This window comes from Rhodanobacter sp. AS-Z3, from assembly GCF_029224025.1.
GTDB lineage: Bacteria > Pseudomonadota > Gammaproteobacteria > Xanthomonadales > Rhodanobacteraceae > Rhodanobacter.
Map to the genome: position 1 here is coordinate 3152425 of NZ_CP119392.1, position 55866 is coordinate 3208290.

A 55866-nucleotide genomic window follows, 5' to 3' on the forward strand; every position below is an offset into this window, starting at 1 on the left:
CGCGACCGGTACGGCTGGAGATTGCCAACGATTGCCCGAAGGCGATTACCGGCTTGCTGGTACAGAACTTCGAACTGGAAGAAGCCGATGTCTACCGTTGTGACGGCCCGGTCAACATCATCCGCGCCGCCCTGATCTATGACTGGCTGGACCGCCCGGAGCTGAAATTTCCGCGCTTCAATCCGCAGCTTCCAGTGTCACTCGAAACCAGCCGCAACAAGTTCGACATCATCAGCCAGCGCGACATCTTGCTGCATCATCCGTACCAGAGTTTCTCCGCCGTGATCGACCTGCTGCGCCAGGCCACGGCCGACCCGCAAGTACTGGCGATCAAGCAGACCCTGTACCGCGCCGGTGAAGACACTCCGCTGGTCGATCTGCTGGTGGAAGCAGCGCGGCATGGCAAAGATGTCACCGTAGTGATCGAACTGCGCGCGCGCTTCGACGAGGCGGCCAACATTCGGCTGGCAACACGCCTGCAGGAGGCCGGCGTACAGGTGGTCTACGGCGTGGTGGGCTACAAGACCCACGCCAAGATGATGCTGATCGTGCGCCGCGAGGGCGAGACCCTGCGCCGCTACGCGCACCTTTCCACCGGCAATTACCACCAGGCCAATAGCCGAATGTATACCGACATCGGCTTGATGACGGCGAATCCGGAGATCGGTGAAGACATGCACAAGGTTTTCCAGCAGTTGTCCGGGCTGGGGCCGATCATCAACCTGAAGCATCTGCTGCACTCGCCTTTCACGCTGTACACGAAAGTGCTCGAGAAGATCGAACGCGAGACCGCCCACGCGGCCGCCGGTCGTCCTGCGCGCATCGTGGCCAAGCTCAACGCGCTCAATGAAGCCCGGGTAATCGCTGCGCTTTATCGCGCCTCGCAGGCTGGCGTGGAGATCGACTTGATCGTGCGCGGCGCGTGCACTTTGCGGCCTGGTCTGCCAGGGGTATCCGAGCGCATTCGCGTGCGTTCGATCGTCGGGCGTTTCCTCGAGCACAGTCGTGTGTATTGGTTTGCCAATGATGGCGAGGCGGAAATCTATTGCGCCAGCGCCGACTGGATGGAACGCAACCTGACTCGTCGAATCGAGGTAGCGTTTCCCATCCTCGACCCCGAATTGGCCGCTCGCGTGTTCGAGGAAACGCTGGCCAACAGCCTGGCCGACAATACTCAGGCCTGGCTGCTCGGCAGCGATGGCCGCTACGTCCGCGCAACGCCGGGAGAGCACCCGCCCCGCAGCGCGCAACTGGAACTGCTTGAGCGTTACTGTCCATGAAGCGTCTAGCCATCTGCAGTCGACGTACCGATTCCGCGCATGCATGCGAGAATCGTCCTTTGACCGCCATTGGAGCCTTGGCGTGAGCCCAGCCGAACAGATACCGATACGCGACGGCGAACTGATCGCCGCGATCGACATGGGTTCAAACAGCTTCCACATGGTGGTGGCTCGCATTGAGCATGGCGAACCTCGCGTCATCGACCGCCTGCGCGACACCGTGCGCATGGCCGCTGGCCTGCGTACCGACGGCAGCCTCGATGCTGACCGGCGCGCACGCGCAATGGCTTGCCTGGCGCGCTTCGGCCAGCGCATTGCCGGCCTGCCCTCGATGCGCGTGCGCGCCGTGGCCACCAACACGGTGCGCCAACTGGCCTCGCCACAAACCTTTCTGACGTCGGCGGAAGCGGCGCTAGGGCATCCGATCGAAGTGGTCTCCGGCCGCGAGGAGGGTCGACTGATCTTCCTGGGCGCCGCGCATGACCTGCCGGTGTCACGCGAGCCGCGGCTGGTGATCGACGTGGGCGGTGGCAGTACCGAATTCATTATCGGGCGCAGCCTGGCCCCGCTGCACACCGAAAGCGTGCAGGCCGGCTGTATCGCCTCCACGCTGCGCTTCTTCCCGGCCGGCAAGATCAACCGCAAGCGCTGGCAGCGTGCCGGCAGTGACATCGGCGTACTGCTGCAGCAATTCGCCGAGGACTATCGCGAGTCCGGCTGGCAGGATGCCTACGGGTCTTCCGGTACGGCCAAGTCGATTGGCTCGGTGGTCCAGGCCATGGGCTTTTCCGACGACGGCATCACTGCCCAATCGCTCGTCGCGTTGCGCGAAGTGCTGATCGAACACGGTCAGATCAATACGCTCAAACTGCCCGGCCTGATCGAGGACCGCGCACCGGTACTGGCTGGTGGCGTGGTGATCATGGAGGCCGCGTTTGCCGCGCTTGGCATCGACCGCCTGCGAGTCTGCGAAAGCTCGATGCGTGAAGGATTGTTGTGGGACCTGCTCGGCCGCGCCGGCGGCAGCGACCCGCGCACCGGCAGCATCGACGCGCTGGCCAGTCGCTACGGTGTGGACCGCGCCCAGGCACGGCGGGTCGAGTCGACCGCGATGATGCTGTTCGATCAAGTTGCGCGTAGCTGGAAGTTGAACGGCGATGCGCGCGAGTGGCTGTCGTGGGCCGCTCGCGTGCACGAGATCGGCCTGGCCATCGCACACAGTCAGCACCATCATCATGGCGCCTACATCCTGCGTCACGCCGATCTGGCCGGCTTCTCGCGTCAGGAACAGCAGTTACTGGCCGCCGTGGTCGATATGCACCGACGCAAGCCGGACAAGTCGGTGATTACCGCACTACCACAGCGCTATCGCGCATTGGCTCGTTACACCACGGCCCTGTTGCGACTGGCCGTATTGTTTCGACGTGCGCGTCGCACGGAATCACTGCCGCAAATGCGGCTCGCCGCCAGCAGCAAATCCCTGCGCCTGACCCTGCCGCACAAATGGCTTGAGCAACACCCGCTCAGCGAAGCAGACTTGCAGCAGGAACAGGCGCCCATGGCCGAACTTGGCCTGCGGCTGGAACTCTCCGGCAACTGACGCAAACCCACTCCACGACATCGCCGCGTATGATGGCGCGAGATCCCGACCAATTTCATGCCCATGTTGAAATCCCTGCTTGCCACCTTGCTGCTGATCCTGCCGCTGGCACTCGCCGCGCAGACGACCAAGCCGACGCCTGCTGTCTCGGTACCAGCACCGCAGGTCATCCTGAAAACTTCACAAGGCGACATCACGCTGGAGCTGTATCCGGACAAGTCACCCAAAAGCGTGGCGAACTTTCTGCAATATGTCCGCGACGGCTTCTACGATGGCACCCTGATGCACCGCGCCATACCCGGTTATCTGGTGCAGGGCGGTCTGTACACCCGCGAACTGCAACCCAAGCGCACCCGTTCGGCCATTGCCAGCGAAGCCGACAACGGCCTGTCCAACCTGCGCGGCACCATCGCCGTTGCCCGCGGCGCCGACCCGAATTCCGGCACCGCCCAGTTCTTCTTCAACCTGGTGGACAATCGCCGCCTGGATTTTGCCGGCAACCAGAGCGGACTGACCTGGGGCTATACCGTGTTCGGCAAGGTCATCAAGGGCATGGACGTAGTCGACAAGATCGCCGCCTTGCCAACTCGCGCGCTTGGCCCATTTGCCGCAGACGTACCCAATCCACTGGTGCTGATTGAAAGTGCCCATGTACTGGGTGATCAGCCACCCGCTGCACCGGACAGCAACGCCGGCACAGCCAAACCTGCGGAAGAAGGCCCACACGCCGCAAAAGCTCCGGGCAAACGGGCTGCCAAGCCCGGCAAAGGCTGAGTAGCAGATGGCCACCTTGTTCATCGCCGACCTGCACCTGGACGCCGGCCGGCCCCAAATCATCGAGCTGTTCGAGAAGTATCTGGCCAGTGACGAGGTTCGCCAGGCCGACGCCTTGTACATTCTTGGCGATCTGGTCGAGGCATGGATCGGCGATGACGACGACGCTGAACTTCCCGCACGCATCGCGGCCGCGACGCGTGCCGTGCGTGACGCGGGCGTGCCGGTGTACTTCATGGTTGGCAACCGCGATTTCCTGCTCGGCGAAGCATTTGCCACCCAGGCTGGGATGACCTTGCTCGACGACGGCGTCGTGCATGACATCCAGGGCTGCCCCACCTTGCTCATGCATGGCGATGTGCTGTGTACCGACGACGTCGCCTATCAGGCCGTTCGCCGACAGGTGCGCACACCCGAATGGGCGGCACAAATCCTTTCCATGTCACTGCAAGCCCGCCGAGCGTTCGCCGCCAAGGCGCGCGAAGACAGCAAGGCGCATACCGGCAACACCATGGAAAGCATCATGGACGTCAATGCCGGCGCGGTGATTGAGGCCATGCACAAGGCCGACGTGAGGCGACTCATCCACGGGCATACGCATCGGCCGGCGGTGCATTCGCTGGAGCTGGATGGGGAAGCGGCTGAGCGGATCGTGCTGGGTGACTGGTATGAGCACGGATCGGTGTTGCGTGTGGATGACGGCGGCCACGTGGAACTTCGCGGACTGGCGACGGGCTGAACTTTCCGCCGCCCTGCGTCACCTGTGCCAGTTGCGCAGTGCACTCAGCAAGTCACTCAGTACTGCCCGGAGCGCCGAGGCGCCGCGCAACCCGCTCTCCCAGAAGCGAGAACGCTCAGCCCCCGCATCTACTTGCCGAAGACGTACAGCCCTCTCCCCTGTGTGCAGGGAAGGGTAGGCGCGGACTCGCTATTGAACTCGCGACACCATGTCGATGAGGGAGTCTTTCAGTCAGATACGCGAGACATCCCCGAGGGCCCCCGACCGACGAACTCGACAGACTGCGACCACATCTTCAACGCGGACATGCGCAAGGAACCGAGCGCTTTCGTGCCGCGATCGAAGCCCAATTGTCTCGCCGTGCCGCCCCCGCCAAAATCGGCAGGCCCGAAAAATCTGCGCCCCTTTTTTTGTTAAGTCCAACCTGCCCACCGTTTCCGTACACGCGCTGGAGCTGAATGGGAAAGCAGCAGAGCGGATCGTGCTGAGGAATTGGTAGGAACATGGATCGGTGTTGCGGGTGGATCGGCAAGGTGTCGAGCTGCGCGGTCTGACGGTGAGGTAAGCGTCAGCGACGTGGGCAGGATGCCGTAGTCGAACATCGGCGCAGCCGATGGCTCGGAGAGTCAGGCACTGGATGTGACGAATAGCGGTTGGTTCGTCCACTACCTCTCTTCGACAGATACGCAAAACGCCCCTTGCGGATACCGCGCATATTGCGAGTGCGGGGATTGTTCGGCCCTTCCTGGGCCTCACCCTTGCGCGCTGCGCGCTTCAGGGCCAGCCTGCGGCTGTCCAATTTTGCTCCAGACAAAATTGTCGAACGGGTGGCTCGTCCACCATCTCTCTCCGCCAGATACGCAAAACGCCCCTTGCGGATACCGCGCATATTGCGAGTGCGGGGATTGTTCGGCCCTTCCTGGGCCTCACCCTTGCGCGCTGCGCGCTTCAGGGCCAGCCTGCGGCTGTCCAATTTTGCTCCAGACAAAATTGTCGAACGGGTGGCTCGTCCACCACCTCTCTCCGCCAGATACGCAAAACGCCCCTTGCGGATACCGCGCATATTGCGAGTGCGGGGATTGTTCGGCCCTTCCTGGGCCTCACCCTTGCGCGCTGCGCGCTTCAGGGCCAGCCTGCGGCTGTCCAATTTTGCTCCAGACAAAATTGTCGAACGGGTGGCTCGTCCACCACCTCTCTCCGCCAGATACGCAAAACGCCCCTTGCGGGGCGCTTTGCGTATCTGGCGGAGAGAGAGGGATTCGAACCCTCGATCAGGTGTTTAGCCCGATACTCCCTTAGCAGGGGAGCCCCTTCGGCCACTCGGGCATCTCTCCGGGGTTTTTCCGCATTGCTGCGAAGCCGGCAAGGATACTAACCGGCGCGGTCAAGGTAAAGACCTAATTCACTCCATCACTGCTCAGGGGACTCATGGGAGTCGGCAGCCGACTCGTTTTCGCCCTTGATGCGCTGATAGATTTCTTCGCGATGAACAGACACGTTCTTCGGTGCATTGATACCGATGCGTACCTGATTACCCTTTACACCAAGAACAGTGACGGTCACCTCGTCGCCGATCATAAGGGTCTCACCGACCCGGCGGGTCAGAATCAACATGATTTACTACTCCATAAAAGCTGTTGGTCAAAGGCTCGTGAACCGACGTTGCCTCACCCCTGAGCGCACGTCTTTTCACAATTCGACGAATGATCCATCGAAGGCCCTACCGCCTCTCCGGCTCACAGCCAAAACACTCCTTCGGCGTCCTGACTGGCGACAGGGCCATGTTCGACCCTATCGACACGTGTTTGATACTAACTGAGCACGAATCTCCCGCGCAATCAGTCAAGAATATGACGGATGGCACGGCGTGGCGGCTGGGGAGCCTATCGCGTAGAAATCCAGTCCGCCAAGTTCGTCAGAATTGCCGGCAAGCCAGGGGCATCGGCACCACCTCCCTGGGCCATGTCCGGTCTACCACCGCCCTTGCCGTCGATCTGCGCGGCGACATATGCCACGACGTCGCCGGCCTTGATTTTCGCCAGGGCCTTGCCATGAACGCCGGCAATCAGCGAAACGCGACCGTCAGATGCGCCAGCCAGCAGGACCACGCAGTCGCCAAGCTGCTGCTTGAGTTGGTCCACGCTGTCTCGCAGCGACTTGGCGTCAAGGCCCTCCAGGCGCGCGGCAACCACCTTGATACCGTCGATGTCCTTCGCCGAACTAGCTAGATCAGCGGTAGCCGAACCAGCCGCCTTGCTGCGCAATGACTCCAGTTCACGCTCCAGTTTCTTCTGACGATCGAACAGTTGGCGCAGCTTTTCCACGGCATCGTCGCCACTGCTGGAAAGTAGCTGCGAGAACTCGCCCAGGCGACGCTCCTCATCGGCCACGTGCTCCAGCGCGCCAGCACCAGTCACCGCCTCGATGCGACGAACGCCCGAGGCCACGCCAGCTTCACTGACAATTTTGAACAGACCGATGTCACCGGTACGAGCCACGTGGGTACCACCACACAGCTCGGTGGAGAAATCGCCCAGCTTCAGCACACGTACTTCATCGCCATATTTCTCACCGAACAAGGCCATCGCGCCAAACTCGATTGCCGCGTCGTAACCCATGTTGTGTGTCTCGGCGGCCGCGTTGCGACGCACCTCGGCATTCACCATCAACTCGACACTGGACAATTCTTCGTGACTCATCGGCTTGTGATGCGAAAAGTCGAAACGCAATCTTTCCGGTGCCACCAGGGAGCCCTTCTGCGTGACGTGGGTGCCCAGCACCTGGCGCAAGGCCGCGTGCAGCAAATGGGTGGCCGAATGATTGAGCACGATCGCCTGGCGACGCGACGCGTCTACCTGTGCGTCGACGGATTCACCGGTACGCAGCGGCTCGCCGCCCTGCCAGCGACCGGCATGTCCAAAGAACACGCCGCCCATCTTCAACGTATCGCCCACTTCGAAACGGCCCGCCGCGCTGGACAAGCTGCCAGCATCACCCACCTGACCACCCGATTCGGCATAGAACGGCGTGCGATCGAGAATCACCAGGCCCTCTTCGCCATCGCTCAATTGATTGACCTGTTTGCCGCCACGCACAATGCCAAGCACCTTGCTGGCGGCGCCGTTCAAGGCTTCGTAGCCGAGGAATACGGTGGGCTGGAGCTGACTGGCCAGCTCGGCCGGCATCTGCCCCTTGGCCTCGAACTTGCCAGCAGCACGAGCGCGCTCGCGCTGCTCATTCATCGCCTGCTCGAAGCCGGCCATGTCGACTTCCATGCCGCGCTCGCGCGCGATGTCCGCCGTCAGGTCAACCGGAAAACCGTAAGTATCGTAAAGACGGAACGCGTCCACGCCGGGGATAGTCTTGCCTGCCTTTCCGGCAACCTCGTCGAACAGCCGCATGCCGTGCTCCAGCGTCTCGCCGAAACGCTGTTCTTCGATCCGCAATGCGTCTTCGACGAAAGCCTGCTTCGCCACCAACTCAGGATAAGCCTCGCCCATTTCCTCAACCAGCGGCTGCACCATCTTCCAGAAGAAATCACCGCGCACACCGAGCATCCAGCCATGGCGCAGTGCCCGACGGATGATCCGGCGCAGCACGTAGCCGCGACCCTCGTTGGACGGCAGCACACCGTCGACGATCAGGAAGGAACAAGCGCGGATGTGATCAGCGATCACGCGCAGCGATTTGTTGGAAAGATCGGGCGTGCCGGTGAGTTCACCAGCTACGCGGATCAGGTGCACGAACAGATCGATCTCGTAATTCGAATGCACGTGCTGCAGCACCGCGGCCAGACGCTCCAGACCCATGCCGGTATCCACACACGGCGCTGGCAGCGGGCTCAGCGTGCCGTCGGGCGCGCGATCGAATTGCATGAACACCAGGTTCCAGATCTCGATGTAGCGATCACCGTCCTCGTCCGGCGAACCGGGCGGACCACCGGCAATATCCGCGCCGTGGTCGTAGAAGATCTCGGTGCACGGGCCGCACGGGCCGGTGTCGGCCATCTGCCAGAAATTATCGGAGGCGAACGGTGCGCCCTTGTTGTCGCCGATGCGCACGATGCGCTCAGCCGGAATGCCGACCTGCTTGTTCCAGATATCGAACGCTTCGTCATCGGTGTGATAAACAGTGACCCACAACTTGTCGGCGGGTAGCTTGAACACACCGGTCAGTAATTCCCACGCATAGCTGATCGCATCGCGCTTGAAGTAGTCGCCGAACGACCAGTTGCCCAGCATCTCGAAGAAGGTGTGGTGACGCGCGGTATAGCCCACGGCGTCCAGGTCATTGTGTTTACCGCCGGCGCGCAGGCAGCGCTGCACGTCCGCCGCGCGCACATAGCCGGGCTTTTCACTGCCGAGGAACACATTCTTGAATTGCACCATGCCGGAGTTGGTGAACAGCAAGGTCGGGTCGCTGGAGGGAACCAGCGAGCTGGACGGCACGATGGTGTGGTCCTTGGAGCGGAAGTAATCGAGGAAGGCAGAGCGGATTTCAGAGGTTTTCATGCGGATCGCGATGGCTGGCGGTAACGGGCCACGCCGCAGGCAAGCCAACCTTTCCATCCGTCCATGGCCGTGGGGCGATGGATCTCAGGAAATATCGTCGGCCTCGTCCACTTCGGCGCGGGTAACACTCCGTACTGTGGCGGCGGCAAAGCCGCGACGCAAGAGGAACTGTGCCCGGCGCGCCCGTTCAGCGGGGTCTGCGCTGCCCGCGCCACCATAGCGACGGCGCAGTTGAGCCGCCGCCGAGGCGTCCCAGTCGACCTCCGCGTCATCCAGCAACTCGCGAATGCGCGCATCGGCCAGGCCGTGACTTTTCAGCTCCACGCGCAGACGCATCGGGCCGTACCCCTGGGAAATCCGGCTGCGCAGCAGCACTTCGCCGAAGCGGTCGTCGTCTTGGTAGTGCTGCTCCTCAAGTCGTTCGATGGCAGCACTGGTCTCTTCGCCCTCGTAACCGCCCTGACGCAGTTTGGTTTTAAGTTCCTTGCGCGAATGCTCACGCCGTGCCAGCAGGCCCAGGGCCTTGTCGTACGCTGTGCGCTTGGGCTTGGCCGGCCGCTCTCCCGGTGATCGATTATCGCCAGTAGTCCCTGACCCGGGGCGACGCCTCACGACCATGCAAACGCACATGGCCCGGGCAAGCCGGGCCATGTATTTCGCGGTGAAACGTCAATCGGCACGAATCACGCTTCCTCAAGCGTCTCTTCGGCGGCCGCTGCCGCAGGCTTGCCGACCGGAACCAGCAGGCGCGCACGCAGCTCGGTATCCACCTCGTTGGCAATGGCGGGATTGTCGCGCAGGAACTGGCGCACGTTCTCCTTGCCCTGACCGATACGGTCACCCTTGTAGCTATACCAGGCGCCTGACTTGTCGATCAGGTTTTCACGCACGCCCAGCTCGATGATCTCGCCTTCGCGCGAGGTACCTTCGCCGTACAAAATTTCGAATTCGGTCTGGCGGAATGGCGGCGCCACCTTGTTCTTGACCACCTTCACACGGGTTTCCGAGCCGATGATCTCATCGCCTTTCTTGACCGCACCAATGCGGCGAATGTCCAGACGCACCGAGGCATAGAACTTCAACGCGTTGCCGCCGGTGGTGGTCTCCGGGCTGCCGAACATCACGCCGATCTTCATGCGGATCTGGTTGATGAAGATCACCAGGGTGCCGGACTTCTTGATGTTGGCGGTGAGCTTGCGCAGCGCCTGGCTCATCAGGCGTGCGTGCAGGCCGACGTGGGAGTCGCCCATTTCGCCTTCGATTTCCGCCTTCGGGGTCAACGCCGCGACCGAGTCGACCACGACCATGTCCACCGCACCGGAGCGCACCAGCATGTCGGCGATTTCCAGTGCCTGCTCGCCGGTATCCGGCTGCGAGACCAGCAGGTCATCGACCTTGACGCCCAGTTTCTCGGCGTAGGTCGGGTCGAGCGCGTGCTCGGCATCGATAAACGCGGCAGTGCCACCTGCACGCTGGCAGCTGGCAATCGCCTGCAGCGTCATGGTGGTTTTGCCGGACGACTCCGGGCCATAGATCTCAACCACGCGTCCGCGCGGCAAACCGCCGACACCGAGCGCGATATCCAGCCCCAGCGAACCGGTGGAGATGGTCTCGATCGCCTCATTGACGCGATCACCCATGCGCATGATGGCACCCTTGCCAAACTGCTTTTCAATCTGGCCGAGCGCAGAAGTGAGCGCTTTGCGCTTATTGTCATCCATCGTCTTGTAATCCGGTTGGGCTGTGAATGGGGAGCATGATGCCCGGGGGGAATCTCACGGGCTGCGATCTGCGCCACCGGCGCGGGTCGGCATGTGTGGATGCAGTATCCCACACCGGTCAAGTTAGTCTGGCAGCAGACTCCATCTCAATCCGTCAGCGCTTTGCCCAAGCCGGTGAGCGCCGCCGCCACGGTCTGCCGGCGCACTGCCTCACGATCGCCCGGAAAATGGAACAGCTTCGCGTGCGCGTAGCCGCCGCGGCGCTTCCAGCTGATCCAGACGGTACCGACCGGCTTGTCTGGCGTGCCACCGGATGGCCCGGCAATGCCGGTCACCGCCACCGCCACACCCGCGCCGAAGCGCGCCAACGCGCCGGAAACCATCTCCAGCGCGGTCTCCTCACTGACCGCGCCGGCGTGTTCCAGCGTTCGCGGATTGACCCCAAGCAAAGCCTCCTTTGCCTCATAGCTGTAGGTCACCACGCCAGCGTCATACCAGGCCGAACTGCCGGGCAGATCCGTCAGCACCTTGGCGATCCAGCCACCGCTGCATGATTCGGCCGTCACCAGCATCAGACGGCACCGCTGTACCTCGGTAGCGACCTCGCCAGCCAGCGCCAGCAATTCGGCATCGGTAGGAACAGATGACAACTCCATGCGAGACTCCCGGACTTGATTGCACTTTGCGCGATGCGCAGAGGCACCGTTCTACCTGTTCCGCGCGACCACGCCAAGACTTGCATTGCATGAGCCAAGACGATCTCACCAAGCACACGCCGTTCATGCGGCAGTATCTTTCCGCGAAAGCGGAGCACCCGGACGTGCTGCTGTTCTTCCGCATGGGCGATTTCTACGAACTGTTCTATGACGACGCGCGCAAGGCGGCGCGATTGCTCGACATCACGCTGACCCAGCGTGGGCAGTCGGCCGGCGCACCGATTCCGATGGCTGGCGTGCCGTATCACGCGGCTGAAAACTATCTGGCGCGGCTGGTGCGGCTGGGCGAATCGGTGGCGATTTGCGAGCAAATCGGCGATCCGGCGCTGGCCAAGGGCATCGTCGAGCGCAAAGTGGTGCGTATCATCACGCCTGGCACGGTGACCGATGCTGCGCTTCTGGAAGACCGGCGCGACAACCTGCTGTTGGCGATCGCCGCTGGCGCTCAGGGCGCTTACGGATTGGCCTGGGTCGATCTTTCCAGCGGGCGTTTCCTGCTCAGCGAAGTGCCGAACGCCGAAGCACTTGCCGCGGAACTGGCACGGCTGCAGCCTGCTGAAACCCTGGTCGGCGAGGATGTGGCCTGGCCGAAACTGGTCAGCACCCTGCCCGGCCTGCGCAAACGTCCCCCGTGGCACTTCGATGCTGATGCGGCCAAGCGCGAGCTCAATCGCTTCTTTGGCACCCGTGACCTCGGCGGTTTCGGCCTGGACGGCATGTCGCTGGCAGTCGCTGCCGCTGGCTGCCTGCTCGGTTACGTCGAGGAAACCCAGAAGAGCGCGCTACCGCATCTGACGGGCATGGCAGTGGAAAGCGCCAGCGAAACGATCGCGCTGGATGCCGCCACGCGCCGCAATCTGGAACTGGATACCCATCCCAGCGGGCGCCTTGAACACAGCCTGCTGGGCGTACTCGACGAAACCGTCACGCCGATGGGCGCACGCGCATTGCGCCGCTGGCTGACCCGGCCGCTGCGCTCACGCGATCTGTTGCGTCAGCGTCATCAGGCGATCGGCATGCTGATCGACAGTCGCCGACACGAGAGCCTGCGCGAGCAGTTGCGCGGCATCGGCGACCTGGAACGCATCCTCGCTCGCGTGGCCCTGCGTTCAGCGCGGCCACGCGACCTTTCCACCCTGCGCGACGGTCTTGCCGCCGCGCCGGTGCTGCGCGATCAGATCGCCACGCTGGACAGCCCACTGCTGCACGCGCTGGTTCAGCGCATCGGCGACCATGCAGACACGGCAGCGCTGCTGGCCTTCGCCGTCGTCGAACAGCCCCCTGTACTCCAGCGCGACGGCGGCGTGATTGCCGATGGCTATGACGCAGAGCTGGATGAACTGCGCCGCCTGTCCACCCATGCCGACCAGTACCTGGTCGAACTGGAGGAGCGGGAGAAAGCCGCCAGCGGCATCAGCACGCTGAAGGTCGGCTACAACCGCGTGCACGGTTACTACATCGAGATCAGCAAGGGCCAGGCCGACAAGGCACCGACGCATTACACGCGGCGACAGACCACCAAGAACGCCGAGCGTTATATCACCGAAGAATTGAAGTCATTCGAAGACAAGGTGCTGTCGGCGAAGGAGCGTTCGCTGATGCGCGAACGCGCACTCTACGAAGCGCTGCTCGACACGCTCACCGAGAAGCTGGAGACGCTGAAAACCGCCGCCAGTGCGATGGCCGAACTCGACGTGCTGAGCAACCTCGCCGAGCGAGCCGAGGCACTGGACTGGAGCGCCCCTGAGCTGACCGACGAACCCGGTATTGCGATCGAGCGTGGCCGCCATCCGGTCGTCGAAAAAGTCCGCGACGAACCGTTCGAGCCGAACGACCTGAAACTCGGCGACGCCCGCCGCATGCTGGTGATCACTGGCCCGAACATGGGCGGCAAATCGACTTACATGCGCCAGAACGCATTGATCGTGCTGCTCGCGCACATCGGCAGTTACGTGCCCGCCAGTCGCGCGGTGATCGGCCCGATCGACCGAATTTTCACCCGCATCGGTGCGGGCGATGACCTGTCGCGCGGGCAATCCACCTTCATGGTGGAGATGAGCGAGACCGCCAACATTCTGCACAACGCCACCGCCGACAGTCTGGTGCTGATGGACGAAGTGGGACGTGGCACCAGCACCTATGACGGCCTGTCGCTGGCGCGCGCGGCTGCCGTGCATCTGGCGCGGCAATGCCGCGCGTACACCTTGTTTGCCACGCATTATTTTGAACTGACCGAACTGGCCAGTGAATTCCCGACCATCGCCAACGTGCACCTGGACGCGGTCGAGTACGGCGAGCAACTGGTGTTCATGCACGCAGTGAAGGACGGCCCCGCCAACCGCAGCTTTGGTTTGCAGGTGGCCGCACTGGCGGGCCTGCCGAAATCGGTGATCGCCGATGCGCGACGCACGCTGGCAGAACTGGAGCGCGGCATGCATCAATATGCCAGCGCACCGGCACGTGCGGCTGAAGCGTCGCCACAGCTGGGGCTGTTCGCCCCAACCCAACCCTCGGCAACCGAGCGCGCGCTGGATGAGCTCGACCCGGACGCGTTGACACCGCGCGAAGCGCTGGAAGCGCTCTACCGCCTCAAGTCACTGAACTGAGCGCACATCAGAAGGCCGGCTTCAAGCCGGCCTTCTGATGTCATCCAACCCATTCAGCGATGACCGCGGCGGCAACTCCTCTTTGCCGCCTCCACCACCCGCGACGGATGGATTCGTCAGGCCGCTGCGCTCAACCTGATCGCATCCAGCGCCTGATTCAGATCGGCCCACAGATCGTCAACATGCTCGATGCCGACGGACAGACGCAACAGCCCCGGCGTGATGCCGTGCTCGGCTTGGGTGGCTGCATCAACGACGCGATGGGTCAAGCCGGCCGGATGCTGGATCAAGGTATCCACCGAACCCAGGCTCACCGCAGGCGTGGCCAGCTTCACCGCCGCCATCACCGCACTCGCTGCGGCGTGCCCGCCGCGCACCTCGAACGCCATCAGGCTGCCTGGCCCGTTCATTTGCGTGTCCACCAGATGCGCATTCGCCACGGTGCCAAGCCCGGGATAGCAGACCTTCGCCACCACCGGATGCGCGGCCAGCAACTTCGACAATTTGCGTGCATTGTCCTGCGCCTTCAGCACGCGCAGCGACAAGGTCTGCAGACCGCGATGCAGCAGATAAGCGCCCAGTGGATGCAGCAAACCACCGGTAGCTGCACGCACCTGGCGCAGCGCCGATGCCCAATCCGCATTGCAAGCGACCACGCCGGCAATCACGTCGCCATGGCCACCGAGGAATTTGGTCGCGCTGTGCAGCACCAGCGTGGCACCCAGCGAGGCCGGCTGCTGCAGCACCGGCGTGGCAAAGGTGGAATCCACCAGCACCGGCACCGCCCCGGCGGCCTTCACCACCGCCGCAATGTCGATCAAATCCAGCGTCGGATTGGCCGGCGTCTCGATAATCACCAACGCGGTATCGGCATTGATCGCATCGGCCACTTCTGCCGGCTTGACCCAGCGCGTGGTGATACCGAGCAGGCCGGAGTTCAGCAGGTGATCGTTGGTGCCATACAGCGGTCGCACCGCCAGCACGTGCTTGCCGCGCTGGCCGGCGGCGAGCAGGCAGGCCGACATCGCCGCCATGCCCGAAGCAAACGCCACCGCATCGGTGGTGTCTTCCATCTGCGCCAGCGCATTCTCGAAACGCGCCACCGTGGGGTTGTGCAGCCGCGCGTAGATCGGGTTGGCCGCGCTGGCGGCACCACCGACCAAGGCATCAAAGCTGGCAGTTCCCTCGGCCAGATCGCGCACCGGATACGTGGTGGACAGATCCAGTGGCGGCGCATGCACGCCCAGCTCGCTGAAATCCTCGCGACCGGCGTGTACACCCAGCGTTTCAAGACGTGACATGAGACCCACCCCATTCGAAATAGTGGCTGGATATTAGAATCATCCGCTATGCTGGAAATTCGTTACCGAATTATATTTCGCCAAAGCCAAAATCATGCGCCTGGATCGAATTGACTTCGCGATACTGCGCGAGCTGCGGAAGAACGCTCGACTGCCCAACAAGACGCTCGCCGAACGCGTTGGCGTAGCCCCTTCGACGGCACTGGAGCGGGTGCGCCGGTTGCGCGAAAGCGGCGCGATCAGCGGCTACCACGCGGAGATCGCGCCAGCGGCGGTAGGCATCGGTTTGCAGGCGATGATCAGCGTGCGCCTGGCACGCCACTCACGCAAGGATCTGGACGCCTTCCACGCCTATTTGCTGACCTTGCGCGAGGTGCTGGCGTTCTATCACGTGGCCGGCGCCAACGATTATCTGCTGCACGTGGCCGTGGCCAACAGCGACCACCTGCGCGACTTCGCACTCGACGCGTTCACCACGCGGCCGGAAGTGGCACACATCGAGACCAGCCTGATCTTTACCTTCCGCCGCAATCCAGACGTGCCGATTTACCGCGAGGCGGATCAGGACTGAGCCGCGCTTCCAGACTCAAGCCAGGCCATGCGCGGTCTTCAACACCATCGGCGACAGCGTTTGAGCTGACAGTGCCGGCGTCACATCTGCGTCGGGCATGGCGATGTCGGGAATATCCGCCAATTCATCGACCAGAAGCTCCGGTGCCAAGGCCAACCCGGCGGCCTGCTGCAGCGCACTGGCATCGCTGCGGGAAGGCAATCGTCCCGCGCGCACCAGATGGCCAATGCGCACGTAGACGTCATCGCGATCAAACGGCTTGCGCATGAAGTCGTCGGCACCAAAACGCTGCAGATAGAATTGCTCGGTAGCCTGCGGATTGCCGCTGATCATCACGATCGGGATATCCCGCGTCAGCGGGTCATGGCGCAACGCGCGCAACACCGCGAAACCATTCATGCCCGGCATCACGACATCGAGGAAGATCAACGCCGGCTGCTCATGGCGCGCCTTTTCGATCGCCGTCTCGCCGTCGACAGCCTTGAGCACGGCATAACCATCCTGCCGCAGCATCTTGCCCAGTACCGCACAGATCGTGGGCGAGTCGTCCACCACCAGCACGCGCGATCCCACTGGCGCCTGAGGTTCCACCCGCGAAGTACCTTCCGCATGACTGCCGAGCAGACGCTTGAAAAAACCAATGCCACTCTTCAACGCGTGTCCGTCCATGCGAGTTCCCCATGCAGTGTGACTTGACGAAGTTCCGCCAAGTCAGTGGATTTGCAGGAATACTCACCCATCCATGCACGCCATTCTGCGATGCACTGCTCATTGATCGTGTTTGAGTCGCCGCAAATCACGCCGTGCCTGCTTGTCCGGACGTTTTGGCGGAGCCCCGGCACCGATCAATCGATGCAACTCACGCGCCGCCTCGCGCGTCGCGCGGCTGGATTCGGTTTCGTCGTACAAGGTCTGCGCCACGCTGGCCGGACCGCGCCGCTCGGACAACGCCAGCACCTCCACTTCCATGCGTTCCTCGCCACGACTGATCTTCAGGTGATCACCCACACGAAGTGTTCTGGCCGGCTTGCAACCAGCGTCGTTGACGCTGATGTGACCACCGTCAATCGCCTGCTTGGCGAGACTGCGGGTCTTGAAAAAGCGGGCAGCCCACAGCCACACGTCGACGCGCGTGGTGGCGACACTTTCTGATGAAACGGGCTTGCTCACGGCGACCCGGGTCGCAGCATCGTCAAACCTCAGCCCCGGTTGCCGGACTGCTCGATCATGTCGTGAGGATCGGGCATCGCGATATCGGGAATCGCGGCATGCTCAGCCGCGGTGTGCTCCGGTTCGCTGGTTACCGGTTCCATCGTCGTGCGTTCCCGCACAACCAGGCGTCCACTGGCCGTCAGGTGTTCGATGCGCGCGAAGACCTCGCTGCGCCCAAACGGCTTCTTCATGAAGTCGTCGGCGCCAAAGCGCTGCACGTAAAACTGCTCGGTCGCCTGCAGGTTGCCGCTGATCATCACGATCGGAATATCCCGTGTCAGCGGGTCATGGCGCAACGCACGCAACACCGAGAAGCCACTCATGCCGGGCATCACGATGTCGAGGAAAATCAGATCCGGAATTTCGCGCTTGGCAATGACCAGCGCCTCATCGCCGTCGGCCGCTTTCAAAACCGAATGGTGGTTCTGCGTCAGCATCTTGCCGATCACCGCGCGGATGGTGGCCGAATCGTCCACCACCAGAATGCAGGCTTCCTTGGGCTTGCCGGAACGCGGCAGCGCACGGCGTTCGCCGTGTTCGCCACCAAACAGTCGTTTGATCAGCTGAAAACCTGCCATGACCCCAATGCTCCCTTTCCCCACCTTGAGCGCTAGTGTCGGCGCAGCACGCGCCAGACGCAAGAAAAGCGTTACGAGCCGAGCAGCCAGTCGCCCAGAGGAATGGTCAGCAGGGACAACACGATGCCGGCGCCCAGCACGGTATTGGCCAGACTCGGCTCCAGGCCGTATTCGTCGGCCAGGATGGTCGCCGACACCATCGGCGCCATCGCCGCCTGCAGCACGCCCACGGTCAGCACCAGCCCATCGACACCGGCCGCGCTGCCCAGCGCCCAGCACAGCAACGGCGCCAGCAACAGCTTCCAGCCCAAACCCCAACTCACCGCACCCAGTTGCCGCTGGCCCGGATGGAACTTGAATTGCAGACCGACCGAGAACAGCGCCAGTGGCGTCAGGGTGGCACCGATCGGGGCAAACACACCATCCAGCAACGCCGGCCAGCCACCGCACAAACCCGCCACGATGCCGACCAGCAAGCCAATCGTTGGCGGGAACGTGAAGATGCGCCTGGCCACCAACCCCAGCGCCGGCTTGCGCCCGGAATACAGCGAGGCCACCACGATGCCGCCAATCGCCAGCACCGGAAAACAACCCAACTGGTCGGCAACCACCGCCAGCGCCAACCCCTGCTTGCCGTGCAAGGCCTGCAACAGCGGATACCCCATGAACGAGGTGTTGCCCAGGCCACAAACAAGGATCAGCGCACCGGTGCGCTGACGTGACCAGCCCAGCCGCGGCCCCAGCAGGCCGAACAACAACCACGCGCCACCGAAGGTGAGCCACATCACGGCGACCAGAAACCACAGCTGTGGATCGAAGCTGACCTTGGGAATCAGTTCCAGCACCAGCGCCGTCAGCGCCACATTCAGCACCCACCAGTTGATCCCTTGCACGATGCCCGCTGGCGGCTTGGCATAGCGCGCCACCAGGGTGCCCAGGAGCAGGCAGACGAACAGCAACAACATTGCACTCATCGAAAGCGGTGCCGCAGTGGAAAGTTACTCATTAGACGCGAAGCGCCGACCGTGGGAAAGCCGCTGCAACAAGCCATCGGCCATAATCCGCGACCGGCGACCGCGCATGGCACCATTACGCTGATGAACGACCCCACCCACCTCGCGCACGGACTGGTCGGCGACAACACGCCGCCGGACTGGCCTGCGCTCGGCGCAGACGAAGTCGGCGATCTGCTGCGTGATTACCCGTCGGTGACTGGCCCGACCCGAATCCGCTGGCACAGTCCGCGACCGCTGTCGGCGGCCTGTCTGGTCGAAACGGACGCAGGCGTGCTGTTCGTCAAGCGCCATCACCATCGCGTGCGCACGGCAGCAACGCTGGGTGAGGAGCATCGCTTCATCGCGCATCTGCGTGATCGCGGCATGCCGATTCCCGGCCTGTTGCGCAACGTTGAGCGCAGCACGGTCAGCACGCGCGGCGAATGGGTGTATGAAGCTCACCAGTGCGCCGCCGGCATCGACCTGTACCGCGAGTTGATCTCGTGGGAACCGTTGTCCGCCTGCTCACACGCTTTCAACGCCGGAAGCATGCTGGCCGGCCTGCATCACGCCGCGACTGACTATCACGCGGCTCAGCGCAACACGCATATTCTGGTGGCGCGCAGCGACTTGATTCAGGCGGCTGATCCGGTCGCGACCTTGACCGCGCAACTGCCGCAACGACCCGGACTGGAGCACTATCTTCGCGATCGCCACTGGCAGCATGACCTGCATGAACTGCTCGCCCCGTGGCATCCCGTCGTACAACCGGCGCTGGCGCGACAACTGCCGCTGTGGACACATGGCGACTGGCATGTCTCCAACCTTTACTGGAGCGATGACAGCGCCAGCGCAACCGTCAGCAACGTGCTCGACTTCGGTTTGTGCGCGCGCAACTTCGCGCTGTTTGATCTGGCCACGGCGATCGAGCGTAATGCGATCGCGTGGCTGGAACTGGACCATCACACCGACATAGCGCATCCCGACATCGCCCATGCGCTAATCGATGGCTATCACCAACAGCGGCCGCTGACTCAAGCCGACCGCGATGTACTGGCCAACCTGCTGCCGCTGGTACACGTGGATTTTGCGTTGTCCGAAATCGAGTATTACCACGCCATCACGCAATCACCGGCCAACGCGGATCTGGCCTACGACGCGTTCCTGTGCGGCCACGCCGCGTGGTTCCACACCCGCCACGGACAGGCACTGTTGCGCGGCATCCGCAACGCCGACTAAACACATCGGGACAATCCGTGGTTCAATAGGCGTTCTTGAAGCGGGGGTGCCCGGCGTAGCCGGGCTGAGAGAGTCCCTTGGAACCTGATCCGGTTTGTACCGGCGTAGGGAGCTTGCAGATCCAGCGTGTCCTTGCGACCGCCGGGTCGCCGTCGCTTCGTCCGTACCCAAGTTGACGACGACGAGAACGATGCCCTTTTCCCGCACTCCCCTGATCCTCGCCCTGCTCGCGGCTGTTGCGCCGGCGCACGCCACCGACACCACCACGGACACGGCCAGCGAACCGCAAGCCACGCATCTGGCGCCGGTCCACGTGAATGCGAACGGCAACCTTGGTTATCACGCGAACAACTCGCAACTGGACACGTTCGGCAGCTTCGGCAATGCGCCGCTGCAGGACACGCCGGCAGCGATCACCGTGATCACCCGCGACCAGATCGACGACCGCCAGCCGCACACGCTGAGCGAACTGGCCCGCAGCGACGCCGCGCTGGGCGACAGCTATGCGCCGGTCGGTTACTACCAGGACATTGCCATCCGTGGCTTTGCACTCGACCTCGCCACCGGCTATCGGCTCAACGAGATGAGTCTGGTCGGCGAACAGCCGGTTGCGCTGGAAGACAAGCAGCGGGTGGAAATCCTCAAGGGTCTGGGCGGTCTTGAAGCCGGCGTGGTCGCGCCAGGCGGCTTGGTCAACTACGTCAGCAAGCGCCCGGCCGATGTACGCAGTGCCACGGTTGGCACCGACTCACACGGTTCGCGCTATCTCGCACTCGATGTCGGTGGCTGGCTCAGCCCGACGTTCGGGGTGCGCGTGAATGCCGCGCATGAGGACATGAACTCCTACGTGCAGCATGCCGATGGCCGACGCACGTTCCTCTCGCTGGCGGCGGACTGGAAGATCAGCCCGAACGCCACGCTGCAACTGGACAGTGATTACCAGACCAGCGGACAGCGCTCGGTCTCCGGCTACCAGTTGCTGGGCGGCACGACGATTCCGGCAAACCCCAGCCGAACCCGCCTGCTCGGTTTCGAGCCATGGCAGCGGCCGGTGGGTATCGACGCCAGCAACAGCACCTTGCGCTTCAACTATCGCCTCGGCGACGCCTGGAGCGCGCAGCTTTCCGCCAGCCACAGCCATGCCGTGATCGACGACAACGTCGCGTTTGCTTACGGCTGTTTCTATTCCGCGGACTGCGCCAGCGGCGCCACGCCCGGCTACTTCTTTGCGCCGAATGGTGACTACGACATCTACGACTATCGCAGCCCCGACGACACCCGCGTCAACGACGAGGCGCGTGCCGTGTTGAAGGGTTCGTTCGACACCGGCGCGATCAGCCACGAAGTCAGTCTGGGCAGCAGCGCCTTCCGTCGCACCATCGACCGTCGCGCCTACGTCTACGACTACGTTGGCACCGGCAATATCAATCAGGTGAACCCACCGTACTTCGCGCCGTCGCCGAACCAGCCCGGCAATTCGGTGCGCCGACTGACCAGTTGGCAACATTCCGTATTCGCGCTGGACCGGGTGCATCTGGGTGAACAATGGCAGGTGCTTGCCGGTGCGCGTTTCGTGCGTCTGCACGAACGTGCCTATGACTCCAGTGGCGCGCCCGAGCGCGATACGCAGCTCAGCAAAATGCTGCCGCAGGCCGCCGTGCTGTGGCAGCCCACCGCACGCCTGACCGGTTACCTCAGCTACAGCGAGAGCCTGTCACTGGGCAACGAGGCGCCGTACTGGACATCCAATGGCGGCACCACGCTGGCGCCGCTGCTGGCACGCCAGAGCGAAGCCGGCCTCAAGCTCGCGTGGAGTGATGCATTGAGCCTGACTGCCGCGCTGTACCGCATCAGCCAGCCCTACCAATTCGCGCAGCCTGGCCAGACCGCAGAAGGCTTTACCTTCGTGCAGCACGGCAACGAAGTGCACAGCGGACTGGAACTCAACGCTGCCGGACAACTCAGCGATCGCCTGCGCCTCACCGCCAGCGTCAATCTGATCCGTGCCCGCGCCGAAAACACTGGTTCACCTACTTACGAAGGCCATCAAGTCGTCAACGTGCCGCGCGTACGCAGCGCGCTGTATCTCGACTATCGCCTGCCGTTCGCCGAGCAGCTCAGCGTGCTCGGGGGCTGGCGCTACGCCAGCAGCAACATGGCTACGCCTGATGGCGTGACCCGCGTGCCGGCGTATAGCGTGTTCGACGCCGGCGTGCGTTACGCCAGTCAGTGGAACGGCCATGAAATGACCTGGCGGCTCAGCATCGACAACATGTTCAACCGCTTCTACTGGCGCGACACCGGCAGCTCCGGCGGCGACAGCTACCTGTTCCCGGGTGCGCCGCGGCTGGCGCGCCTGTCACTGACGTTCGCGTTCTGACATGACCTGGGTCGAACTCATCGCCGCCATCGTCAGCGCCCTGGGCGTCTGGCTGACCACCCGACGCCAGCCGTGGTGCTGGCCGGTCGGGCTGGTGTCCGTGCTGGTCTACGCGTGGGTGTTTGTCGACGCGAAGCTGTATTCCGACGCGCTGCTGCAACTGGCCTTCGCCGGCTTCATCGGTTACGGCTGGTACCGCTGGCTGCAACACCTCGGCGCAGACGGGCGGGTGCAGGTGGCACCGCTACCCCGGCGGCAGGCGCTCATCCATCTGCTCATCGGCGGCGTCGGCGCGGTCGCGCTCGGTGCGTTCATGCATCATCTGACGGATGCGGCGCTGCCGTGGCTGGACTCGGCGCTCACCGCCTTCAGCCTGGTGGCGCAATGGTGGCAGGCGCGGCGGCATGTGGCGGCATGGTGGCTGTGGATTGCGGTGGACGTGATCTACGTGGGCGAATACGTTTACAAACACCTGCTGATCACCTCGGTGCTGTATGCGGGATTCGTGGTGTTGGCGGTGATCGGCCTGCGCGCCTGGCAAGGTGCCGGTCGCAAGCTTGCCCGTACGCCGGCAGTGCCTTCGACACCGGCTTGAGCGCGATCACCATCAAGCAAGGGAAGCTCCATTGCGGCAACGTCATGTTCAGCGCACCCTAACCCTCGCTCCGGCACTCTTTGGGCCATGCGAGGCCACGCAGGATGGACGCCATCATGAAAGTCCGACCGAACCGAATCCGGTTGTCATGCATCGCGGTGCTGCTGCTGACTGCAGCGGGCTGCGCCGGTGCACAGAACATCTACAAGTGCACCAGTGCTGCAGGGGTCAGCTACACCGACCGCCCCTGCCCGAAAGGCCAGGGCGAATTACTGCATCAGGCTGACGACACCGAAGTCATTGACCGCTACCTGCGACTGGGTCAGGACAACCTGGCCAAAAGCTACGCCGACTCGCACCATCTTGAAGCGCTTTACCAGCAACGCATCGAAGTGCGGCAACAGACGCAGGACGAAAAAGCGCAACGCCAGGCTGATGAAGCCTACGCCACTCAAATACGCGACGAACAGGCACAGCAACAAGCACAACGCGACGAAGCCGCCGAACGCAATCGCCTGCAAGGCGAGAACGAGGCACTGCGCGAGCAGAATGCGGCTTATCAGGATCAACTGACGCAGGAAGCCTCCCGCCCTGCACCCGCCTATTTCGCACCCTATCCGAACCGTCGCCCCCGCCGCGATCATCACCACGACGGTGACGGTGGACACGATCACGAACCGCCTTCAACCGAACCTATCTTCCATCCGTGCAAACAGCTCGCCGGTGGACGCACGCAGTGCTGATCGGTTCGCAAACAACGACGCCCGTTCACTGACGGGTCGTCGGTACCGCTAGGGCAAAACGGGAATCGCCAGGCTGCGTTCGATATCGCCGGTGGCACCGGTGCGCAGGCTGGGCGGAATGTGCCCGACGTCACCGACGGAAATGACTTTGAAGCGGCCATCGGCCTCGACCAGAATTTTGGTGATGCTGGCATTCTCAACCGACATTTCCAGCCACGCCGCGCTGTCGACACCCAGCGCCCGAACCACCATGTTGCGGATCACGTTGCCGTGGCAAACCATCAAGTCCGTCTGCGGGTGACCGTGGGCCGGCTTGAAATACTGCGCGAACAGGCGGTCGAACTGCTGCTTGCAGGCAGCCAGATCAGCCGGCTTCTCGTCAACGGTCACTTCCTTGCGACGCGTCGGCGGCATGCATTCCTCAAGATCGCCAACCACTTCGAAATGGCGGCCCGGGAAGTCTCCGGCAATCACCGCCGCGGTATCGCGCGCCCGCTGCACCGGGCTCACATACATCGCATCGAAGTGGTTCGGCAGCGCAGCCAGCCGCGCACCGACCAGATGCGCCTGGGCTACGCCGATCGGGGCCAGATGCGGGCCGAGCTTCTTGTCAGCCGCGGGATCGGCCCGGTAGTCACCGTGGCGCACCAGGATGATGGTGCGGGTCGCCGGCGCTTCGGCGGCGCACGCTGGCGCAGTAAGCAGCAGGCAGCAAAGAAGCAACAGAAGACGAGGCAACATGACGACTCCCGGGGTGAATGGCCGGTCGATTATGCCTCGACGACCGCACCACGAAAGCCCCGTCCGTGAGGCACTCATCACCCGCACCGCCACGCCGCTGCCTCGAACCGATCAAGACACGCCGAACTCAACGCGCCGACCGTAGCCCTCTCGCCGCTGGTCGCACGCCACGACGGTACGGTTGCCTGCCAACGCTTCGCTACCGCTACCGCTGCCGCGTTGCGTATCGTCCGCAACAGGTCACTGCAGTGCCGGCAATGAATTGTCGATCTGGCGGGCACATTCGAGGCCGATCAGCGAAGCAGCAAACGACCTTGTGTCCGGGCGCGATGTTGTCCTGAAGCGGCAACCGTCAGCGCTTCGGCAAGGCTTCCAAATGCGTAGGTTTCGCTGTTGATGGCACCCATGCGGCCAACGAGCTTTTCGAGGTCACGACGAGCCCGCACGCTTTCTTCCGCGGCGCACGGAACCGGCCACTGCAGCCCATCCCGCCCGTCCCCCTTGCGAACTGAAGTTGTTGCGCGATCGACTGGTCGGCCGTGCTTGACACCAGACAACTTGCGGAGGAACTTCCCTGATAGCAACAGAAGCAAGGATTTAACTCACCAGGAGGTGCTTCATGAAGTCTGTTCAGCTAACCGTTGTACTCAGCACGTTGGCGCTTTGCTCCGGCACGGCAGCCGCCGCTTCCGCCTCGCTCAACCAATTCAACTCGAAAGTCATGCCGGTATTGGTGCGGGTGAACTCGCAAGGCAAGGTCACCGAAGCTTCGCCGGCGGTGGAGCTCACGCCAAAAATCAGGCGACTGATGCGCGCAAATCTCGACGAGATGATCCGCACACCAGCAACCGACAAGCACGGCCGCCCGATCGCCAGCCAGTTCGTGATCAACCTTGCGCTGAATACAGCGCCAAGCACCAACGGTAATTACGACGCGAAGTTTGCCTACGTGTCGACCTCGCCGGTGCCCGCCGGGTCATGGTATTGGGTACATCTGGACGGTGTCCGCGTGGCGCTCGCCAACCAGAACTACCGCCGTCAGGACACGCACTACACCCGCGAGATTCCGACGGCGTATCACACCACCACGACGGTCAATCGGTCGCCAGCACCCAGTGTCAATGCCAGCTCGTCTTCATCCACGCCCGCTCCCCGACGCGATCGCTAAGCCAACGAAAAGCCCGCCGAATGGCGGGTTTTTCTTGTCAGCGATCGACACAACGATCTCGCACCAATGCAGCTGACTGATCAGCGCAACCCCACCGTGCCGTTCGCCGCCTTGACCAGCATGGCCGAGTCGTAGCCCACGCCATCCTTGAACACCAGCACCACGTTCTCGATGTCCTTGATGTTGTTCGCCGGGTTGCCTTTGACCAGCACCATGTCTGCAGCCTTTCCCACTTCGATCGAACCGATGTCCTTGTCGACGCCCATGAAGCGTGCACCGTTCAAACTGGCGATCTGGATGGCCTGCACTGGCGTAAAGCCGGCATCTACCAGCAATTCCACTTCGCGCTGATCGCCATAGCCGGCAATCACTCCGCCATAGCCGGTGGGATCAAGGCCCGCCATCAACGTGCCGCCTGCCTTGACGAAGGCGCGTTCGAAATCCATTTCCAACTGAAACACCTTGGTCCACGGCGAGTCCTTCATCGCGGCAACCCGTTCGCGCGTCTTCAGGTATTCCACGCGAGCTTGCGGCAGCATCGCATCCAGCACCCGCGCATCCTGGGGCGCACGGCCGGGCACCATGGTCTCGAATACCGGCAGCGTGGACGTCACCGCCACATGCCTTGCCACCAGATGCTTGATCAGCCCCTGAATCTCGGTACTGTCCACACTCAATGTGGCCATGTGGGCAACGGCGGCCTTGGTATCGGGGCATACATCCAGTTGCTTGCCGGCGGTGAATTCCGTATCCACAAACAAACCATGTTCGAGGTCGTCGATGCCCAGATCCGCCGCCTCGGTGAAACCGATCGAACACAGGTGACCGGTAACCTTGACGCCCTTCGCATGCGCCGCCGCAATCGCCGCCGACAACTCGGCGCGCGTGATATTCATGTAGGCCTTGAACGAAGTGGCTCCCTCAGCGATCCAGTAGTTCACCGTGTTGCGTGCATCATCCACACCGGTCAGCTCGTGCATCTGCGGCGTAAAGCTGCCCTTACCTTCCAGATACGGACCGGTGGTGTGCATCTTCGGCCCGACCAGCAGCCCGGCATCGATGGCCGTCTTCAGGTCCATGTCGGTATACGGCTCGGTGCTGCCGGTGGTACGAATGGTGGTGACCCCGGCCGCCAGATACAGCTTGGGGAAGCTGGACGCCTGCTCCGGGTACATCGGGTCCGTCGCTGCGGGATTCACCCTCGGCGCCGGATAGAACATGTGATCGTGCATGCCGACCAGGCCGGGGATCAACGTCTGCCCGCTGCCGTCGATCACTGTCGCGTTTTTGGGCAGCTTCACGTGACGCCCGACCGCCTCGATGCGTCCATCACGCAGCAGCACCGTCTGGTCTTCCTTCGCCGCGGTGCCGTTGCCATCGATCACCCGCACATTAGTGATTGCCAGCAGCGGTTGCGCGTGGGCCACATACGCCTGCACCGCTGGCGATAGTGTCGGCATCGCGGCATGGGATGCCGGGGTGAACATCGCACCCGCCAGCGTGAACGAAGCAGCAAACAACGTGCGCGAACAGCCCTTCGGCAAACGATGCATGGTCGACTCCCCTGATGAAAACGTGGCGAGCCCCCGCTCGTCCATCTGGATGAGTATGCGCCGCTGCCTGCACGGTCGGAAGCACGCCAGCGCGGAAAGCTGCCGGTCAGGACAGCCGACTTCGCGTCGAACGAAAACCAGTGCAGCCGCAACCTGCTGCCCGGCCAGCCCCGTTCTGCCAAACTGCCGAACCTGTCCACCCTCAGCGAGCACCGAACCATGCGCCTGCCCCGCAAAATGCTGCTTGTTTCGTTGCTTGTCTGCACGCCGGTACTCGCGCAGGCCGCACCCGCCGAACTCAGCCCGACGCAAGCGACCTCCATCGATCGCTATGTCAACGCAGAGATGGCGCGCGAGCGCATTCCCGGTGCCGAAGTCGGCGTCTACATCGACGGTCATGCGGTGCTGGTGAAAGGCTACGGGCTGGCCAACGTCGAATGGCATGCGCCGGTCACGTCAACCACGCTGATGCAGTCCGGCTCGGTCGGCAAGCAGTTCGCCGCCACCGCGGTGATGATGCTGGTGGAACAAGGCAAGGTTAACCTCGACGACAGCATCACCCAATACTTCACCGATGCGCCGGCGAGCTGGCAGCCGATCAAGCTGAAGAACCTGCTGTCGCATACCTCCGGCCTGTCCGAATACGAGACCGAGGAGCGCATGAAACCCGGCGGTCTGTTCGACATGCGCAAGGACTTCACCGAAGACGAACTGGTGAAGAAGATCGAAACCCTGCCGATCGAATTCAAGCCGGGCGACGACTGGGCCTATCGCAACACCAACTACGCCCTGCTCGGCGTGCTGATCCACAAGGTCACCGGCCAGAACTACCGCGACTACATGCACGATCACATCTTCGCCCCGCTCGGCATGGTCTCCACCCGGGGCATCTCCGACCGCGATGTCATCCCCGGCCGCGCGGCCGGTTACGAAATCGCCGACGGTCAGTTGAACAACCAGACCTGGATATCACCCAGCCTCAACTCCACTGCCGACGGCACGCTCTATTTCAACGTCGTCGATCTGGAGAAGTGGGACCGTGCGCTTTACGGCACCACTCTGCTCAGCCAGAAATCACTGGACACCATGTGGACACCGTTCGTGCTCAACGACGGCAAACCCAACGCCAGCCACTACGGCTTCGGCTGGGTCGATGACAGCATGAACGGGCATCGCATGATCCAGCATTCCGGCTCATGGCAAGGCTTCACCTGCACCATCAACCGCTATGTCGATGACAAGCTCACCGTGGTGGTACTCACCAACCTCGACGCCGGCCACTCCAGCCCCGTCGCCATGGCGCAGGTTATCGCCGGTCTGATCGAACCGGCACTGATGCCGAAGCCGATCCCGCTCATCAAGGACACCCGACCCGCCATCGCCAAACACGCACGCGACGTGCTGCATGGCATGCTGGCCGGCAAGAACATCGCCAGCGAATTCAGCGCCGATGCCGGCTACACCTTCACCCCCACCGACGCCACCGACATGCGCAGCCAGTTGCCAGCGAAGTGGGACACCGCGCCACTGCAGCTGATCAAACGCGCTGAACACGACGGCGCGGTGCGCTCGGTGTATCGCGTGGGGCCGGAAGGCGATACGCGGATCATGCTGGTGGAACTGGATGCGAAGGGGAAGTTGGTGAATCTGGCGGTGAGGGCCGATCCGGATAATCGGTAGTGCGGGATCAGAGGCGCGCGGCGCACTGTCTTTCCAGTGGCCAGCAAGCTTGCTCCCGACACACCATCACTCTCCGGCAGTCAGCCGTGCCCTGCCTGTCGGAAACTCAACCCAGTAATCTTGTGTTCTGCAACAAGCTGCTCCAGTACCGATTTGCCCGCAGAGTTCACATAGATCTTCCCAAGGTTCAACCGATCCTTGAATACCGTCGCGAGACTGGGCACCAAGCCCATGTCAAACACCTCGCGGGCAATCGTTCCCTCGGGACGCCGCTCGGACAAGTTCGCGTCTATGCAGGCAAGCACATTGGTCACGTTGTAGAAGTACTCGGGCTGCCCTTCCACGCTTAGTTCCAGCAACTGACCAAACGGCGCGAGGACAGATCCCAACGCGTCGCGGGCTCGCACACTCATAACCAACGCACCCGGCATGAACGGGCTCAAGTCAGCACGCGGCTTTGGCTTCTTGCGCCCCCTGCCCACCAGCAGCTCCAGCTTCGGACGTGAGCGCCACTTCAACGCCGAACCGTCCCCGCCAAACTTGTCCCACCAACGCAGGTTGTCCTGCTCCGCGGCCGGGATAACGACGCCAGCCACCTCGTTGATCCGATCATTGACGATTTCCCAAACGCTCATGAGCTCATTTCCGGAAGGTAGGGAAAAATACCATTGATGAGCTCCTGCTTGATCGTTCTTAACGCGATACGACCACCACGACGATCCTTCGCGTCGAGTGCTGCAACCGCGCTCAAACGGAACCACACTTCCAAATGATATTGCTCGGTGTGCACAACAGAATGCTTCGTCGTATTCGGCAAACTGGGTACATGAGAGCGCTTCCAACGTGGAAGATAGACGCCATTGTCTACATCATTGATCGCGATGTTCCACCCAAAGATCAGCTTTCGGGCACGATCAGCACCGGCGTCTTTCCGGGCAACAATATGATGGGCCGCGACCTCGGCTGGTCGAGTTTGCCCGGCAGCCAACATATTTCTGGATAGCACAACAGAATGGCGAGCATTCCTACGGGCGTCGACCATGAGCCGCTTTGCAGAAGCCCGAAGTGTCTGGCCGTTATTGTATCGAATCTTGTCTTTCTCCACCTCAATGATCAACTCGTTGACCACAGCGTGACCATTTCCCGCTCGGCAGATCATGCCCGCAGCTATCCGCAAGTCGAGCAAACTCGGATCGACTTGGTCGAAAGGCTTACCCTTTGGTTTCAGCGACATCCTCTATCCCCTTTGCATTCTTCTACTTCGCGCCAGCTAGAACATGCAACGATGTCCGATAGAACATCGCTGGCACAAGCGCTTGCAAGCTTTATTTAAGCTGGAAAGATACGCCCTCGTGCACTACTCCGTCGCATACATCCACGGAAGATTTTGACGCGGCCTAAATGGGGTCATCGCTGACAGGCTGACAGAGGTTTCCTACGCAAGCCGTCTGCACTAATCTGGTAGGAGGGAGAAAACATGGCCTTTTGGTGGGTAAACCACAAGCAGACGCGTGCCCACGAAGTTCGTGGCGGCTACCTGTGGTCGCCCTACCGAAACACCAACGGCGCGTTCAACCAGACCTACGAAAACATGAAGCTCGTGCAGCCGGGCGACGTCGTGTTCTCGTATGCGAACGGCCACATTGGCGCCGTCGGCCGCGTCACCGTCGCCGCTTCGCCCAGCCCCAAGCCGATCGAATTTGGCAATGTCGGCGATTACTGGTCTCACGAAGGCTGGTTGGTCGAGGTCGACTTCAAGGAAGCGCATCGTCCGCTAAGGATGCTCTGATCAATTAAGTTCAAAATGGCCGTCCAGACGGCCGTGCTAAAAATATGGATTGACTACGACGAAAAGGCAGATTGTGAGGCATATCGCCGCCATCGCCGTGCTGGGTTACCCCCAATCGCCTCGATTTCCCGCCTCACAGGCGCACCTCCCCTGCGGACGCTAGCAACGTTCGTCGCACCATCCACAGATTCGATAGCGCGAACAGCGTGAGTATCTGAGCGGTGTTCTTGAGCAAGCCCTTGAAGCGCACCTTCTGATAGCCGAACTGCCGCTTCACCACCCGGAACGGATGCTCCACCTTGGCTCGAACCGCGGCCTTCATGTGCTCGGTGTGCTTGACCGCATCCTTCAACTCGCCCTCGGGCATCGCCTTCACGCTGCCGCGTTTGGCCGCGATATGCCACGTGCGGCCGCGCTTGGGTGCCCGTTTCTCGGCGCCTTGGTAGCCGGCATCGGCATGCACCGTCTTCTCTTGGCCGTGCAGCAACTTGTCCACTTCCGTCACGTCGCCCACGTTGGCAGGTGTCGTGGTTACCGTGTGCACCAGCCCCGATTCCACGTCCACCCCGATGTGCGCTTTCATGCCGAAGTACCACTGCTGGCCCTTCTTCGTCTGGCGCATGTCCGGGTCACGCTGTTTGTCCGCATTCTTGGTCGAGGACGGCGCCTGAATGATCGTGGCATCCACGATCGTGCCCTGGCGTAGCAACAGGCCCTGGCCGCTCAGGTGCGCATTGACCGCTTCGAAGATCTTCACCGCCAGGCCGTGCTGCTCCAGGAAGCGACGGAACTTCAGGATCGTCGACTCGTCCGGAATCGCGTCCTCGTTCAGCTCCAGCCCGGCAAACCGGCGCATGGACTCGATCTCGTACAACGCATCTTCCATCGCTGGATCGCTCAGTGCGTACCACTGCTGCATGAAGTGGATCCGCAGCATCGTCGATGCCGCCATCGGCGGGCGACCGCGACGACCGGAGGTCGGATAGCTCGGTTCGATCAGCGCCAGCAGGTCGGCCCACGGCACGACTTTGTCCATCTCACCCAGAAACCGCTCACGACGTGTCGGCTTCTTCTTGACTTCAAAACTCAACGAGGCGAACGAACGCTGCTTCATCGGCGATGGGCTTCCTGGGGACTGCTGGCTATGATGCCGCAGACGGGGAATAAATCAGAGCATCCCTAAGCCCCAAAGAGCAGATCCAATCGATTGGCCCAATGCTGCCGCAGCGCAACTCGCCCATCCAAAAAAACGGCAACGGCAATCAGGGCTGTTATCTAGCCGGCATCTCCGATGCGCTCGGCCACGTGCTAATGGCATTGCTCGATATCCAGCAAGTGCGCGATGTCGACCAACCGCCCATTTACTTGATCGACCACGAACCCAACGCGCATGTGCTTGACGACATACACCGCATCGAGATCGACCCAGCGATCCCTGAAACCCAACGCCTTCAACTCACCCGCGCACGAGTGGGCCAAGGCTATTTCCGCAAACAGGTCATCCTGCTCGACCCCATATGCCGCGTCACCGGCGTCACCGACACACGTCTACTCATCGCCAGCCACATCAAACCCTGGCGTGAAGCCAGTAACTCCGAACGTCTCAGCGGCTACAACGGATTGCTTCTCTCGCCACACGTCGACGCGTTGTTCGACGAACAGTTCATTACCTTTGAGGACGACGGCCGTATGCACGTTCATCCTTCGCTGTCGCGCGACGTGCTTGATCGGTGGTCGATTGATCCGGATAAGCAGGTGGGTCGATTTCGGTCAGAACAGACATCGTTTCTCGCACATCACCGAGAACTCTTTGTCCGAAAGGCAACGTCCGTCTAGCAACGGAAGATTGTATTTAGACTTCTCCGTCGCGCCTATTGAGACACACGGGCCTCAGCCTTCAAGACGGTCAAACCCTGCAAACACCTAAAAGTATTGCGGTGCTAGCGCGCGGGCCCAGAAATTGGGGCTACTACCGACATGGAAAAGAAGTACGTAATGTCCAATTTCTCCCCCAAGGAACCCGCCATGATTGCGACGCCCAACATTTCGCCTACCGCGTTTTTTAGCAAAGGTAATTGGTCGTCCGAGTAACTCAAACTGGCCTTCAACTTCTACTGCCAGACGCCCTTCGGCAAGTTGCACAACAAAAATCCACAGATCATCCAATTGGCGGGTCTAATCGGACGCACACCCAGCGCGCTAGCGATGAAGCTCGTCAACTTCGCCAGCCTCGACCCATCGATCACCAACACAGGGCGTAAGGGACTAAGCGGCGCATCCGCGCTTGATCGGGAAATTTGGGACGAGTTCCACGCCGATTGGGAACGCCTCACAGTCGAATGCGAAGAGCTGCGCCGATTTCTGCTTCAGGAACACGGGCAGACGACCAGCGTCCCCGACGAAATCGGTAATGAGGTCACACTAACCGACTTCACTGGCGAAACGCGCCTAGCCATCGTCCAGCAACGCGTCAAACAGAACTTCTTCCGCCGCGCCGTGCTCGCAAGCTATCGCCACCGCTGCTGCATTTCCGGTGTGAGCGACTCGCGCCTACTGGTCGCTAGCCATATCGTGGCATGGAGCGCCGACAAAGCTAATCGCCTAAATCCAAGCAACGGGCTGTGCTTATCTGCAATCCACGACAAGGCTTTTGATAGCCACCTGTTCACGCTGAGCAACGACTGGCGCGTCATTCTTTCCGGACGTATCAAAGCCAGCAAAGACACCTTCCTTCGCGAGGTATTCTGGCCAATTGACGGCAAGCAAATCGAGATGCCCGATCGCTTCGCTCCCGACCTGACATTCATAGCGAAACATCGGTGCACCATGCTTGAGTTACATGCTTCCGATTGAGGTCAATTCATGAGCAACGAATACACCTCCACAGACGTATTCTGGGACGGCTGGGGCGTCATACAAAGAGCTGACGGCGAAATGTTCGACTACGAGGAGGTCAAAGACCATTCAATCGAACACGTCTGGACCATCGTTGATACTGGCACTTACGAAGATGAAAACTGGTACGCCATGCCGGGGTTTCATGTCGTCAACAAACTCGGTTACATCATGACCAAACGTGCGTGGACTGCGGATACCCCAGACGCCATCTACTTTCTGCATGAAGACGAGGATGACGGAGAGCGCAACGTTTTCATCTATCAGTACCGTGACGCCTCAAACTACAAGGCTGGCGGCATGTTGCTTCTGTATGGGGCGAGCCGTGAGGTTGAGGAAGACATGATCCGCGAATGTTGTGACGCGGACGGGTGCTTCGTCGCCGAACAAGTCGGAGTGCCGTCATTGTGCGATCAGCTCTACGCTTTTAGTGGCGGGCCAACTGAGGACGATCACGCCTTTCATGAATTTCAGAGCATTCGCGCGGCCACGGCAGAAGAAGCGACTTCACTCCCGTTGTGGGGTGGTTTGCGAGATTTGACATGCCGGTTCCTTCGTACCGGCGGCCATTGGGATTGCTCGTTATCTCCCAACTGTTTCTAGCTCCGCGTAGCAGGCTCGCCCTTCCGCTTGCCTCCATACCGCCTACACCCGCGCCAACGGATACAGCCATCGAGCATGCGTTCGCGTCAGCAACTCCGGCGCCCCGGAATGCTCATTCCACAACGCGCCGCATTGCTTGCAGCGCATCAGGAAACTGGGAGCTTCGGGATTCGCGGCTAGCCGCTCGAAGCGGTCGTAGGGCGCGTGGTAGCCAGATTGGCAATCGGTACAGAGCATGCGGGCCGGAAGTTGAAGGGACGTCGGTCGTGAATCCGCCAACGGCAACGAAGGATTCGGGTGGTGCAGTCTACGCCGCGAGCACGGCCAACTCGATTCTCTCCTCGCAAGTGTGAGGGGTAAAGAAAAGGCCCGCCGAATGGCGGGCCTTTCGTCCCGGCAAGGTGCGAGGCAACTTACCCCATCAACACCCGATTCATCCGCTGCACAAACGCCGCAGGATCGGGCAATTGCGCACCGGCAGAAATCTCCGCCTGCTCCAGCAGCAACGTGGCCAGATCGCGCGCCTTGCCTTCGTCCGTTTCGGTTTCCACGCGCTTGACCAAGGCATGCTGCGGATTGATCTCCAGCGTCGGCTTGGAGTCCGGCATGTCCTGCCCCGCTTCGCGCAGCAGACGAGCCAGATGCGGCGCCATCTCGTAGTCACTCAGGGCAAGGCATGACGGTGAATCAGTCAGGCGCGCCGACACTTTCACTTCGCCGACGCGATCGCCCAGCAGCTCTTTGATCTTCTTCAGCAGCGGCTCGGCTTCCTTGGTCGCCTCTTCCTGCTTCTTCTTGTCAGCCTCGTCCAACGGCACCTCGCCCTTGGCCACGCTCTTGAGCTTCTTGCCTTCGTATTCGCTCAGGCTGCCGATCATCCACTCGTCGATGCGGTCGGACATCAGCAGCACTTCGATGTCCTTGGCCTTGAACGCTTCCAGCTGCGGGCTGCCAAAGGCGGCGGCGTAGCTGTCGGCGGTGATGTACCAGATCGCGTCCTGGCCGACGGCCATGCGGCCGATGTAGTCGTCCAGCGAAACGTTCTGCGCGGTGCCTTCGCCCTTGGTGCTGGCAAAGCGCAGCAGCTTGGCGATGCGCTCGCGGTTGTTGGCGTCTTCGCTGATGCCTTCCTTGAGCGTGTTACCGAAGGCCTTGTAGAAGGTCTGGAATTTCTCGGGTTCGTCGCGGGCCAGCTTCTCGATCAGGTCGAGTACGCGCTTGACGCAGGCGGCCTTGATGCGATCGAGCTGGCGGTTGTGCTGCAAAATTTCGCGGCTGACATTGAGCGGCAGGTCGTCGGCATCGACCACGCCGCGCACGAAGCGCAGGTAGTTCGGCAGCAGTTCTTCGGCGGCGTCCATGATGAAGACGCGCTTGATGTAGAGCTTCAGCCCCTTGCGCTCGTCACGGCCGCCCATCATCAGGTCAAACGGCGGCTGCGACGGCAGGTACAGCAAGGTGGTGAAGCTCTGGCTGCCTTCGACGCGGTTGTGCGTCCACGCCAGCGCGTCGTTGAAGTCGTGGCCGAGCGACTTGTAGAAGCCCTGGTAGTCCTCGTCGCTGATCTCGCTCTTGGGCTTGGCCCACAGCGCGGAGGCGGCGTTGGTACTTTCCCACTCGTCAGTCGGCTTGCCGTCTTTCTCGACCGGCATGCGGATCGGGAAGGCGACGTGGTCGGAATATTTGCGGATCAGCGACTTCAACTGCCAGCCCTTGAGGAATTCGTCCTCGTCGGCTTTCAGGTGCAGGATCACCGAGGTGCCACGCTGGGGCGTGTCGACTTGCTCCAGCGAGTACTCGCCCTTGCCGTCGCTTTCCCACTTCACGCCTTCGCTCTCCGGCGCGTCGGCGCGGCGGGTGATCACGGTGACCTTGTCGGCCACCACGAAGGCGGAGTAGAAGCCCACGCCGAACTGGCCGATCAGTCGCGCATCGGCCTGCTGCTCGCCGGACATCGCTTCGAGGAAGCGCTTGGTGCCGGAGCTGGCGATGGTGCCGATGTTGGCCACCACCTCGTCGCGGGTCATGCCGATGCCGTTGTCGTGCACGGTGACGGTGCGGGCGGTTTCATCCCAGCTCACGTCGATGTGCAGCTCGCTGTCGCCAGCCGACAACGCCGGGTTGGCGATCGACTCGAAGCGCAGTTTGTCGCAGGCATCGGAGGCATTGGAGATCAGCTCGCGCAGGAAGATTTCCTTGTGCGAATACAGCGAGTGGGTGACCAGGTGCAGGACCTGGGCAACTTCGGCTTCGAATTTGCGGGTTTCGGCGGGTGCGTTCATGGGCGAATGTTCCAGACAAAATGACGGTGAAGGTGATTCGTGCCTTGGCTCGCCGCGAGGGCGCGCAAGGCGTTCTTTTTATCCTGCCCCTCTAGATAGGGCCGGAGTGACTGCACTCCAACCCTCCCTTGCTCAGGAAAGATCGGACGAAGTCGCAGATCAGCCGCCGCTTTGCAGCGCGGCAATGCGCTCGTCCAGCGGTGGGTGGCTCATGAACAACTTCTTGAAGCCTTCGGCCAGCGGACCGGAGATGCCGAAAGCGGCAATCGTGTTCGGCAAGGTATTTTCGCCGTGGTTGACCTTGAGCCGCTGCAACGCGGAAATCATCGCGCCGCGACCAGCGAATTTCGCGCCCGCTTGATCGGCGCGAAATTCGCGCCAGCGCGAGAACGCCGCCACGATCATCGAGGCGAACAGGCCGAACACCACCTGCAACACCATCACCACGACGAAGTAGCCGATGCCGCCGCCACTGCGATTGTCACTGCGGCCACCGCTCATCCAGCTATCGACCGCCTGACCGACGAGGCGCGCGGCCAGAATCACCAGCGTATTCAACACGCCCTGAATCAGCGTCAGCGTGACCATGTCGCCGTTGGCCACATGGCCGATCTCGTGACCGAGCACGGCGGTGACCTGCTCGCGATCCATCTGTTGCAGCAGACCGGAGCTGACCGCGACCAGCGAGCTGTTCTTGGTCATGCCGGTGGCGAAGGCATTCATTTCGGGTGCGTCGTAGATCGCGACTTCAGGCATGCCGATGCCGGCGTTCTGCGCGTGGCGACGCACGGTGTCGACCAGCCAGCGCTCGGTTTCGTTCTGCGGCTGGGTGATCACCCGCGCACCGGTCGACCACTTGGCGATCATCTTGGACATCGCCAGCGAGATGAACGCACCGCCCATGCCAAACACCGCGGCGAAGGCCAGCAGGCCACCCATGCCGCCATAGCCACGCGCAGCCGCCATCTGATCGATGCCGAAGATGCGGCAGACGATGCTCAACAACAGCAGAACGGCAAGGTTGGTGCCGAGGAATAACGCGATACGACGCATGGCTGTCTCTCGTAATGGCAGTCATGAAAGGGACTGGGGCTGGTTCGGAATTCGGGGCGGGAGCACAGGCTTTCAAGTGCCGGGCGCGGGCATTTACCATGCACCGATGAATTACCGCGGCCGCTTCGCTCCCACGCCCACCGGGCACCTGCACTTCGGCTCGCTGGTTGCCGCGGTCGGCAGTTGGTTGTGCGCGCACGATGCCCGCGGGCAATGGCTGGTGCGAATCGAAGACACCGACCCGCCACGCGAGGTGGCCGGTTCGGCGGCCAGCATCCTGGCGGCGCTGCCGGCGTTCGGGCTGGTCGCCGACGAGCCGGCGCTGTTCCAGTCCACCCGACTGGGCGCGTATGCCGCGATCCTCGAACAATTACGCGGCAGCGACTGGCTGTTTCCCTGCTGGTGCAGCCGCAGCGACCTGGCGCGTGGCGATGGCCTTCACCGTGACAGCCACTGTGTAGCCCCGCCACAACCCAATCACCCACCGGCCTGGCGCTTGCGCGTACCCGACCAGGTCATTGAGTTCGAGGACGCGCTGCAAGGAATGCAACGCCAGAATCTGCGCGACGAAGTGGGCGACTTCGTGTTGTGCCGCGCCGACGGTCTGTACAGCTATCAACTGGCCTGCGTGGTGGATGACGCCGCCCAGGGCATCACCGACGTGGTGCGCGGGTTGGACCTGATCGACTCCACCGCACGGCAAATCTGGTTGCAACGCTGCCTTGGCCTGCCCACGCCGCGCTACCTGCATCTGCCACTGGCCCTGGGCGACGATGGCCACAAGCTGTCGAAATCCAATCAGGCATTTCCGATCGACCCGACGGACCCGACACCAGCGTTGCGCCGCGCGCTGACCTTCCTGCAACTGCCGCTACCAGACGCCGCATGCGGCGTGAGCGAGCTACTGCAGCACGCACTGGCGCATTTCGATCCGGCAAATTTGCCGCATTGCAGCGGTCACTCTGTCGCCTGAACGGCTATAACTAGGGGACGCGTCGATGCACCGGCCCGGCAGCTGAAACAGGTGCCCGGCCCGTTTCGACGCGACCGACTTTTGCCCCACCCGAACAGGAGATTCAAGGACATGACTCAGCGTACGGCACTGGTTACAGGCGGCACCGGCGGCATCGGCAGCGCAATCGTTCGCCACCTCGCCAGGCAGGGCCATCGCGTGGCCAGCAATTTCCGAGACGCGGACAAGGCCGAAGCCTGGCGCAAGGCCATGGCCGCCGAAGGCATCGAGGTCTGTCTGGTCTCCGGCGATGTCTCCGATCCGGAAGCGTGCGCGGCGATGGTGAGCGAAATCGAGGCCAAGTGCGGACCGATCGATATTCTGGTCAACAACGCTGGCATCACGCGCGACACCACTTTCCACAAGATGAGCTACCTGCAGTGGATCGACGTGGTGAACACCAACTTGAATGCCTGCTTCAACGTCACCCGACCGGTCATCGAAGGCATGCGCACGCGCAAGTGGGGACGCATTGTTCAGATCAGCTCGATCAACGGCCAGAAGGGCCAGTACGGTCAGGCCAACTATGCCGCGGCCAAGGCCGGCATGCACGGCTTCACCATCTCGCTGGCACAGGAAAACGCGAAGTTCGGCATCACCGTGAACACCGTCTCACCGGGCTACGTCGCCACCGACATGGTGATGGCCGTACCGGAGGAAGTACGCGCGAAGATCGAAGCGCAAATCCCGATTGGCCGTCTGGGCAAGCCGGAAGAAATCGCCCATGCCGTGGCCTTCCTCACCGGTGAGGAAACCGCCTGGATGACCGGTGCCAACCTCGCGATCAACGGCGGGCAGTACATGGGCTGGTGACGTCCACCTCAATCTCGTGGGGCGTGCACTACCCGCCGGCTTTTGCGTCGAATCGACCGAGAGCGGCGGGCATTGCCCGCTCTACGTCACGTCATTTGTCCTGTCCAGCAGCTTCTCCAGCACCTTGCCGACTGCCGCAAAGGCGAACGCGCCGGTGATATGGGTTGCCGCACCCAGGCCGCCGCCACAGGTCAGGTTCATCGAATCGCCGCCCGGTGGGCGCGTGCCGCAGACGGTACCGTCCGGTTGCGGGTATTGCACGTTCTGCAGCGAATAGACGGCTGAAACACCGAAGTAGCGACTGGGGTTGCGCGGGAAGTTGAAATCCGTGCGGAGTTTTTTGCGGATCAGGCTGAACATCGCGTCATGCTCGGTACGCGACAGGTCGCGCACGCAAATCTGGGTGGAATCGGTGCGACCACCGGCCGATCCCACGCTGACAATCGGCAACTTGCGCCGACGGCACCAGGCGATGGTCTCCAACTTCACCCGGAACGCATCGCAGGCATCCAGCACCACGTCGTAGCCGCGATCAAGCAGCTCGTCCAGCGTGGAGGTGGTGAGAAAACGCTCGATCGCCTCCAGTCGGATCGTCGGATTGATCGCATGGGCACGCGCCGCCATCACGCCCACCTTGGTCTTGCCGTACTCGCCATCCAGCGCGTGCAGTTGGCGATTGGTGTTGGATACGCAGATTTCGTCCGCGTCGATCAAGGTCAGCCGCCCCACGCCGCTGCGCGCCAACGCCTCGACCGCCCACGAACCCACACCGCCGATGCCGATCACGCACACATGCGCCTGCGCCAGCCGGGCCACACTGCCGTTGCCGTACAGGCGCTCAACGCCGGCAAAACGTTCGGCCGGAAAAGTGGACTCGCTCACAGTGCGGCGCGGCGGGTAATGGTGAATGGTTCGTTGTGCTTCACGGAGCGGCCTGCTGAAGAGTAATGGGCCATTTTATCGTGCCTGCGTGGCCGCGTGTCTTTGCCGCGGGTTATCCTGTGGTCTTCCCCATCCATGCACGGAGTTCCCTGATGCGCGTAGCCCTGATGATCCTGCTTGGACTGGTGATTGGCGTTATCGGTACCGCCAACGTGATGAATGCGCTGAGCGCACGCAACCCGATGCCGAAAGCGGTGATGGCAACCATGGACTATCACGCCAGCGTACTGAAGAACGCGTTGAAGACACAGCAATGTGACCCGGTGAAGATCCAGCAGCATCTCGCCCGACTGCAGTCCACCGCCACCGACATCGTGCCGGTGTTCCAGGTGGGCGAAAAGGACTTCACTGATCACGCGAACCAGTTGAGCGACCGACTGCAGCAGGCCGTGCAGTCCGCGCCAGCAACTTGTGCGGCATTGGCGGCAGCGATGAAGCCGATTGGCGAATCCTGCAAGAGCTGCCACCAGCAATATCGCTGAGACGTCACACGCCCGCGCCACGAACGCAGCCATACCGGCCGGGCGGGCACGGCCCGCCGACTTTTACATCGGATACGGCAGCGGGAGCGGCGGGCAGTGCCAGCCCTGCGAACGATCGCCGTGACCGGGAAAACCCGTTTCGTGACGAGCCGGGAAGCGGGCACAACAGCATCAAAAACGGATCTTGCCCCGCAACATTTGCCCGTACATCACCCAATCACCCGCCAGACTGTATAGCGGATGCTGGAACGTGGCCGGCCGGTTCTTCTCGAACGCGAAGTGGCCGACCCAGGCGAAGCCATAGCCGATCAGCGGCATCAACCACAGCCAGCGCAACTGTCCGCTCAACGCGGCAAGCACGATCACCGCGAGCACCAGCGTGCTGCCGATGAAATGCAGGCGGCGACACGTGCGATTGCTGTGTTCTTGCAGATAGAACGGATAGAACTCGGTAAAGCTGGCGTAGCTGGACATGACGGCACCCCAAGCGTGAATGAGCCGATTCTGCCGCATCTACCGTAGGGCGGGCACTGCCCGCCCTACGGAGGCGAGTACGACTCAATGCAGGAGCGCACCTTGTGCGCCCAACTCTTCCGTCACCTGACGAAGAGCATCGCGCACAGGTCGCGCTGCTACTGCGGTAGCGGGATGAATTCGTGGTCGTCGCCCGGCACGCTGGGAAAACGACCCTCGGCCCAATCCAGCTTGGCCTGCTCGATCCGCTCGCGGCTGCTGGCCACGAAGTTCCACCACAGGTGGCGCTCGCCATCCAGCGGTGCGCCGCCGAACAGGATCACCCGGCTCGCTTCGCGTGCGCGCAGCGACGGCGCTTCGTCGCCAGCCTGCACCGCCATCTGCTGCTTGCCGATATCCAGCTCGCCCCAAGTCACGGCGCCGTCGATCACGTGCACGCCGCGCTCGCTGTGCTCACTCGGCATGGCCAGCTCGGCACCCGCCTGCAGGTTCACCTCCAGCATGAACATCGGCGCAAACACCTTCACCGGGGAACGCTGCCCATAGGCATTACCGGCGATCAACACGCCGTCGACACCGGGCTGGCTGATTCGCGGCAAGGCCTCGCCATCGTGATGATGAAATTCGGGCTCAACTTCGGCATCGCTCTGCGGCAGTGCCACCCAGACCTGAATACCGTGCAGCGACTGGCCACTCTCGCGCACCTCCGGCGGCGTGCGCTCCGAATGCGTAATGCCCCGTCCGGCAGTCATCCAGTTGACCTCACCGGCACGGATATCGGCCAGGCTGCCGAGGCTGTCGCGATGGCGGATCGCGCCATCGAACAGCCAGGTTACCGTGGCCAGCCCGATATGCGGATGCGGGCGCACGTCCATGCCCTTGCCCGGCAAAAATTTCACCGGCCCCATGTGATCGAAGAACACGAACGGACCGACATGCCGCGCCTGCAACGCCGGCAGCATGCGGCGTACGACAAAGCCGTCACCGAGGTCATGCTCCCTGACGTTGGCAATCAGCTGGGGACGATTTTCCATGCGACTCTCCTTACCAGGCCCGCTGGTATTGCGCGGGCGCCTCGATCTTCAGGCCAAGTTGCTGCGCGGCGCGACGCGGAAAGTACGGATCGCGCAGACTTTCGCGAGCAATCAGCACGACGTCGGCCTCGTCGTTGGCGACGATACTGTCGGCCTGCTCCGCCTCGGTGATCAAGCCCACCGCACCGGTGGCGATATCGGCCTCGCGGCGAATCTGTGCCGCGAACGGCACCTGATAGCCGGGACTCAATGGGATCTTCACATGGGGCAGCAAGCCACCGCTGGAGACGTCGATCAGGTCGACTCCAAGGGGCTTCACCATCCTTGCCAGCTCGATGCTCTGCGGCAGATCCCAGCCGCCGTCATCGGCCCAGTCGGTCGCTGAAATGCGCAGCCACAGCGGCAGCTCGGCAGGCCACACCTCACGCACCGCGGCAATCACTTCGCGCGTCAGGTGCGTGCGGTTTTCAAAGCTGCCGCCGTAGCGGTCGTCACGCTGGTTGCTCAGCGGCGACAGGAACTGATGCAACAGATAGCCATGCGCCGCATGTATTTCGATCAGCTGGAAGCCAGCCTCGAGCGAGCGTTGCGCCGCGGCGCGAAAATCCGCCACCACCGTCTGGATGGCGGCATCGTCCAGCGCCAGTGGCACGTTCCAGCCCGTATCGAAGGGCAACGCGGACGGCGCCACCGTCAACCAGTCCCCCTGCCCGGGCGGCACCGGACCATGTCCGTCCCACGGGCGCAGCGTGCTGGCCTTGCGCCCGGCGTGAGCCAACTGGATGCCGGCGATCGCACCGTGTTCGCGGATGAAACGGGTGATCGGTTGCCAGGCCTGCAACTGCGCCTGATTCCACAAGCCGGTGTCCTGCGGCGAGATGCGTCCTTGCGCCGAAACGGCGGTGGCTTCGGAGATCACCACTGCCGCACCGCCGACCGCGCGACTACCCAGATGCACCAGATGCCAGTCGTTCGGCACACCATCGGTGGCGGAGTATTCGCACATCGGCGACACCACCAAACGATTGCGCAAGGTCAGGCTGCGTTGCTGAAACGGATCGAACAGGTTCATCGGGATATCCCTGGAATCGGAAACAACGAGGTTCGGGCGATGGATCGGGAAATCAACCAGCCGGCGGGTCGTCTCCGGTGAACGATGTGTCCTGTGTAGCCAACCATTCCACCATGCGCTCGGCGATCGGCGCTGGTGTTTTCATCCAGCCGAAATGATCGGCGGGCTTGCCGCCCAGATCCTCGCGACTGATCACATCGATCTGGCGAATGCCCGGGCCCAGCTTGGCGACCAGCCAGTCCAGCGAGGCCGCCGGACCAAACCAGTCTTCTTTCAGCCGCAGCGCCAGCAGCGGCAGTTGGACGGCCGCCAGTTGGCGCTCGAAATCCTGCGTCATGCCGGTCGCAGCGTAGCGACCATGGCGGCCGCTGCGTGCCCAGTCGTCGATCATTCCGCGCGCCTCGTTGCCACCGAAGCCGATCCGTCGACCGGGCAAATACCCCACCAGCCGAGCCAGCAGTGGCGCCAGCGAATAGGCAGCACCGATCAGCCAGCCGTGTCGAAAACGTCGCCAGTACGGTGAGCCGCTGGCTACCAGCCATAGACCGGCAAGGGCCGACGGATGCAGGCTGGCATACAGCAGAGCGAACTGCCCACCAAGGCTGTGACCGCCCAGCCATGGACGTGTCTGTGGCCAGCGTTCGCTCAGCATGGCCATGCCGGCGGGAAGATCATCGAGCAGCACGTGCCGATAGCTCCAGTTGCACTGGCGGCCGGCACGGCGGTCACTGGAACCGATGCCGCGCCATTCATGCAACACAACGGCGATGCCGCGCTCGGCCAGCGCCCGCGCCAGCGGCAGGTAGTGGCGAGCGGGAATACCCATGGCCGGCAGCCAGTACAGCAGCCGCGTCCACGGCTGCAGCGGCAGCACAGCCAGCAATTCAAACCGTGCACCATCGGCAGCGGTCACCGGAATCACCAGCGGTTCGGTCAGAGCGGCAACTTTCGCGGAAAAATCTTTCATCCACACAGGCTAGCGAATCCCGGCGGCGACCACAAAAAAGGGCCGACTTGCGCCGGCCCTTTCAAACAGCTTGCGTTACCGCGATCAAACCGGGGTAACGTCCTCGGCCTGCAAGCCCTTCTGGCCGTCCACAACATTGAAGCTCACTTTCTGGCCTTCCTGCAGGCTTTTGAAGCCCGAGCCGGTAATGGCGCGAAAATGCACAAACACGTCAGGGCCATTCTCACGGCTGATAAAGCCGAAACCCTTGGCATCATTGAACCACTTCACAGTACCTACTTCACGATCCGCCATGACTCACTCCGATCCTGATCCAGACGCTAAGACAAACCGGCCCCCAATCGGGCCGACGGTTTTACTGAGCATGCAGGGGTCGGTGCAACAGTCGGATTCAGGAAACCCTTACCGGGCACTTTTGTCGCCAAGCAGACGCAGTGGCCCAAGCATAGCGGATTTTTCGCTTGTAGTGATTTGTCAAGCAGCTTTTTTCGAAGACAGTCTTTGACAGGGAAATCCGGCCTGTTTGCAGGGTTTTACTGTCATGACATTCATGCTCAGCGACGAACGGCAGGCATCGCTTGACCACCGCCCAACAGCGGTTGATGACAGCTCGCATCCATCGCCACGCGATGGAAAGAGCCGCCTCGTCGCTCAACGCACCACGATCAGTCAGCAAAGCCCACGCGCCCCGTATCATGCCGACTGACCAGCCACCGGCGATCTCCCAGGACAGCCGTGGTGATCGTCCCGTACGCACCCCCGTTAAGGAGCTTCGACATGCACACCCTCTCTCGCCCGATCCTGGCCGGCGTGCTTGGATGCCTGTTGCTGGCCGGCTGCGCCCAACGCCCGCTGAGCAAGGCATCGCAGCCAGCGGAGACGACGCGCCCCAGCGTGATAACCGGCATTGCTGCCTGTGATGCCTATCTGTCGAGCTATCTCGCCTGCCATCGCACGGCAGGGTTGTTTCCACCAGCGCAGCTTCAGTCGCACTACCAATCGATGCGCGACAGCTTGCTGCAGGAATCTGGCGACTCGCGTGTCCGCCCTCACCTGGAAGCCCGTTGCCTGGTGCTGTCGAGCCAGTTACTCGACGTTCTTCAAGGCAGGCCCTGCGCGGAGCAACGGGCGCCTGCCAACGGTGCCAATAAGCGCAGCTCAGGGCGCTGACAGTGACGGGCGCCGCCACTGCGCACGCAGCAGTGGTGCCAGCGATGCGGGACGGGTGCGACCGAGCCGGACGCGTTCGGTGCCATGCCATTGCGCCGTCTCCGCAAGGGTCTTGGCCAACACCTGGGCGAGTTGCAACGAAGGCTGCACGCCGGGCTGCAGAAACAAGGCCTTGACCTCGAACACCCCGATATCGCGGTGTGCCTTGGCGTCCAGCCGTCCGACCAACCGGCCCCGATGCAGGATCGGCAGCACGAAGTAACCGTACTGGCGCTTCGCTGCCGGCGTGTAACACTCGATGGTGTATTCGAAGTCGAACATCGCCAACGCGCGGGCGCGATCCCAGACCAGCGGGTCGAACGGTGACAGCAGCGTGGTGTGGGTGGCGCGCAATCGTCCTGCGAGCGCCTTTTGCAGCAGCGCGGCGTGGTCGCGATGGACATAGCCCGGTGTGTTCCAGCCCTCGACCGGTACGGCCAGCAGTTCGCCACTGGCCAGCAGCGGTGCCAGTTCCGCATCCGTGACGCGCGGTTTCAACCGGAAATAATCCGCAATCCATGCCGCCGGAGTCACACCCAGTGCGCGTACGCTTTCAACAATGAAGTGCTGGCGCTGTTGCATCAGCGAAAAAGTCAGCTGTGCATCGAACGGTGGACTCAGTGCAGCCAGCACCTTTTCAGCCACGTCGTACACCCGCTGGAACTTGTCGCGGCGAACCACCATCAACTCGCCCAGCGCAAACCACGCCTCCAGCCAGCGCTTCTCCGGCTTCCACTCCCACCAACCCGACTGACTGGCGCCATCGCGACGTGCAAAATCTGCCGCGCGCACCGGCCCGGAGGCACGTACTCCGGCGAGCAGGGCATCCATCTCAAGGCGGTTTTCGCGGTGCACGCGTTCGGCATTCCGATGCGCCCAATGATGGCTGCGATGCTGTTTTCCACCGCGATGCCAGACGAAGTCGGCGGCGCTGACGAAGCAAGCCTCGTGCGCCCAGCATTCCGCCAGCCGGCCCTGTGCCAGCGCTTCGTCCAGCCAGTGCATGGGGTAGTGACCCAGGCGTGAATGCAGTACCAGATAAGGACTGCGCGCCACCACGTGGATGGTGTCGATCTGCAGCATGCGCATGCGCTCGATCGCCGCAACCACGTCCGCTTGCACGGCGCGTCGACGCGGCCGCTGCAACAAACCCTGCGCCGACAACTGCATGGCGCGGGCTTGCGAGAGTTTCAGGACGTCGCGTATAACTGAAGCGTGGCCCAACGACCGTCGTTCTTCACGACAACCTGATCAATTTCTTGAGCCGGCATTTACAAATCCCCTGCTAGCTTGGTTCGTGCTGAATCACCCCGGTCGCCGTCACCGCATGACCCCGCCCGGACCTGCTCACCTGATCATTCTGGCATGGAGTTCCGATGATGAAATACCGCAAACCACTGTTGACCGCCCTTGTCGCGTCCAGCTTGCTGCTGGCCGGACAGGTGATTGCCCAGGACGCGCCGACGACAGCACCAGCCGATCAAGCCACTGTCACCCTCAACACGCCGAGCGGCGAGCTGACGGTGCACTCGAGCATGCCGCCGGCGCCCGCTGCCGGCCCGGCTCCGGCGTTTGATCAATTGTCCGGCGGCAGCAAATACATCACCGAGCAGCAGGCGGCCGCCTACCCGCTACTGGCCAACGACTTCCTGTATGCCGACCACAACCGTGATGGACGCATCAGCCAGCAGGAATACAAGAACTGGACCGCACAGAAGTAGCTGCACAGTAGAAGGCGCCCACGGGCACCTTCTACTGCCGGACTGGTGGACATTCATGCCGCAAGCACGTGCGGCGACGCTAAACTGATCCACCCTGTCCAGGAATTGGTTTCACATGAAGCGATTGACGGCGACCGCCAGCGTAATGCTGTGCGCGTTCTGCGCGGCGCATTCCGCGCACGCACAGAACCCGGACCCCACGGATATCCGCGGATGCACCGCGATCGAAAGCGATGCACAACGACTGGCCTGCTACGACCATGCCACCGGCCGGGTCAACCTTCCGGTCGCCCAGAAACGCAGCGATGTTGAGGCAACGACATCAGGCAGCTCGCACCGCGACGACCAGCTGATCTCCTCCGATGCACCCGGCAACAGCGATGTTGCCAAGCCCCTGTCGCTGCTAGACAGTCGCTGGGAGCTGTCGCCGGAAAGCAAGTTGGGCACCTTCAACTTGCGCGGTTATCAGCCGGTTTATGTGATGCCGGCGTTCCTCACCAGCAACCAGAACAACCGGCCGCATAGCCCCAACCCGGACAACACGGTGGCCGGTGCGGGCGAGCATCTGGAAAACATCGAATCGAAATTCCAGCTCAGCCTGAAGGCCAAAGTGTGGCAGGGCGTGTTCGGCGACAAGGGTGACCTGTGGGTCGGCTATACCCAGTCATCGCACTGGCAGCTGTTCAACTCGGCGCAGTCGCGCCCCTTCCGCGAGACCAATTACGAACCCGAGGCGATGCTGGTCTTCGACACGCATTACCACGCGTTTGGCTGGACCGGCCGCCTGCTCGGCCTCGGCGTTGACCACCAATCCAATGGCCGCGGCAATCCACTGTCACGCGGCTGGAACCGGGTAATCGCCAATGTCGGCTTCGAACGCGAAGGCTGGACCGTGATGCTGCGACCGTGGTGGCGTATTCCCGAACCACGCAAGGATGACGACAACCCCGACATCAGCAATTACATGGGTCGCGGCGAAGTACAGATCGTGCACGAATGGCACGGCCAGGAATTCGGCATGATGCTGCGCCACTCGCTGCGCGGCGGTGACCGCAACCATGGTGCGGCCCGCTTCAGCTGGAGTTTCCCGGTGGCCGGCAACCTGCGCGGCTACATGGAAGTATTCAAGGGCTACGGCGAAAGCCTGATCGACTACAACCACAACGCCACCTATCTCGGCGTGGGAGTGTCGCTGCTCGACTGGTATTGAAGCTTGCAAGAACGACGAAGGCCTGGCGATGAACCAGGCCTTTGTCGTTCATCCGGAATATTTCCGGGCGTGCCTCACACTCAGTGGTGGTGACCACCGGCACCATGCACGTGGCCATGCTGCAATTCTTCTTCGGAAGCCTCACGCACGTCGGTGACTTCGATGGCGAAATGCAAGGTCTTGCCCGCCAGCGGATGGTTGGCATCGATGAACACCACGCCGTCCTCGATCTTGCTCACGGTGACATTGATCTGGCCTTCCGGACCACTGCCCTGGAACTGCATGCCCGGCTGGATGTCCTCGACACCCTGGAAGGCCTCGCGCGGAACCTGCTGCATCATTTCCGGATGGTGCACGCCATAACCTTCTTCCGGCGTCACGTGGGCGTCGAACTTGTCGCCGACCACGCGGCCTTCCATCTGCTTTTCCAGACCCGGCACGATATGGCCCTGGCCATGCAGGTAGGTCAGCGGTTCGCGACCGGCAGAGCTGTCGATGACCTGACCTTCGTCGTCGGTCAGCGTGTAGTGGAAGGCGGCTACGGAGTTCTGGGCAATCTGCATGGGCTTCTCGCAAATAGGTTCTTGTTCGCCGACCAAAACGCCGACATGAACGGCGCAGTTTAGCAGAGCTGCCAAAACCCCCTGCAAGCCGCCCGGTGATTGGCCATACTGCCGTCCATGAGCCGATTGCCACACCGCCATGCGCAGTTGCTTGTGATCCGTCTGCTGCTTTGCGCCGGGTTGCTCGCCATTCCGCCGTGCACACTTGCGACCGCACCCAGCACAGCCATCGACACGCCGGCCGCACTGGCGGAACAGATCAACGCGTTGGTCACCCAGCCGCGCTTCGCTGGCGCCAGCTGGGGCATTGCGGTGGTTTCGCTGGACAGCGGCGATAGCGTGTATACCCATCAGGCAGATCGACTATTGCAGCCCGCCTCCACCGCAAAGCTGTTCACGGCGGGGTTGGCGCTGGCCGTGCTGGGCCCCGACTACCGCATGCCAACGCGTCTGCTGGCTGGCAAACCGGTTGTTCACGGCCACCTGAATGGCCCGCTGATTTTATACGGCAGGGGTGACCCCACGCTGGGCTCGTCAAGCAGTGCGGACTGGGCGGAACAACTGGCCCGCCAGGCCGCTGCTCGCGGCCTGAAGTTCGTGCAGGGCGACCTGCTTGCCGACGACAGCTATTTCGCCAGCCCGGCGTTCGGCAACGGCTGGGAAGCCACCGATCTGCAAAGCTGGTTTGCGGTGCCGACATCGGCCCTGAGCGTGCAGGAAAACATTGTCAGCCTGACCATCAGCCCCTCCGCCGTGGGGCAACCAGCGCAACTTGCGTTTGCTCCCGTCGAGGCCGCGCCTTCGATCGACAATCAGTTGCTGACCACCACCGCGAACACGCAGAGCGACATCAATCTCTATCGCGCACCGGGTACAGCGACACTCCACGCGTTCGGCACGGTGGCCGCCGGCTCGCCGGTGCAAACGTTCCGGCTGGCCATGGTCGATCCGGCGCTGGTCGCCGGCGCCGAACTGCGCCAGGCGCTGAAGCGCCACGGCATTCGCGTCACCGGCAAGCTGCGCGCTATCCATTGGCCGCAGCGGGCAACCGTCCGCCCCGCGACAGCCGAATTGCTGGGTGAAGTGCAGTCGCCGCCATTGCGCGAGATCGTGCAGCGCGGCCTGAAACGCTCGCAGAACCTGTACCTGCAGAACCTGCTGCTCAGCGTGGGTGCCACCCAACCCGCCAGCACGACGGGCTTCCGTAGTAGCGAAAATCGCGCGCTGGATGCCTTGCACCAGTGGCTGCAGCAAAGCGGCATTCCACCATTGGGCAGCTTGCTTGAAGAGGGCGCCGGACTGTCTCGCCGTGATCTGATCACCCCAAACGCGATGGCTCGCCTGCTCAGCTATCTGGCAACCCAGCCTTACGCGCAGACCCTGCGCGCGGCGTTACCGGTGGCCGGAGTCGATGGCACGTTGATCCGACGCATGCGTGGTACGGCGGCCGAAAACAATGTGCACGCCAAGACCGGCAGCATGAGTCAGGTGCATTGCCTGGCCGGCTACGTCACCAGCGCGGCCGGCGAGCGACTGGCCTTCGCCATCATGCTGAACAACTACGAGAGACCACCTGACGCACCAACGGCGAGCAACGAGGTGGATGCGATCGCGATACTGCTGGCGAACTACCGCGGCCACGATTGAAGCGGTGGCGGAAAATCCCGTCGTGGCTTCAGCCCGCCAATCTTGCCAACGTGTCCTTGCCGATCTTCTCCGGCGTGTCGGTGGACGCATAGCGCTTGACCACCTGGCCTTCCGGGTCGACCAGGAACTTGGTGAAGTTCCACTTGATCGACTCGCTGCCGAGGATGCCCTTGCCCTCACTCTTCAACCACTTGTAGAGCGGATCGGCGTGCTCGCCGTTGACCTGGACCTTGGCGAACATCGGGAAGGTCACGTCGTACTGGGTACTGCAGAAATTCCGGATCTCCGCCTCGTCGCCCGGCTCCTGATGACCAAACTGATCACAGGGAAAACCCAGCACCACCAGACCCTGATCGCGCTGGTCCTGCCACAGCGTCTCCAGACCCCGGTATTGCGGGGTGAAGCCGCATTTGGAGGCGACATTGACGATCAGCAGAGTCTTGCCCCGAAAGTCGGCAAGCGAGCGTGGTTTGCCGTCGATGTCGTTCACGGTGAAGTCGTAGACACTGGTCATGCAGTTGCTCCGGCAAAAGATCTGATCAGCCAGATTACGCTATCCGCCGGCGCTTTGCGCGGCATCACCGCAATGCGGCATATCCATATGCATTCACCGACGTTCACTTGCGGACGTCTGGACGGCTATTGTCCGTGAACTGACCTGTCTTCTGGAACACGCCGTGCTGCATGTGATCGTTGCCACCTTGTCGCTATTGCTGCTGGCCGGCGCATTCGGTTCCTGCACCGACACGAACGACACGCCAGCGCAAGCGACCAACGAAGTCGAAGCCAGGCAACGGGACGTCAGCCCTGCTGACGACGAAGCGTGAGCGCAGCAACGCGTCGCTCATGGCAGGTGCTGGCAATCAGCCTTGTTCCGGGGGAATCTCGAACACCTGGCGCAGATACGCCACATAGGCCTTGTCCTCGCACATGTTCTTGCCCGGCGAGTCGCTCAGCTTGGCCACCGGCTGGCCGTTGCAGCGAATCATCTTGATCACGATATTGAGCGCGCGCGGGCCCACGTCATTGGTGAGGTTGGTGCCCACACCGAATGCCAGCTGGCAGCGCCCACGAAAATGCGTGTACAACTGCATCACCTTGGGAATATCCAGCCCGTCACTGAATACCAGCACCTTGCTGCGCGGGTCGACCCGGTTCGCCGCGTAGTGCGCCAGTACCTTTTCGCCCCATGCGAACGGATCGCCCGAATCGTGGCGGGTGCCGTCGAAAAGTTTGCAGAAATACATGTCGAAATCGCGCAAAAAAACATCCAATCCGTAGACGTCAGACAGTGCGATGCCAAGGTCACCGCGATATTCCTTCGCCCACGCCTCCAGCGCCGCTACCTGCGAGTCGCGCAGGCGCGGCCCCAGCGCCTGGTGCGCCTGCAGGTATTCGTGCGCCAGCGTGCCCAGTGGGATGAGATTGAGCTTGCGCGCCAGCCAGACGTTGCTGGTACCGGCGAGCTGTTCGCCCAGTCCGTCACGCAATGTGGTTACCACTTCTTCCTGCCACACGCGCGAATAACGCCGCCGCGTGCCGTAGTCGGCGATCCGGCAGCCGGTGTAATCCGGCGAGTCACGCAGCAAGGCAATTTTCTCACGCAGACGCCGGCGCCCCTCGGCGAGGTCGAGCCCGGCACTGGTGTGGCGGAAATACACCTCGTTGACGATGGCCAGTACCGGCACTTCGAACAGAATGGTATGCAGCCACGGGCCGCAGATACGGATTTCGATCTCGCCGTTACCGGCTTCCGAAGGGGCGATATCGAGATACTTCTCGTTGAGCTGGAGCAGTCCGAGAAAGTCGACGAAATCACTCTTGATGAAGCGCCAGCCACGCAGGTAGTCGAGCTCTTCGGGCGCGAAGCGCAACTGGCACATCGCGCGCAGTTCTGCACGAATCTCATCGATGAAAGGCACCAGATTGATGCCCGGCGTGCGGCACTTGAAGCGGTACTCCACCTGCGCCGCCGGATACTGATGCAACACCACCTGCATCATCGAAAATTTGTACAAATCGGTGTCGAGCAGCGACTCGATAATCATCAGTTGCCCACAGGCATAGGGGTAATGCGTAATTATCCATGCCAGCGCAGGATTCATGTGAATGTTTGCAGCCATGAAAATAGCAGGCAAAAAAAACCCCAGCGGCCAGGGGAGGACCGATGGGGTTTGTCAGGCGGCATCCAGGGGAGGAAATGCCGGCCCCTCAGTAACGCGTTGTGCTGCGCCACTTTTTGTCGCCATCACGGCGATACACGGGCTTAGTGTGGATTGGGCGATGTGAGTTCAATGTACACGCCCGGGTTCGTTCAGCTGGCCGACAGGCTGCGCGCCAGAAGCGCCCAAACTGCCGCGGTCCGCGCCGCTGTTCTACGATCGCGTATTCCTGCTGGAGTTCCTGATGAAGCTGCTGACTGTTGGCCTGCTCGCCTGCTGCCTGCTGCGGCCTGCCACAGCCGCCGAGCTCAAAGTGGACCTGGGACACGGCCAGATCACGTGGCAGACCGCAGCGTTGCTGAAGCGCGATGACGTGCGCACGATCGAGGTGCCGGACGACGTCGCCTTCCATCGCGCCATGCACTACCAGGCGGTTCCGCTGACGGCGCTGCTGCACGGCATTCAGGCCAGCGATCACCTGCAGTTTGTCGCCAGCGACGGCTTTGCCGCGGAGATTCCCGCTGCCTTGCTGCTGAACCGAAAAGGTAGCGTGGCGTGGCTGGCGATTGAAGACCCGGCGCAGCCCTGGCCCGCGTTGCCCGGTCACGGCAGCGCAGCGCCGTTCTATGTCGTATGGACCCAGCCACAGGCGGCTGGCGTCAGCAGCGAACAATGGCCCTACCAATTGGCCAGCATCCGCAAGCTGGCCGCCATGTCCGCACGCTTCCCGGCGTTGCAACCCGATCCGGCGCTGCCGGCCAACAGCCCGGTGCGACAAGGATTCAGCGTGTTTCAGCGCACCTGTCTGGCCTGCCATACCTTGAACGGCGAAGGCGATGCGCAGGTCGGCCCCGACCTGAACATTCCGCACAACCCCACCGAATACCTGCGCGCCGACCTGTTGCGCGCATTCATCCGCAATCCGCAATCGCTGCGGCGCTGGCCACAGGCGAAAATGCATGGCTTCGACCGGAATGCGTTGACCGATGCGGATCTGGACGCCGTGCTGGCTTATCTGCGGCACATGGCTGGGCGCAAGGCTACGCCCTGAGCGCAGACGGGCGGATCAGCTGCGATCCACGATCCGACTGATGCGTGCGCCGTCAAACTCGAATTCGGACTCGCCCGGCAACTCCAGTGCGCTGCCCGCGCGCGGGCCGTCGGGTATATCCACCGCAAACACGCCGCGCCAGGCAATGGTCACCAACACCGACGCCGGACGGAACGACCATGCCTTGATGACTTGCTTGCGCTCGGTGAACAATGACGCGCCCTGTTCAGCCAACTGGCGGAACTCGACCAGTCCGTGTGCCGCCGCATTCACCTGCCCCGCCGAAACGTTCTCGAACAACAGGTCTGGCGCAAGCATCGCCAGCATGCCGTCCACGTCGAAACGGTTGTAGGCGTCGACATAACGTTCGATCACTTCCCGCTTTTCTGCGTTGACCATTGCACCGCTCCACGAATCGGAGCTTCAGTCTGCCCCGGAACACGCCCCGTTGCACAACTTCTGCAACGTGCGCACGCGCTGCGCCGACGATTGCCGTGCCAGTTGGCGCACGCTGGCGTAGAACGCAGGCCAGCTTTTCCCCGACCGTTCAAACAAGCCGGCGAAGGCTGGTAGCCACTGGCGATACAAGCCGAACGGAAGCAGCCGCGCGTTGTTGATCGGCGCCGCCACCCAGGCGTCATAGCGGTGATCTTGTGGCCAACGGCGGTCACGCCATTGCGCGTAATCAGCGCGGAACGCCGCTATCTCGCGTTGTTTGCGAGCCTCCATCACTTGTTCGCCACCACCGTTCGCGTAGAGCGCTTTCAGGCGCGCCCGCAGGTTCAGTACGCGCCGGGAGAACTCGTCGTCCATGACTTGGGCACGGCCATTCGGCGGCGGCAATCCGCGCGAACGGCGCCACTGACGCAGCCCTTCTTCCTGCACGAAGGAGGCAAACGATTCATTGAACGCCGTATCGTTCTTCACGTAGACCAATTGATGAGCAAGTTCATGGAAGATCGTGCTGTCCAGCTCGTCGTCATCCCAGCGCAGCATGCTCGACAGGATCGGATCGGCGAACCAGCCCAGGGTGGAATACGCCGACACGCCGCCAACCCAGACATCGTCGCCACGCGCACGCAGGCGTGCCGCATCCGCGTTGGCCGCCGCTTCACTGAACCAGCCGCGATACGCGACGCAGCCGGCGATCGGAAAGCATTGCGGTATCGCCTGCACCGAGTAGCGCGGCGTGGCAAAAACGTTCCAGACCACGTACGGACGATCCAGCGCCACGTAAGTGGTGTAACTGCGATTGCCCGGCAGGCCGAGGTGCCGACTGGCAAACGCCCGCGCCTGCTGTGCCTGACGTAGCCGTTCGGCCAATTGCGGCTTGGTCGATGGGTCGGCCGCCACCGTAGCCAGTGCGCGCCGATGCACGATCAACTCGCCTTGTCCGCGCGCCGCCTGGCTGTAGTAGTGCAAACTGCTGCAGCCCGACGACAAAAGGCCCATCGCAATGATCGCGATGAGCCTGCTGAAGACACTGCATGAAAGTCTGCCGAGGTGCATCCGCAACCGTTGCCGTCAGTCGTCAATCACGCTGATCGCCGTGATCGCGGTGCCGATCATGGTTTCCGCCATGTTGTTCGACACTGTGCCCGCGTGGCGCCTGATCAGCTGCATTTCCGTACGTACCGCGATTGTCGTTGCCACGGGAAACCGGACGCCCGTTGCCATGGGACTCGCCGCGCTGATGGTCACCCGAGCGGTCTTGCCAGTGACCGGCGTGATTGCCGTAGTCGCGACGCCCTCGATAGTCTTCACCACGGTAACCCGAACCGCCGTACCAGGTATTGCTGATGCCGACACTGACCCCGGGCGCATAACAGCAACCGTAGTAGCTGCGGCCATAATAGCCGCCACCGTAATAGCTGCCGCCGTAGTAACCATCGTAAGCCGGCTCGACGTACCGGTCACCGCCGCCGTCGCCATAGTAGGCGTCGCCGCCCTGCCCCGAGCCGCGCACGTAGCTGTAGCCCGGATCGTAGTAGCAGCCCGACAGCGTCGCGGCGGCAAAAATGAGTGCAACAACTGACAAATGGCGCTTCATGAACCGTCCCCCTGATGGAATGACAGCCCCAGACTGAGCGCACAACCTTGAACCGACGCTAAAGTCGTGGCGTGCGCGGCGGCGATCTGAAGATGACTGCCACCGCGCAATGATGCTCGGGAACCAGGCTGC

55 protein-coding genes, 1 tRNA gene and 1 riboswitch (1 of these 57 only partly in view) are annotated in these 55866 nt (G+C 62.3%); of the genes, 25 read left to right on the forward strand and 31 right to left on the reverse strand.

The annotated features are described in order from the left end of the window. The 4 genes from ppk1 to PY254_RS14060 form a co-directional block, all read left to right on the forward strand. On the forward strand, positions 1 to 1280 hold the 3' portion of the coding sequence (gene ppk1 / locus PY254_RS14045) for a polyphosphate kinase 1 (protein ID WP_281012664.1). It extends 808 nt beyond the left edge of the window; the window shows 1280 of its 2088 coding nt (coding positions 809-2088); its start codon lies beyond the left edge, outside the window; the stop codon is at positions 1278 to 1280. Between the two features lie 82 nt (positions 1281 to 1362). Then, positions 1363 to 2880 (forward strand): Ppx/GppA phosphatase family protein, encoded by a 1518-nt coding sequence (locus PY254_RS14050; RefSeq protein ID WP_281012665.1) that lies wholly within the window; start codon positions 1363 to 1365, stop codon positions 2878 to 2880. Between the two features lie 63 nt (positions 2881 to 2943). Beyond that, positions 2944 to 3654, forward strand: a complete 711-nt coding sequence (locus PY254_RS14055; RefSeq protein ID WP_281015227.1) for a peptidylprolyl isomerase — start codon at positions 2944 to 2946, stop codon at positions 3652 to 3654. A 7-nt stretch (positions 3655 to 3661) separates the two neighbouring features. After that, a complete protein-coding gene (locus PY254_RS14060) occupies positions 3662 to 4393 on the forward strand; it encodes a UDP-2,3-diacylglucosamine diphosphatase (RefSeq protein ID WP_281012666.1) in 732 nt (243 codons plus the stop codon). 1241 nt (positions 4394 to 5634) lie between these two features. Here PY254_RS14060 and PY254_RS14065 read toward each other — a convergent pair. From PY254_RS14065 to PY254_RS14090, 6 genes are all read right to left on the reverse strand, one after another. After that, a tRNA-Ser gene (locus tag PY254_RS14065) sits at positions 5635 to 5727 on the reverse strand. Between the two features lie 76 nt (positions 5728 to 5803). Continuing rightward, positions 5804 to 6007 (reverse strand): carbon storage regulator CsrA, encoded by a 204-nt coding sequence (gene csrA / locus PY254_RS14070; RefSeq protein WP_281012667.1) that lies wholly within the window; start codon positions 6005 to 6007, stop codon positions 5804 to 5806. A gap of 269 nt (positions 6008 to 6276) precedes the next feature. Continuing rightward, the gene (alaS, locus tag PY254_RS14075) at positions 6277 to 8904 is read right to left on the reverse strand and encodes an alanine--tRNA ligase (protein WP_281012668.1); all 2628 of its coding nucleotides are present in this window, start codon (positions 8902 to 8904) and stop codon (positions 6277 to 6279) included. Between the two features lie 84 nt (positions 8905 to 8988). Next, positions 8989 to 9555, reverse strand: coding sequence for a regulatory protein RecX (locus tag PY254_RS14080; RefSeq protein ID WP_281012669.1), 567 nt, complete (start codon positions 9553 to 9555; stop codon positions 8989 to 8991). A 32-nt stretch (positions 9556 to 9587) separates the two neighbouring features. Next, positions 9588 to 10625 (reverse strand): recombinase RecA, encoded by a 1038-nt coding sequence (gene recA / locus PY254_RS14085; protein ID WP_281012670.1) that lies wholly within the window; start codon positions 10623 to 10625, stop codon positions 9588 to 9590. 146 nt (positions 10626 to 10771) lie between these two features. After that, positions 10772 to 11281 (reverse strand): CinA family protein, encoded by a 510-nt coding sequence (locus tag PY254_RS14090; protein WP_281012671.1) that lies wholly within the window; start codon positions 11279 to 11281, stop codon positions 10772 to 10774. 89 nt (positions 11282 to 11370) lie between these two features. Here PY254_RS14090 and mutS point away from each other — a divergent pair, with 89 nt between their 5' ends. Continuing rightward, the gene (gene mutS, locus PY254_RS14095; protein ID WP_281012672.1) at positions 11371 to 13947 is read left to right on the forward strand and encodes a DNA mismatch repair protein MutS; all 2577 of its coding nucleotides are present in this window, start codon (positions 11371 to 11373) and stop codon (positions 13945 to 13947) included. Positions 13948 to 14063: 116 nt separating this feature from the next. On the opposite strand, the gene PY254_RS14100 is transcribed toward mutS, so the two are convergent. Beyond that, positions 14064 to 15248 carry a trans-sulfuration enzyme family protein gene (locus tag PY254_RS14100; RefSeq protein ID WP_281012673.1) on the reverse strand — a complete coding sequence of 395 codons (1185 nt, stop codon included), beginning with the start codon at positions 15246 to 15248 and terminating at the stop codon, positions 14064 to 14066. Between the two features lie 94 nt (positions 15249 to 15342). On the opposite strand from PY254_RS14100, the gene PY254_RS14105 reads away from it, so the two are divergent. Next, a complete protein-coding gene (locus PY254_RS14105) occupies positions 15343 to 15819 on the forward strand; it encodes an Lrp/AsnC family transcriptional regulator (RefSeq protein WP_281012674.1) in 477 nt (158 codons plus the stop codon). Between the two features lie 15 nt (positions 15820 to 15834). Here the strand turns inward: PY254_RS14105 and PY254_RS14110 are convergent, their stop codons facing one another. The 4 genes from PY254_RS14110 to PY254_RS14125 form a co-directional block, all read right to left on the reverse strand. Then, positions 15835 to 16488: a response regulator gene (locus PY254_RS14110; protein WP_281012675.1), complete on the reverse strand. Its 654-nt coding sequence runs from the start codon at positions 16486 to 16488 to the stop codon at positions 15835 to 15837. A 99-nt stretch (positions 16489 to 16587) separates the two neighbouring features. Then, positions 16588 to 16989, reverse strand: a complete 402-nt coding sequence (locus tag PY254_RS14115) for an Hsp15 family ribosome-associated heat shock protein (protein ID WP_281012676.1) — start codon at positions 16987 to 16989, stop codon at positions 16588 to 16590. A gap of 29 nt (positions 16990 to 17018) precedes the next feature. After that, on the reverse strand, positions 17019 to 17609 hold the full coding sequence (locus PY254_RS14120) for a response regulator (RefSeq protein WP_281012677.1): 591 nt from the start codon (positions 17607 to 17609) through the stop codon (positions 17019 to 17021). Positions 17610 to 17680: 71 nt separating this feature from the next. Then, a complete protein-coding gene (locus PY254_RS14125) occupies positions 17681 to 18574 on the reverse strand; it encodes an AEC family transporter (RefSeq protein ID WP_281015228.1) in 894 nt (297 codons plus the stop codon). A 132-nt stretch (positions 18575 to 18706) separates the two neighbouring features. Here PY254_RS14125 and PY254_RS14130 point away from each other — a divergent pair, with 132 nt between their 5' ends. The 4 genes from PY254_RS14130 to PY254_RS14145 all read left to right on the forward strand — a co-directional run bounded on the left by PY254_RS14130 (position 18707) and on the right by PY254_RS14145 (position 23561). Next, positions 18707 to 19843, forward strand: a complete 1137-nt coding sequence (locus PY254_RS14130; RefSeq protein ID WP_281015229.1) for a phosphotransferase enzyme family protein — start codon at positions 18707 to 18709, stop codon at positions 19841 to 19843. Positions 19844 to 19875: 32 nt separating this feature from the next. Then, positions 19876 to 19971: riboswitch (TPP riboswitch) on the forward strand. A gap of 62 nt (positions 19972 to 20033) precedes the next feature. After that, entirely contained in the window at positions 20034 to 22223 is a 2190-nt protein-coding gene (locus tag PY254_RS14135; RefSeq protein ID WP_281012678.1) for a TonB-dependent siderophore receptor, read from the forward strand. Between the two features lies 1 nt (position 22224). Continuing rightward, positions 22225 to 22818, forward strand: a complete 594-nt coding sequence (gene pnuC, locus PY254_RS14140; RefSeq protein ID WP_281012679.1) for a nicotinamide riboside transporter PnuC — start codon at positions 22225 to 22227, stop codon at positions 22816 to 22818. Positions 22819 to 22934: 116 nt separating this feature from the next. Then, the gene (locus PY254_RS14145; RefSeq protein ID WP_281012680.1) at positions 22935 to 23561 is read left to right on the forward strand and encodes a DUF4124 domain-containing protein; all 627 of its coding nucleotides are present in this window, start codon (positions 22935 to 22937) and stop codon (positions 23559 to 23561) included. A 48-nt stretch (positions 23562 to 23609) separates the two neighbouring features. Here PY254_RS14145 and PY254_RS14150 read toward each other — a convergent pair whose 3' ends face one another. Next, positions 23610 to 24302, reverse strand: a complete 693-nt coding sequence (locus tag PY254_RS14150) for a histidine phosphatase family protein (protein ID WP_281012681.1) — start codon at positions 24300 to 24302, stop codon at positions 23610 to 23612. 619 nt (positions 24303 to 24921) lie between these two features. Here PY254_RS14150 and PY254_RS14155 point away from each other — a divergent pair. Further along, positions 24922 to 25470: a hypothetical protein gene (locus PY254_RS14155; protein ID WP_281012682.1), complete on the forward strand. Its 549-nt coding sequence runs from the start codon at positions 24922 to 24924 to the stop codon at positions 25468 to 25470. Positions 25471 to 25550: 80 nt separating this feature from the next. Here PY254_RS14155 and PY254_RS14160 read toward each other — a convergent pair whose 3' ends face one another. After that, positions 25551 to 27023: an amidohydrolase family protein gene (locus tag PY254_RS14160; protein WP_281012683.1), complete on the reverse strand. Its 1473-nt coding sequence runs from the start codon at positions 27021 to 27023 to the stop codon at positions 25551 to 25553. A 219-nt stretch (positions 27024 to 27242) separates the two neighbouring features. Here PY254_RS14160 and PY254_RS14165 point away from each other — a divergent pair, with 219 nt between their 5' ends. After that, positions 27243 to 28703, forward strand: a complete 1461-nt coding sequence (locus tag PY254_RS14165; RefSeq protein ID WP_281012684.1) for a serine hydrolase domain-containing protein — start codon at positions 27243 to 27245, stop codon at positions 28701 to 28703. Between the two features lie 80 nt (positions 28704 to 28783). On the opposite strand, the gene PY254_RS14170 is transcribed toward PY254_RS14165, so the two are convergent. Both PY254_RS14170 and PY254_RS14175 read right to left on the reverse strand, forming a co-directional pair. Beyond that, on the reverse strand, positions 28784 to 29338 hold the full coding sequence (locus tag PY254_RS14170; RefSeq protein ID WP_281012685.1) for a hypothetical protein: 555 nt from the start codon (positions 29336 to 29338) through the stop codon (positions 28784 to 28786). Then, complete coding sequence (locus PY254_RS14175) at positions 29335 to 29937, reverse strand: AHH domain-containing protein (protein WP_281012686.1); 603 nt, start codon at positions 29935 to 29937, stop codon at positions 29335 to 29337. Before PY254_RS14175 ends, PY254_RS14170 begins: the two co-directional genes overlap by 4 nt. A 243-nt stretch (positions 29938 to 30180) precedes the next feature. On the opposite strand from PY254_RS14175, the gene PY254_RS14180 reads away from it, so the two are divergent. Beyond that, a complete protein-coding gene (locus PY254_RS14180) occupies positions 30181 to 30492 on the forward strand; it encodes a hypothetical protein (RefSeq protein WP_281012687.1) in 312 nt (103 codons plus the stop codon). Between the two features lie 133 nt (positions 30493 to 30625). On the opposite strand, the gene PY254_RS14185 is transcribed toward PY254_RS14180, so the two are convergent. Beyond that, positions 30626 to 31606, reverse strand: a complete 981-nt coding sequence (locus PY254_RS14185) for an IS5 family transposase (protein ID WP_281012220.1) — start codon at positions 31604 to 31606, stop codon at positions 30626 to 30628. Between the two features lie 101 nt (positions 31607 to 31707). Between PY254_RS14185 and PY254_RS14190 the strand changes: the two genes are divergently transcribed. The 3 genes from PY254_RS14190 to PY254_RS14200 all read left to right on the forward strand — a co-directional run bounded on the left by PY254_RS14190 (position 31708) and on the right by PY254_RS14200 (position 33990). Continuing rightward, positions 31708 to 32328, forward strand: coding sequence for an HNH endonuclease (locus PY254_RS14190; RefSeq protein WP_281012688.1), 621 nt, complete (start codon positions 31708 to 31710; stop codon positions 32326 to 32328). 369 nt (positions 32329 to 32697) lie between these two features. Beyond that, on the forward strand, positions 32698 to 33345 hold the full coding sequence (locus PY254_RS14195) for an HNH endonuclease (RefSeq protein WP_281012689.1): 648 nt from the start codon (positions 32698 to 32700) through the stop codon (positions 33343 to 33345). 9 nt (positions 33346 to 33354) lie between these two features. Then, positions 33355 to 33990: a hypothetical protein gene (locus tag PY254_RS14200; RefSeq protein WP_281012690.1), complete on the forward strand. Its 636-nt coding sequence runs from the start codon at positions 33355 to 33357 to the stop codon at positions 33988 to 33990. Positions 33991 to 34403: 413 nt separating this feature from the next. On the opposite strand, the gene htpG is transcribed toward PY254_RS14200, so the two are convergent. Both htpG and htpX read right to left on the reverse strand, forming a co-directional pair. After that, entirely contained in the window at positions 34404 to 36272 is a 1869-nt protein-coding gene (gene htpG / locus PY254_RS14205; RefSeq protein WP_281012691.1) for a molecular chaperone HtpG, read from the reverse strand. A gap of 159 nt (positions 36273 to 36431) precedes the next feature. Beyond that, positions 36432 to 37325 (reverse strand): protease HtpX, encoded by an 894-nt coding sequence (htpX, locus tag PY254_RS14210; protein ID WP_281012692.1) that lies wholly within the window; start codon positions 37323 to 37325, stop codon positions 36432 to 36434. Positions 37326 to 37431: 106 nt separating this feature from the next. On the opposite strand from htpX, the gene gluQRS reads away from it, so the two are divergent. Together gluQRS and PY254_RS14220 are read left to right on the forward strand one after the other, a co-directional pair. Further along, entirely contained in the window at positions 37432 to 38298 is an 867-nt protein-coding gene (gene gluQRS, locus PY254_RS14215; protein WP_281012693.1) for a tRNA glutamyl-Q(34) synthetase GluQRS, read from the forward strand. Between the two features lie 111 nt (positions 38299 to 38409). Beyond that, on the forward strand, positions 38410 to 39150 hold the full coding sequence (locus PY254_RS14220; protein ID WP_281012694.1) for a beta-ketoacyl-ACP reductase: 741 nt from the start codon (positions 38410 to 38412) through the stop codon (positions 39148 to 39150). A gap of 81 nt (positions 39151 to 39231) precedes the next feature. Here PY254_RS14220 and PY254_RS14225 read toward each other — a convergent pair whose 3' ends face one another. Then, complete coding sequence (locus PY254_RS14225; protein ID WP_281012695.1) at positions 39232 to 40032, reverse strand: tRNA threonylcarbamoyladenosine dehydratase; 801 nt, start codon at positions 40030 to 40032, stop codon at positions 39232 to 39234. Positions 40033 to 40184: 152 nt separating this feature from the next. On the opposite strand from PY254_RS14225, the gene PY254_RS14230 reads away from it, so the two are divergent. Then, positions 40185 to 40574 carry a cytochrome c gene (locus PY254_RS14230; protein ID WP_281012696.1) on the forward strand — a complete coding sequence of 130 codons (390 nt, stop codon included), beginning with the start codon at positions 40185 to 40187 and terminating at the stop codon, positions 40572 to 40574. 171 nt (positions 40575 to 40745) lie between these two features. Here the strand turns inward: PY254_RS14230 and PY254_RS14235 are convergent, their stop codons facing one another. The 5 genes from PY254_RS14235 to PY254_RS14255 all read right to left on the reverse strand — a co-directional run bounded on the left by PY254_RS14235 (position 40746) and on the right by PY254_RS14255 (position 44415). Continuing rightward, the gene (locus tag PY254_RS14235; protein ID WP_281012697.1) at positions 40746 to 41048 is read right to left on the reverse strand and encodes an Mpo1-like protein; all 303 of its coding nucleotides are present in this window, start codon (positions 41046 to 41048) and stop codon (positions 40746 to 40748) included. 158 nt (positions 41049 to 41206) lie between these two features. Beyond that, entirely contained in the window at positions 41207 to 42082 is an 876-nt protein-coding gene (locus PY254_RS14240) for a pirin family protein (protein ID WP_281012698.1), read from the reverse strand. Between the two features lie 10 nt (positions 42083 to 42092). After that, entirely contained in the window at positions 42093 to 43154 is a 1062-nt protein-coding gene (locus tag PY254_RS14245) for an NADH:flavin oxidoreductase/NADH oxidase (RefSeq protein ID WP_281012699.1), read from the reverse strand. Positions 43155 to 43206: 52 nt separating this feature from the next. Next, the gene (locus PY254_RS14250) at positions 43207 to 44121 is read right to left on the reverse strand and encodes an alpha/beta hydrolase family protein (protein ID WP_281012700.1); all 915 of its coding nucleotides are present in this window, start codon (positions 44119 to 44121) and stop codon (positions 43207 to 43209) included. 84 nt (positions 44122 to 44205) lie between these two features. Then, positions 44206 to 44415 carry a cold-shock protein gene (locus tag PY254_RS14255; protein WP_281012701.1) on the reverse strand — a complete coding sequence of 70 codons (210 nt, stop codon included), beginning with the start codon at positions 44413 to 44415 and terminating at the stop codon, positions 44206 to 44208. Between the two features lie 483 nt (positions 44416 to 44898). On the opposite strand from PY254_RS14255, the gene PY254_RS14260 reads away from it, so the two are divergent. Beyond that, entirely contained in the window at positions 44899 to 45291 is a 393-nt protein-coding gene (locus tag PY254_RS14260) for a hypothetical protein (RefSeq protein ID WP_281012702.1), read from the forward strand. Here the strand turns inward: PY254_RS14260 and PY254_RS14265 are convergent. Next, positions 45280 to 46500: a winged helix-turn-helix domain-containing protein gene (locus PY254_RS14265; protein ID WP_281015231.1), complete on the reverse strand. Its 1221-nt coding sequence runs from the start codon at positions 46498 to 46500 to the stop codon at positions 45280 to 45282. The two genes, PY254_RS14260 and PY254_RS14265, sit on opposite strands and share 12 nt — an antisense overlap. A 209-nt stretch (positions 46501 to 46709) precedes the next feature. Here PY254_RS14265 and PY254_RS14270 point away from each other — a divergent pair, with 209 nt between their 5' ends. After that, on the forward strand, positions 46710 to 47051 hold the full coding sequence (locus PY254_RS14270; protein WP_281012703.1) for a hypothetical protein: 342 nt from the start codon (positions 46710 to 46712) through the stop codon (positions 47049 to 47051). A 115-nt stretch (positions 47052 to 47166) separates the two neighbouring features. Next, entirely contained in the window at positions 47167 to 48261 is a 1095-nt protein-coding gene (locus tag PY254_RS14275; RefSeq protein ID WP_281012704.1) for a phospholipase A, read from the forward strand. An 80-nt stretch (positions 48262 to 48341) separates the two neighbouring features. On the opposite strand, the gene PY254_RS14280 is transcribed toward PY254_RS14275, so the two are convergent. Then, positions 48342 to 48824, reverse strand: a complete 483-nt coding sequence (locus PY254_RS14280; RefSeq protein ID WP_281012705.1) for an FKBP-type peptidyl-prolyl cis-trans isomerase — start codon at positions 48822 to 48824, stop codon at positions 48342 to 48344. 117 nt (positions 48825 to 48941) lie between these two features. Here PY254_RS14280 and dacB point away from each other — a divergent pair, with 117 nt between their 5' ends. Continuing rightward, on the forward strand, positions 48942 to 50471 hold the full coding sequence (dacB, locus tag PY254_RS14285; protein WP_281012706.1) for a D-alanyl-D-alanine carboxypeptidase/D-alanyl-D-alanine endopeptidase: 1530 nt from the start codon (positions 48942 to 48944) through the stop codon (positions 50469 to 50471). Between the two features lie 28 nt (positions 50472 to 50499). On the opposite strand, the gene PY254_RS14290 is transcribed toward dacB, so the two are convergent. Next, positions 50500 to 50985 carry a glutathione peroxidase gene (locus PY254_RS14290; RefSeq protein ID WP_281012707.1) on the reverse strand — a complete coding sequence of 162 codons (486 nt, stop codon included), beginning with the start codon at positions 50983 to 50985 and terminating at the stop codon, positions 50500 to 50502. A gap of 163 nt (positions 50986 to 51148) precedes the next feature. On the opposite strand from PY254_RS14290, the gene PY254_RS14295 reads away from it, so the two are divergent. Continuing rightward, a complete protein-coding gene (locus PY254_RS14295) occupies positions 51149 to 51298 on the forward strand; it encodes a hypothetical protein (protein ID WP_281012708.1) in 150 nt (49 codons plus the stop codon). A gap of 36 nt (positions 51299 to 51334) precedes the next feature. On the opposite strand, the gene pncB is transcribed toward PY254_RS14295, so the two are convergent. Beyond that, complete coding sequence (pncB, locus tag PY254_RS14300; RefSeq protein ID WP_281015232.1) at positions 51335 to 52519, reverse strand: nicotinate phosphoribosyltransferase; 1185 nt, start codon at positions 52517 to 52519, stop codon at positions 51335 to 51337. A 358-nt stretch (positions 52520 to 52877) separates the two neighbouring features. Between pncB and PY254_RS14305 the strand changes: the two genes are divergently transcribed. Further along, a complete protein-coding gene (locus PY254_RS14305) occupies positions 52878 to 53684 on the forward strand; it encodes a c-type cytochrome (RefSeq protein WP_281012709.1) in 807 nt (268 codons plus the stop codon). 15 nt (positions 53685 to 53699) lie between these two features. On the opposite strand, the gene PY254_RS14310 is transcribed toward PY254_RS14305, so the two are convergent. From PY254_RS14310 to PY254_RS14320, 3 genes are all read right to left on the reverse strand, one after another. Beyond that, positions 53700 to 54083, reverse strand: a complete 384-nt coding sequence (locus PY254_RS14310; protein WP_281012710.1) for a nuclear transport factor 2 family protein — start codon at positions 54081 to 54083, stop codon at positions 53700 to 53702. A gap of 24 nt (positions 54084 to 54107) precedes the next feature. Then, complete coding sequence (locus tag PY254_RS14315; RefSeq protein ID WP_281012711.1) at positions 54108 to 55136, reverse strand: aminopeptidase; 1029 nt, start codon at positions 55134 to 55136, stop codon at positions 54108 to 54110. A 79-nt stretch (positions 55137 to 55215) separates the two neighbouring features. Then, on the reverse strand, positions 55216 to 55734 hold the full coding sequence (locus tag PY254_RS14320; RefSeq protein WP_281012712.1) for a hypothetical protein: 519 nt from the start codon (positions 55732 to 55734) through the stop codon (positions 55216 to 55218). Positions 55735 to 55866: the final 132 nt, after the last annotated feature.

Excerpts from the sequence above, each read along its gene's own strand:
- PY254_RS14260 (WP_281012702.1), top strand. The coding sequence starts at position 44,899 with ATGCACACCCTCTCTCGCCCGATCCTGGCCGGCGTGCTTGGATGCCTG.
- alaS (WP_281012668.1), bottom strand. The coding sequence starts at position 8,904 with ATGAAAACCTCTGAAATCCGCTCTGCCTTCCTCGATTACTTCCGCTCC.
- PY254_RS14240 (WP_281012698.1), bottom strand. The coding sequence starts at position 42,082 with ATGGAAAATCGTCCCCAGCTGATTGCCAACGTCAGGGAGCATGACCTC.
- PY254_RS14190 (WP_281012688.1), top strand. The coding sequence starts at position 31,708 with ATGCTGCCGCAGCGCAACTCGCCCATCCAAAAAAACGGCAACGGCAAT.
- gluQRS (WP_281012693.1), top strand. The coding sequence starts at position 37,432 with ATGAATTACCGCGGCCGCTTCGCTCCCACGCCCACCGGGCACCTGCAC.
- PY254_RS14195 (WP_281012689.1), top strand. The coding sequence starts at position 32,698 with ATGAAGCTCGTCAACTTCGCCAGCCTCGACCCATCGATCACCAACACA.
- PY254_RS14150 (WP_281012681.1), bottom strand. The coding sequence starts at position 24,302 with ATGTTGCCTCGTCTTCTGTTGCTTCTTTGCTGCCTGCTGCTTACTGCG.
- PY254_RS14105 (WP_281012674.1), top strand. The coding sequence starts at position 15,343 with ATGCGCCTGGATCGAATTGACTTCGCGATACTGCGCGAGCTGCGGAAG.
- csrA (WP_281012667.1), bottom strand. The coding sequence starts at position 6,007 with ATGTTGATTCTGACCCGCCGGGTCGGTGAGACCCTTATGATCGGCGAC.
- PY254_RS14110 (WP_281012675.1), bottom strand. The coding sequence starts at position 16,488 with ATGGACGGACACGCGTTGAAGAGTGGCATTGGTTTTTTCAAGCGTCTG.
- PY254_RS14180 (WP_281012687.1), top strand. The coding sequence starts at position 30,181 with ATGGCCTTTTGGTGGGTAAACCACAAGCAGACGCGTGCCCACGAAGTT.
- PY254_RS14145 (WP_281012680.1), top strand. The coding sequence starts at position 22,935 with ATGAAAGTCCGACCGAACCGAATCCGGTTGTCATGCATCGCGGTGCTG.
- PY254_RS14120 (WP_281012677.1), bottom strand. The coding sequence starts at position 17,609 with ATGGCAGGTTTTCAGCTGATCAAACGACTGTTTGGTGGCGAACACGGC.
- PY254_RS14165 (WP_281012684.1), top strand. The coding sequence starts at position 27,243 with ATGCGCCTGCCCCGCAAAATGCTGCTTGTTTCGTTGCTTGTCTGCACG.
- PY254_RS14160 (WP_281012683.1), bottom strand. The coding sequence starts at position 27,023 with ATGCATCGTTTGCCGAAGGGCTGTTCGCGCACGTTGTTTGCTGCTTCG.
- recA (WP_281012670.1), bottom strand. The coding sequence starts at position 10,625 with ATGGATGACAATAAGCGCAAAGCGCTCACTTCTGCGCTCGGCCAGATT.
- PY254_RS14055 (WP_281015227.1), top strand. The coding sequence starts at position 2,944 with ATGTTGAAATCCCTGCTTGCCACCTTGCTGCTGATCCTGCCGCTGGCA.
- mutS (WP_281012672.1), top strand. The coding sequence starts at position 11,371 with ATGAGCCAAGACGATCTCACCAAGCACACGCCGTTCATGCGGCAGTAT.
- PY254_RS14280 (WP_281012705.1), bottom strand. The coding sequence starts at position 48,824 with ATGCAGATTGCCCAGAACTCCGTAGCCGCCTTCCACTACACGCTGACC.
- pncB (WP_281015232.1), bottom strand. The coding sequence starts at position 52,519 with ATGATTATCGAGTCGCTGCTCGACACCGATTTGTACAAATTTTCGATG.
- htpX (WP_281012692.1), bottom strand. The coding sequence starts at position 37,325 with ATGCGTCGTATCGCGTTATTCCTCGGCACCAACCTTGCCGTTCTGCTG.
- PY254_RS14265 (WP_281015231.1), bottom strand. The coding sequence starts at position 46,500 with ATGCAGTTGTCGGCGCAGGGTTTGTTGCAGCGGCCGCGTCGACGCGCC.
- PY254_RS14320 (WP_281012712.1), bottom strand. The coding sequence starts at position 55,734 with ATGAAGCGCCATTTGTCAGTTGTTGCACTCATTTTTGCCGCCGCGACG.
- PY254_RS14200 (WP_281012690.1), top strand. The coding sequence starts at position 33,355 with ATGAGCAACGAATACACCTCCACAGACGTATTCTGGGACGGCTGGGGC.
- PY254_RS14090 (WP_281012671.1), bottom strand. The coding sequence starts at position 11,281 with ATGGAGTTGTCATCTGTTCCTACCGATGCCGAATTGCTGGCGCTGGCT.
- dacB (WP_281012706.1), top strand. The coding sequence starts at position 48,942 with ATGAGCCGATTGCCACACCGCCATGCGCAGTTGCTTGTGATCCGTCTG.
- PY254_RS14245 (WP_281012699.1), bottom strand. The coding sequence starts at position 43,154 with ATGAACCTGTTCGATCCGTTTCAGCAACGCAGCCTGACCTTGCGCAAT.
- pnuC (WP_281012679.1), top strand. The coding sequence starts at position 22,225 with ATGACCTGGGTCGAACTCATCGCCGCCATCGTCAGCGCCCTGGGCGTC.
- PY254_RS14100 (WP_281012673.1), bottom strand. The coding sequence starts at position 15,248 with ATGTCACGTCTTGAAACGCTGGGTGTACACGCCGGTCGCGAGGATTTC.
- PY254_RS14080 (WP_281012669.1), bottom strand. The coding sequence starts at position 9,555 with ATGGCCCGGCTTGCCCGGGCCATGTGCGTTTGCATGGTCGTGAGGCGT.
- PY254_RS14125 (WP_281015228.1), bottom strand. The coding sequence starts at position 18,574 with ATGTTGTTGCTGTTCGTCTGCCTGCTCCTGGGCACCCTGGTGGCGCGC.
- PY254_RS14135 (WP_281012678.1), top strand. The coding sequence starts at position 20,034 with ATGCCCTTTTCCCGCACTCCCCTGATCCTCGCCCTGCTCGCGGCTGTT.
- PY254_RS14235 (WP_281012697.1), bottom strand. The coding sequence starts at position 41,048 with ATGTCCAGCTACGCCAGCTTTACCGAGTTCTATCCGTTCTATCTGCAA.
- PY254_RS14305 (WP_281012709.1), top strand. The coding sequence starts at position 52,878 with ATGAAGCTGCTGACTGTTGGCCTGCTCGCCTGCTGCCTGCTGCGGCCT.
- PY254_RS14155 (WP_281012682.1), top strand. The coding sequence starts at position 24,922 with ATGAAGTCTGTTCAGCTAACCGTTGTACTCAGCACGTTGGCGCTTTGC.
- PY254_RS14290 (WP_281012707.1), bottom strand. The coding sequence starts at position 50,985 with ATGACCAGTGTCTACGACTTCACCGTGAACGACATCGACGGCAAACCA.
- PY254_RS14230 (WP_281012696.1), top strand. The coding sequence starts at position 40,185 with ATGCGCGTAGCCCTGATGATCCTGCTTGGACTGGTGATTGGCGTTATC.
- PY254_RS14175 (WP_281012686.1), bottom strand. The coding sequence starts at position 29,937 with ATGTCGCTGAAACCAAAGGGTAAGCCTTTCGACCAAGTCGATCCGAGT.
- PY254_RS14220 (WP_281012694.1), top strand. The coding sequence starts at position 38,410 with ATGACTCAGCGTACGGCACTGGTTACAGGCGGCACCGGCGGCATCGGC.
- PY254_RS14315 (WP_281012711.1), bottom strand. The coding sequence starts at position 55,136 with ATGGGCCTTTTGTCGTCGGGCTGCAGCAGTTTGCACTACTACAGCCAG.
- PY254_RS14060 (WP_281012666.1), top strand. The coding sequence starts at position 3,662 with ATGGCCACCTTGTTCATCGCCGACCTGCACCTGGACGCCGGCCGGCCC.
- PY254_RS14310 (WP_281012710.1), bottom strand. The coding sequence starts at position 54,083 with ATGGTCAACGCAGAAAAGCGGGAAGTGATCGAACGTTATGTCGACGCC.
- PY254_RS14275 (WP_281012704.1), top strand. The coding sequence starts at position 47,167 with ATGAAGCGATTGACGGCGACCGCCAGCGTAATGCTGTGCGCGTTCTGC.
- PY254_RS14170 (WP_281012685.1), bottom strand. The coding sequence starts at position 29,338 with ATGAGCGTTTGGGAAATCGTCAATGATCGGATCAACGAGGTGGCTGGC.
- PY254_RS14270 (WP_281012703.1), top strand. The coding sequence starts at position 46,710 with ATGAAATACCGCAAACCACTGTTGACCGCCCTTGTCGCGTCCAGCTTG.
- PY254_RS14130 (WP_281015229.1), top strand. The coding sequence starts at position 18,707 with ATGAACGACCCCACCCACCTCGCGCACGGACTGGTCGGCGACAACACG.
- PY254_RS14255 (WP_281012701.1), bottom strand. The coding sequence starts at position 44,415 with ATGGCGGATCGTGAAGTAGGTACTGTGAAGTGGTTCAATGATGCCAAG.
- PY254_RS14250 (WP_281012700.1), bottom strand. The coding sequence starts at position 44,121 with ATGAAAGATTTTTCCGCGAAAGTTGCCGCTCTGACCGAACCGCTGGTG.
- htpG (WP_281012691.1), bottom strand. The coding sequence starts at position 36,272 with ATGAACGCACCCGCCGAAACCCGCAAATTCGAAGCCGAAGTTGCCCAG.
- PY254_RS14185 (WP_281012220.1), bottom strand. The coding sequence starts at position 31,606 with ATGAAGCAGCGTTCGTTCGCCTCGTTGAGTTTTGAAGTCAAGAAGAAG.